67 protein-coding genes (1 of these 67 running past the window's edge) are annotated in these 55,462 nt (G+C 35.3%); 53 read left to right on the forward strand and 14 right to left on the reverse strand.

Features of this window, described 5'->3' with window-relative positions; genetic code table 11:
- Nucleotides 1-106: 106 nt before the first annotated feature.
- A complete protein-coding gene (locus AC4NPH_RS17380; RefSeq protein ID WP_013058350.1) occupies nt 107-982 on the reverse strand; it encodes a LysR family transcriptional regulator in 876 nt (291 codons plus the stop codon).
- A 106-nt stretch (nt 983-1,088) separates the two neighbouring features.
- Here AC4NPH_RS17380 and AC4NPH_RS17385 point away from each other — a divergent pair, with 106 nt between their 5' ends.
- The 4 genes from AC4NPH_RS17385 to AC4NPH_RS17400 all read left to right on the forward strand — a co-directional run bounded on the left by AC4NPH_RS17385 (nt 1,089) and on the right by AC4NPH_RS17400 (nt 3,623).
- Nucleotides 1,089-1,499, forward strand: coding sequence for a tautomerase family protein (locus AC4NPH_RS17385; RefSeq protein ID WP_098314733.1), 411 nt, complete (start codon nt 1,089-1,091; stop codon nt 1,497-1,499).
- 1 nt (nt 1,500) lies between these two features.
- Nucleotides 1,501-1,812, forward strand: coding sequence for a carboxymuconolactone decarboxylase family protein (locus AC4NPH_RS17390; protein ID WP_013058348.1), 312 nt, complete (start codon nt 1,501-1,503; stop codon nt 1,810-1,812).
- 1,189 nt (nt 1,813-3,001) lie between these two features.
- On the forward strand, nt 3,002-3,214 hold the full coding sequence (locus tag AC4NPH_RS17395) for a hypothetical protein (RefSeq protein WP_013058347.1): 213 nt from the start codon (nt 3,002-3,004) through the stop codon (nt 3,212-3,214).
- A 280-nt stretch (nt 3,215-3,494) separates the two neighbouring features.
- Nucleotides 3,495-3,623, forward strand: a complete 129-nt coding sequence (locus tag AC4NPH_RS17400; protein ID WP_255286348.1) for a hypothetical protein — start codon at nt 3,495-3,497, stop codon at nt 3,621-3,623.
- 55 nt (nt 3,624-3,678) lie between these two features.
- Here AC4NPH_RS17400 and AC4NPH_RS17405 read toward each other — a convergent pair whose 3' ends face one another.
- Complete coding sequence (locus tag AC4NPH_RS17405) at nt 3,679-4,314, reverse strand: class I SAM-dependent methyltransferase (RefSeq protein WP_098314732.1); 636 nt, start codon at nt 4,312-4,314, stop codon at nt 3,679-3,681.
- Nucleotides 4,315-4,422: 108 nt separating this feature from the next.
- Between AC4NPH_RS17405 and yeiL the strand changes: the two genes are divergently transcribed.
- Nucleotides 4,423-5,085: a transcriptional regulator YeiL gene (yeiL, locus tag AC4NPH_RS17410; RefSeq protein WP_029323452.1), complete on the forward strand. Its 663-nt coding sequence runs from the start codon at nt 4,423-4,425 to the stop codon at nt 5,083-5,085.
- 145 nt (nt 5,086-5,230) lie between these two features.
- Here yeiL and AC4NPH_RS17415 read toward each other — a convergent pair whose 3' ends face one another.
- A complete protein-coding gene (locus AC4NPH_RS17415; RefSeq protein WP_013058344.1) occupies nt 5,231-5,815 on the reverse strand; it encodes an NAD(P)H-dependent oxidoreductase in 585 nt (194 codons plus the stop codon).
- A 146-nt stretch (nt 5,816-5,961) separates the two neighbouring features.
- Here AC4NPH_RS17415 and AC4NPH_RS17420 point away from each other — a divergent pair, with 146 nt between their 5' ends.
- From AC4NPH_RS17420 to AC4NPH_RS17475, 12 genes are all read left to right on the forward strand, one after another.
- Entirely contained in the window at nt 5,962-6,306 is a 345-nt protein-coding gene (locus AC4NPH_RS17420; protein ID WP_335482700.1) for a winged helix-turn-helix transcriptional regulator, read from the forward strand.
- A gap of 207 nt (nt 6,307-6,513) precedes the next feature.
- Nucleotides 6,514-6,657, forward strand: coding sequence for a hypothetical protein (locus tag AC4NPH_RS17425; protein ID WP_155660623.1), 144 nt, complete (start codon nt 6,514-6,516; stop codon nt 6,655-6,657).
- Between the two features lie 204 nt (nt 6,658-6,861).
- The gene (locus tag AC4NPH_RS17430) at nt 6,862-7,437 is read left to right on the forward strand and encodes a TetR/AcrR family transcriptional regulator (RefSeq protein ID WP_013058342.1); all 576 of its coding nucleotides are present in this window, start codon (nt 6,862-6,864) and stop codon (nt 7,435-7,437) included.
- A 110-nt stretch (nt 7,438-7,547) separates the two neighbouring features.
- A complete protein-coding gene (locus AC4NPH_RS17435; protein WP_013058341.1) occupies nt 7,548-8,396 on the forward strand; it encodes an alpha/beta fold hydrolase in 849 nt (282 codons plus the stop codon).
- A 27-nt stretch (nt 8,397-8,423) separates the two neighbouring features.
- Entirely contained in the window at nt 8,424-8,762 is a 339-nt protein-coding gene (locus AC4NPH_RS17440) for a TetR family transcriptional regulator C-terminal domain-containing protein (protein WP_279823760.1), read from the forward strand.
- Nucleotides 8,763-8,830: 68 nt separating this feature from the next.
- Nucleotides 8,831-9,580: an SDR family NAD(P)-dependent oxidoreductase gene (locus tag AC4NPH_RS17445; protein ID WP_013058339.1), complete on the forward strand. Its 750-nt coding sequence runs from the start codon at nt 8,831-8,833 to the stop codon at nt 9,578-9,580.
- Between the two features lie 350 nt (nt 9,581-9,930).
- Complete coding sequence (locus AC4NPH_RS17450; RefSeq protein WP_013058338.1) at nt 9,931-10,944, forward strand: NADP-dependent oxidoreductase; 1,014 nt, start codon at nt 9,931-9,933, stop codon at nt 10,942-10,944.
- A 27-nt stretch (nt 10,945-10,971) separates the two neighbouring features.
- Nucleotides 10,972-11,760 (forward strand): SDR family oxidoreductase, encoded by a 789-nt coding sequence (locus AC4NPH_RS17455; RefSeq protein ID WP_013058337.1) that lies wholly within the window; start codon nt 10,972-10,974, stop codon nt 11,758-11,760.
- A 761-nt stretch (nt 11,761-12,521) separates the two neighbouring features.
- Entirely contained in the window at nt 12,522-12,842 is a 321-nt protein-coding gene (locus tag AC4NPH_RS17460; RefSeq protein ID WP_028414817.1) for a PadR family transcriptional regulator, read from the forward strand.
- Between the two features lie 70 nt (nt 12,843-12,912).
- On the forward strand, nt 12,913-13,266 hold the full coding sequence (locus AC4NPH_RS17465) for a DUF1048 domain-containing protein (RefSeq protein WP_098314729.1): 354 nt from the start codon (nt 12,913-12,915) through the stop codon (nt 13,264-13,266).
- Nucleotides 13,267-13,470: 204 nt separating this feature from the next.
- The gene (locus AC4NPH_RS17470; RefSeq protein ID WP_029323440.1) at nt 13,471-14,232 is read left to right on the forward strand and encodes an ABC transporter ATP-binding protein; all 762 of its coding nucleotides are present in this window, start codon (nt 13,471-13,473) and stop codon (nt 14,230-14,232) included.
- The gene (locus AC4NPH_RS17475; RefSeq protein ID WP_064471970.1) at nt 14,233-14,982 is read left to right on the forward strand and encodes an ABC transporter permease; all 750 of its coding nucleotides are present in this window, start codon (nt 14,233-14,235) and stop codon (nt 14,980-14,982) included.
- 222 nt (nt 14,983-15,204) lie between these two features.
- Here the strand turns inward: AC4NPH_RS17475 and AC4NPH_RS17480 are convergent, their stop codons facing one another.
- Together AC4NPH_RS17480 and AC4NPH_RS17485 are read right to left on the reverse strand one after the other, a co-directional pair.
- Nucleotides 15,205-15,564 carry a hypothetical protein gene (locus tag AC4NPH_RS17480; protein WP_335482465.1) on the reverse strand — a complete coding sequence of 120 codons (360 nt, stop codon included), beginning with the start codon at nt 15,562-15,564 and terminating at the stop codon, nt 15,205-15,207.
- Nucleotides 15,565-15,768, reverse strand: a complete 204-nt coding sequence (locus tag AC4NPH_RS17485) for a helix-turn-helix transcriptional regulator (RefSeq protein ID WP_216890807.1) — start codon at nt 15,766-15,768, stop codon at nt 15,565-15,567.
- 423 nt (nt 15,769-16,191) lie between these two features.
- On the opposite strand from AC4NPH_RS17485, the gene AC4NPH_RS17490 reads away from it, so the two are divergent.
- The 8 genes from AC4NPH_RS17490 to AC4NPH_RS17525 all read left to right on the forward strand — a co-directional run bounded on the left by AC4NPH_RS17490 (nt 16,192) and on the right by AC4NPH_RS17525 (nt 23,230).
- Nucleotides 16,192-16,950 (forward strand): IclR family transcriptional regulator, encoded by a 759-nt coding sequence (locus tag AC4NPH_RS17490; RefSeq protein ID WP_335482463.1) that lies wholly within the window; start codon nt 16,192-16,194, stop codon nt 16,948-16,950.
- Nucleotides 16,951-16,967: 17 nt separating this feature from the next.
- Nucleotides 16,968-17,921 (forward strand): sugar kinase, encoded by a 954-nt coding sequence (locus AC4NPH_RS17495; protein ID WP_098563323.1) that lies wholly within the window; start codon nt 16,968-16,970, stop codon nt 17,919-17,921.
- A gap of 17 nt (nt 17,922-17,938) precedes the next feature.
- Entirely contained in the window at nt 17,939-18,601 is a 663-nt protein-coding gene (locus AC4NPH_RS17500; RefSeq protein WP_098112491.1) for a bifunctional 4-hydroxy-2-oxoglutarate aldolase/2-dehydro-3-deoxy-phosphogluconate aldolase, read from the forward strand.
- Nucleotides 18,588-19,736, forward strand: coding sequence for a galactonate dehydratase (dgoD, locus tag AC4NPH_RS17505; protein ID WP_013058319.1), 1,149 nt, complete (start codon nt 18,588-18,590; stop codon nt 19,734-19,736). Before AC4NPH_RS17500 ends, dgoD begins: the two co-directional genes overlap by 14 nt.
- 93 nt (nt 19,737-19,829) lie before the next feature.
- Nucleotides 19,830-21,149: an MFS transporter gene (locus AC4NPH_RS17510; protein ID WP_013058318.1), complete on the forward strand. Its 1,320-nt coding sequence runs from the start codon at nt 19,830-19,832 to the stop codon at nt 21,147-21,149.
- A 561-nt stretch (nt 21,150-21,710) separates the two neighbouring features.
- Entirely contained in the window at nt 21,711-22,124 is a 414-nt protein-coding gene (locus AC4NPH_RS17515) for a DUF6892 domain-containing protein (protein ID WP_013058317.1), read from the forward strand.
- Nucleotides 22,125-22,449: 325 nt separating this feature from the next.
- Entirely contained in the window at nt 22,450-23,010 is a 561-nt protein-coding gene (locus tag AC4NPH_RS17520; protein WP_061859397.1) for a L,D-transpeptidase, read from the forward strand.
- A 37-nt stretch (nt 23,011-23,047) separates the two neighbouring features.
- The gene (locus AC4NPH_RS17525) at nt 23,048-23,230 is read left to right on the forward strand and encodes a hypothetical protein (RefSeq protein ID WP_055992726.1); all 183 of its coding nucleotides are present in this window, start codon (nt 23,048-23,050) and stop codon (nt 23,228-23,230) included.
- A 21-nt stretch (nt 23,231-23,251) separates the two neighbouring features.
- On the opposite strand, the gene AC4NPH_RS17530 is transcribed toward AC4NPH_RS17525, so the two are convergent.
- The 3 genes from AC4NPH_RS17530 to AC4NPH_RS17540 form a co-directional block, all read right to left on the reverse strand.
- Entirely contained in the window at nt 23,252-23,740 is a 489-nt protein-coding gene (locus AC4NPH_RS17530) for a CBO0543 family protein (protein ID WP_013058315.1), read from the reverse strand.
- 555 nt (nt 23,741-24,295) lie between these two features.
- A complete protein-coding gene (gene murI / locus AC4NPH_RS17535) occupies nt 24,296-25,096 on the reverse strand; it encodes a glutamate racemase (RefSeq protein ID WP_098314728.1) in 801 nt (266 codons plus the stop codon).
- Between the two features lie 131 nt (nt 25,097-25,227).
- Nucleotides 25,228-26,313 (reverse strand): NAD(P)H-dependent flavin oxidoreductase, encoded by a 1,086-nt coding sequence (locus AC4NPH_RS17540; protein ID WP_097812755.1) that lies wholly within the window; start codon nt 26,311-26,313, stop codon nt 25,228-25,230.
- Nucleotides 26,314-26,564: 251 nt separating this feature from the next.
- On the opposite strand from AC4NPH_RS17540, the gene AC4NPH_RS17545 reads away from it, so the two are divergent.
- The 8 genes from AC4NPH_RS17545 (at nt 26,565) to AC4NPH_RS17580 (ending at nt 34,344) form a co-directional block, all read left to right on the forward strand.
- Nucleotides 26,565-27,443: a LysR family transcriptional regulator gene (locus AC4NPH_RS17545; RefSeq protein ID WP_491938835.1), complete on the forward strand. Its 879-nt coding sequence runs from the start codon at nt 26,565-26,567 to the stop codon at nt 27,441-27,443.
- A 390-nt stretch (nt 27,444-27,833) separates the two neighbouring features.
- A complete protein-coding gene (locus tag AC4NPH_RS17550; RefSeq protein WP_013058311.1) occupies nt 27,834-29,027 on the forward strand; it encodes a YbfB/YjiJ family MFS transporter in 1,194 nt (397 codons plus the stop codon).
- A gap of 440 nt (nt 29,028-29,467) precedes the next feature.
- Complete coding sequence (locus AC4NPH_RS17555; protein WP_098196808.1) at nt 29,468-30,322, forward strand: alpha/beta fold hydrolase; 855 nt, start codon at nt 29,468-29,470, stop codon at nt 30,320-30,322.
- Between the two features lie 129 nt (nt 30,323-30,451).
- Nucleotides 30,452-30,829 carry a RidA family protein gene (locus AC4NPH_RS17560; RefSeq protein WP_063672364.1) on the forward strand — a complete coding sequence of 126 codons (378 nt, stop codon included), beginning with the start codon at nt 30,452-30,454 and terminating at the stop codon, nt 30,827-30,829.
- Between the two features lie 100 nt (nt 30,830-30,929).
- On the forward strand, nt 30,930-31,556 hold the full coding sequence (locus AC4NPH_RS17565) for an MOSC domain-containing protein (protein ID WP_053487591.1): 627 nt from the start codon (nt 30,930-30,932) through the stop codon (nt 31,554-31,556).
- 39 nt (nt 31,557-31,595) lie between these two features.
- Nucleotides 31,596-32,099 (forward strand): DinB family protein, encoded by a 504-nt coding sequence (locus AC4NPH_RS17570; protein ID WP_013058307.1) that lies wholly within the window; start codon nt 31,596-31,598, stop codon nt 32,097-32,099.
- A 1,004-nt stretch (nt 32,100-33,103) separates the two neighbouring features.
- Nucleotides 33,104-33,925 (forward strand): class I SAM-dependent methyltransferase, encoded by an 822-nt coding sequence (locus AC4NPH_RS17575; protein WP_057273724.1) that lies wholly within the window; start codon nt 33,104-33,106, stop codon nt 33,923-33,925.
- Entirely contained in the window at nt 33,925-34,344 is a 420-nt protein-coding gene (locus tag AC4NPH_RS17580) for an NUDIX hydrolase (RefSeq protein WP_098196807.1), read from the forward strand. The genes AC4NPH_RS17575 and AC4NPH_RS17580 overlap by 1 nt, the downstream gene beginning before the upstream one ends.
- A gap of 814 nt (nt 34,345-35,158) precedes the next feature.
- Here AC4NPH_RS17580 and AC4NPH_RS17585 read toward each other — a convergent pair.
- Complete coding sequence (locus AC4NPH_RS17585) at nt 35,159-35,992, reverse strand: helix-turn-helix transcriptional regulator (protein ID WP_098196806.1); 834 nt, start codon at nt 35,990-35,992, stop codon at nt 35,159-35,161.
- Between the two features lie 104 nt (nt 35,993-36,096).
- Here AC4NPH_RS17585 and AC4NPH_RS17590 point away from each other — a divergent pair, with 104 nt between their 5' ends.
- The 3 genes from AC4NPH_RS17590 to AC4NPH_RS17600 are packed head-to-tail and all read left to right on the forward strand — an operon-like array spanning nt 36,097 to nt 38,511.
- On the forward strand, nt 36,097-37,323 hold the full coding sequence (locus AC4NPH_RS17590; protein WP_335482374.1) for an MFS transporter: 1,227 nt from the start codon (nt 36,097-36,099) through the stop codon (nt 37,321-37,323).
- Complete coding sequence (locus AC4NPH_RS17595) at nt 37,323-37,730, forward strand: carboxymuconolactone decarboxylase family protein (protein WP_013058301.1); 408 nt, start codon at nt 37,323-37,325, stop codon at nt 37,728-37,730. The genes AC4NPH_RS17590 and AC4NPH_RS17595 overlap by 1 nt, the downstream gene beginning before the upstream one ends.
- Entirely contained in the window at nt 37,720-38,511 is a 792-nt protein-coding gene (locus tag AC4NPH_RS17600) for an amidohydrolase family protein (protein ID WP_335482377.1), read from the forward strand. The genes AC4NPH_RS17595 and AC4NPH_RS17600 overlap by 11 nt, the downstream gene beginning before the upstream one ends.
- Before the next feature lie 253 nt (nt 38,512-38,764).
- On the opposite strand, the gene AC4NPH_RS17605 is transcribed toward AC4NPH_RS17600, so the two are convergent.
- Nucleotides 38,765-39,673 carry a DMT family transporter gene (locus tag AC4NPH_RS17605; protein ID WP_013058299.1) on the reverse strand — a complete coding sequence of 303 codons (909 nt, stop codon included), beginning with the start codon at nt 39,671-39,673 and terminating at the stop codon, nt 38,765-38,767.
- Nucleotides 39,674-40,209: 536 nt separating this feature from the next.
- Between AC4NPH_RS17605 and AC4NPH_RS17610 the strand changes: the two genes are divergently transcribed.
- The 8 genes from AC4NPH_RS17610 (at nt 40,210) to AC4NPH_RS17645 (ending at nt 45,125) form a co-directional block, all read left to right on the forward strand.
- A complete protein-coding gene (locus AC4NPH_RS17610; protein ID WP_064471965.1) occupies nt 40,210-40,515 on the forward strand; it encodes a hypothetical protein in 306 nt (101 codons plus the stop codon).
- A 183-nt stretch (nt 40,516-40,698) separates the two neighbouring features.
- A complete protein-coding gene (locus AC4NPH_RS17615; protein ID WP_057273718.1) occupies nt 40,699-41,160 on the forward strand; it encodes a hypothetical protein in 462 nt (153 codons plus the stop codon).
- 199 nt (nt 41,161-41,359) lie between these two features.
- Nucleotides 41,360-41,854 (forward strand): MepB family protein, encoded by a 495-nt coding sequence (locus tag AC4NPH_RS17620; RefSeq protein WP_192100171.1) that lies wholly within the window; start codon nt 41,360-41,362, stop codon nt 41,852-41,854.
- Between the two features lie 351 nt (nt 41,855-42,205).
- Nucleotides 42,206-42,799: a YdeI/OmpD-associated family protein gene (locus tag AC4NPH_RS17625; RefSeq protein WP_335482504.1), complete on the forward strand. Its 594-nt coding sequence runs from the start codon at nt 42,206-42,208 to the stop codon at nt 42,797-42,799.
- A gap of 141 nt (nt 42,800-42,940) precedes the next feature.
- Nucleotides 42,941-43,312: an iron chaperone gene (locus tag AC4NPH_RS17630; RefSeq protein WP_029323400.1), complete on the forward strand. Its 372-nt coding sequence runs from the start codon at nt 42,941-42,943 to the stop codon at nt 43,310-43,312.
- Nucleotides 43,313-43,352: 40 nt separating this feature from the next.
- A complete protein-coding gene (locus AC4NPH_RS17635) occupies nt 43,353-44,060 on the forward strand; it encodes a DNA alkylation repair protein (RefSeq protein WP_491938836.1) in 708 nt (235 codons plus the stop codon).
- Between the two features lie 162 nt (nt 44,061-44,222).
- Nucleotides 44,223-44,516 (forward strand): RNA polymerase alpha subunit C-terminal domain-containing protein, encoded by a 294-nt coding sequence (locus AC4NPH_RS17640; protein WP_098314727.1) that lies wholly within the window; start codon nt 44,223-44,225, stop codon nt 44,514-44,516.
- Nucleotides 44,517-44,639: 123 nt separating this feature from the next.
- Nucleotides 44,640-45,125 (forward strand): tetratricopeptide repeat protein, encoded by a 486-nt coding sequence (locus AC4NPH_RS17645; RefSeq protein WP_098314726.1) that lies wholly within the window; start codon nt 44,640-44,642, stop codon nt 45,123-45,125.
- A 265-nt stretch (nt 45,126-45,390) separates the two neighbouring features.
- Here AC4NPH_RS17645 and AC4NPH_RS17650 read toward each other — a convergent pair whose 3' ends face one another.
- A complete protein-coding gene (locus tag AC4NPH_RS17650; protein ID WP_013058291.1) occupies nt 45,391-45,579 on the reverse strand; it encodes a hypothetical protein in 189 nt (62 codons plus the stop codon).
- 511 nt (nt 45,580-46,090) lie between these two features.
- On the opposite strand from AC4NPH_RS17650, the gene AC4NPH_RS17655 reads away from it, so the two are divergent.
- Both AC4NPH_RS17655 and AC4NPH_RS17660 read left to right on the forward strand, forming a co-directional pair.
- Nucleotides 46,091-46,318 (forward strand): hypothetical protein, encoded by a 228-nt coding sequence (locus AC4NPH_RS17655; RefSeq protein ID WP_013058290.1) that lies wholly within the window; start codon nt 46,091-46,093, stop codon nt 46,316-46,318.
- Nucleotides 46,319-46,556: 238 nt separating this feature from the next.
- Nucleotides 46,557-47,405, forward strand: coding sequence for a sialate O-acetylesterase (locus AC4NPH_RS17660; RefSeq protein WP_098196803.1), 849 nt, complete (start codon nt 46,557-46,559; stop codon nt 47,403-47,405).
- A gap of 369 nt (nt 47,406-47,774) precedes the next feature.
- On the opposite strand, the gene AC4NPH_RS17665 is transcribed toward AC4NPH_RS17660, so the two are convergent.
- A complete protein-coding gene (locus tag AC4NPH_RS17665) occupies nt 47,775-48,158 on the reverse strand; it encodes a MerR family transcriptional regulator (protein ID WP_098196802.1) in 384 nt (127 codons plus the stop codon).
- A gap of 108 nt (nt 48,159-48,266) precedes the next feature.
- On the opposite strand from AC4NPH_RS17665, the gene AC4NPH_RS17670 reads away from it, so the two are divergent.
- Entirely contained in the window at nt 48,267-48,656 is a 390-nt protein-coding gene (locus AC4NPH_RS17670) for a carboxymuconolactone decarboxylase family protein (RefSeq protein WP_063672336.1), read from the forward strand.
- A 265-nt stretch (nt 48,657-48,921) separates the two neighbouring features.
- Here AC4NPH_RS17670 and AC4NPH_RS17675 read toward each other — a convergent pair whose 3' ends face one another.
- Together AC4NPH_RS17675 and AC4NPH_RS17680 are read right to left on the reverse strand one after the other, a co-directional pair.
- The gene (locus AC4NPH_RS17675) at nt 48,922-49,581 is read right to left on the reverse strand and encodes a Crp/Fnr family transcriptional regulator (RefSeq protein ID WP_098196801.1); all 660 of its coding nucleotides are present in this window, start codon (nt 49,579-49,581) and stop codon (nt 48,922-48,924) included.
- 93 nt (nt 49,582-49,674) lie between these two features.
- Nucleotides 49,675-50,307 carry a Crp/Fnr family transcriptional regulator gene (locus AC4NPH_RS17680; protein ID WP_013058284.1) on the reverse strand — a complete coding sequence of 211 codons (633 nt, stop codon included), beginning with the start codon at nt 50,305-50,307 and terminating at the stop codon, nt 49,675-49,677.
- A 375-nt stretch (nt 50,308-50,682) separates the two neighbouring features.
- Here AC4NPH_RS17680 and AC4NPH_RS17685 point away from each other — a divergent pair, with 375 nt between their 5' ends.
- The 6 genes from AC4NPH_RS17685 to AC4NPH_RS17710 all read left to right on the forward strand — a co-directional run.
- Entirely contained in the window at nt 50,683-52,161 is a 1,479-nt protein-coding gene (locus AC4NPH_RS17685; protein WP_098196800.1) for a 4-hydroxyphenylacetate 3-hydroxylase family protein, read from the forward strand.
- An 87-nt stretch (nt 52,162-52,248) separates the two neighbouring features.
- Nucleotides 52,249-52,794 (forward strand): FAD synthetase family protein, encoded by a 546-nt coding sequence (locus tag AC4NPH_RS17690; protein ID WP_013058282.1) that lies wholly within the window; start codon nt 52,249-52,251, stop codon nt 52,792-52,794.
- A 55-nt stretch (nt 52,795-52,849) separates the two neighbouring features.
- Nucleotides 52,850-53,407 (forward strand): NADPH-dependent FMN reductase, encoded by a 558-nt coding sequence (locus tag AC4NPH_RS17695; RefSeq protein ID WP_029323383.1) that lies wholly within the window; start codon nt 52,850-52,852, stop codon nt 53,405-53,407.
- A gap of 89 nt (nt 53,408-53,496) precedes the next feature.
- Nucleotides 53,497-54,045: a 3-hydroxyanthranilate 3,4-dioxygenase gene (locus tag AC4NPH_RS17700; RefSeq protein ID WP_013058280.1), complete on the forward strand. Its 549-nt coding sequence runs from the start codon at nt 53,497-53,499 to the stop codon at nt 54,043-54,045.
- The gene (locus AC4NPH_RS17705; RefSeq protein WP_098196799.1) at nt 54,030-55,073 is read left to right on the forward strand and encodes an amidohydrolase family protein; all 1,044 of its coding nucleotides are present in this window, start codon (nt 54,030-54,032) and stop codon (nt 55,071-55,073) included. The genes AC4NPH_RS17700 and AC4NPH_RS17705 overlap by 16 nt, the downstream gene beginning before the upstream one ends.
- Nucleotides 55,045-55,462, forward strand: partial view of a RidA family protein gene (locus AC4NPH_RS17710; RefSeq protein WP_098196798.1) — the 5' portion only. It continues 56 nt past the right edge of the window; the window shows 418 of its 474 coding nt (coding positions 1-418); the start codon lies at nt 55,045-55,047; its stop codon lies off the right edge, out of view. The genes AC4NPH_RS17705 and AC4NPH_RS17710 overlap by 29 nt, the downstream gene beginning before the upstream one ends.

Genomic DNA, 55,462 nt, shown 5'->3' on the forward strand with positions numbered 1-55,462 from the left:
TAATCTGTAAAAGGGACAAAGATCTCTATAATTACAAAAAAATCCTTTGCCCTGAAAGCAAAGGATTTTTGTATAAATGAATTCATTACGTTAAATAAGTTTCCGTCTACGATAATGAAGATTTAATTACCTCTATAACATTCTTTTTTGTCTGGCTTAAATAAGTTCTTTTTTCAGTAGAAATTAATAAGCCTATAGGCATTTGAGGGTCAAAGCCCTTTACTTCAAACGAGATATTACTTGGTTTCACACTAGTTCCTCTAGGGATAATTCCTACTGCATGTCCAAACATCATTTCTGGAATGAGATGCAGGGCACTGCAGCTGTAAACGGTTTTAAAGGCTAAATCATTCTCTGCTAAAAAGTGGTTAACGGATTGATAGTAATAACAGCTATTTTCTCCAATTAAAATGGGATAGTGGATAATATCGGCTATTTCAACTGTTTCCTGTTGCAGTAGTGGATGGTTAGACGTATTAACAATAAATTGAATTTGTTCTTTACCAAGCGGAGTAAAAGTCACGCCCGAAAGGTTCGTATTCTGTCCGCAAACAGCAAAGTCCAGTTTATCTTGACGTAATAGTTCTGATAAAAGTGCCGTGTTTCCAATAGTAAAATCGCAGTGTATGTAAGGTTTTTCCTCATTTAAATAGCTTAATATAGCTGGCATCAACCTTTGAGCAATCGATTCTGATAACCCTATTTTGATGGTTCCTTTTTCCTCTTTGCTTATACGCTGCGCTTGAGATATGGAATACTCCCAGTGCTTCAACAAGCTATCTACTTCTTCTACAAATAACGTACCTTCCTTTGTTAAGGTTGCTTCCCAGCCTCGTTCAAATAAGAGAAATCCAAGATCTTTTTCTAACTTTTTTATATGAGTGGTGACGGTAGACTGGGCATAGTTTAGTTTTTTTGCTGCAAGTGAAAACGTTCCTTCTGCCACAATTGTTTTAAACGTCGTTAATTCTTTAATTTCCACTTTCTAACCTCATCTCTATCGGTTTTTTCGATAATTAGTAGACTTATTTTCAATTATACAAATGAAGAGTATGGAAGTACACTAAATATAGAAAGGAAGATGATCGATGCCATTTGTGAACGTGTATTACCCAGAACATCAGTTAAACCATAAGGAACTAAAAGAAGTAAGCAGTCATATTCATCAGTCTTTAATCCAACATTTTCACATCCCAAAAGACGATTATTTTCAACTGTTTTTACCGTATCCATCTCAGCATTTTTTCTATGATTCACAGTATCTCTTAGAAAGGGGAGAAAAAAGAACAGATAACATGATTTATGTCTCCATTACGTGCGGGCAAGGAAGAACGGTCGAGCAGAAAAAGAAGCTATACCAATCCATCGCAGAGGGACTTTCCACTCACTTGAATATTTCTACAAACAATATCTTTATTACATTAAACGAGACACCCCTTGAAAACTGGTCATTTGGGCAAGGAATCGCACAAATGATGAATCAAAAGGAGGAAAAATAGAATGAATAATCGCATTGAGTCTAAGCTGCTAGAAGAAATGAGAAATCTTGCTCCTGACTTTGTGAAATATGGAGAACATATCTTATTTGGGGAAGTGTGGAGAGATCCGACTTTAACACCAAAAGAAAGAAGTTTAAGTACACTTTCTGCTTTAATTAGTATTGGCAACACGGAACAAATGCCTTTTCATCTGCAGCTGGCAAAAAAGAATGGAGTGACTGAAAAAGAAATCATCGCATTAATAACTCATATGGCTTTTTACGTGGGATGGCCAAAAGCAGCTGCAGCACTGAATATTGTAGCGAAGCAATGACAAAAAAAGTGCAAGAATCATGTTTGAAAATAAGGTAGGGCGGTTAATTAGTGGCGGCACAGAAAGTGGAAAGACTACTTCCTATGATTCTTAGGTTTTTGTATTATTTAGGTTTTTATGTTAAGTTATGGACATCCTTCTGTTAGTTTAGAAAGGAGTGAATTCATACCTTAAAAATAGCAATCGCTTCAATCATTGCAGGTGTTTTATTTAGCTTTTGTGCAAAATTAGCAATGTATACAAGATGGTCAAAACGGCTTGCAAAGGCTAATGAAGATACTCATAGGCCCATTAACTTTGTTCTTCAGGGGGCTTTATTTACCATTATTATGTTCATCATGTTTTTAATTGTAAAACCTTTTACATAGGAATAATGCTATAGCTGGAGTGATCAATTATTAATCTTTCATATTTAGGAATAGGTTTTGTAGCTATTGTTCTATCTACATTTTTATAGTGAAAATAGATAAAATTTATTTTGTTTTTTAGCAATCTACAGTGGCTCGATTACAAAATGCAACCAAAGAGGGAATAGAATTATTTAATGAGAATTTGCTGAAACGATTGGATGAATAAGGAAGATAGGTGGATCAAGCACTTACTACTTACTTCTTCTAGAAAAATTCATAGAAGGCCATATCAACAAAAATGGTGGGGATTCTCAAAATAAGAACATAAAAAAAGCTATTTCAATCGTATTGGCATCGGAGTGAAATAGCTTTTTCTACTTTACATTCAAGAGTTTGTTAGTTCATATGAACATCCTTACATGTGAAGTATATCACAAACTATTTTTGTTGTGAAGATGAAAATTAAAATTTGTATGACAAATTTTATTGCGTTGAGAGATTTTGAATGGGTTATTTAGCTTGACCCTTACGCAGAGGCTATTTTAGAACAGCTGAGCATCTCAATAAAAATCAATGTTACCTCTTAATACCTCAGAGAAACCTGCTTCTTTCAAAGGAGCCTTTTCAATTTCTATAGATAAAAAAATATTTTATCAGGTATATTGTTAGGAGAAGTTTTAAGTGGTAAGTTTGTGTTCACTGTATTTGATATAATAAGCATTTTTGGATGGCTACTCATGTACAGGGCAGGAAATATAGATAACAGTAGCTCTGCCGATAAACAACCTTTTTAAAGAAAGACATCTTACCGATAAAAATTATAAAAAGGAGAGACGTAAATGAAATTTGATGTATCTGAATTAGTTGAAGCAAAACGTCAAATTGATTCAACTTTACACAAACTCAGACAGACAGTAAAAACGTTTGAAGCTAAAGAAAATGCTGATAGATATAAATCTCAAATTACCTTAGCTAAAAGAAGAATACAAGCATTCGAAATTTCGGTAGCTCTTATTGAAAGAGAAATAAAGGACTTTAATAACAAAAGCTAGGTATCAGCTTTTACAAAGTGCGTATTTGACGCTGCCATTTATTTTATGAATCACAAAACGTCGGAAAATGCTATATAGTAGTAAAAAACATGTTTTAATTCACCTTCAATATTCGCTCAGAGCGGGATACATATGAATGAACCTTATACAATAAGAAAAGAAACCTTGCCAATACTAAGGTTTCTTTTTAGTAAATATAAAATATGTTCTAGGAACTGTATGAACAAAGAATTTTCAGTGAATTACGATAAAATATGTAATGAGAAGGAGGCGATGAAGAATGGAACTAGCTTTTTCACTGACTAAGTTAGCTATGAGAGGACTGTTAAGTGTTATTTTTTACGTTCCAGAAGCTTTTTCTTTTGCAGCAAGAAAAATCTCGGGAAATTCAAAGAAGGTGCTATCTTAAACAATCGAAAAAAGCCATCTCTTTTATCACAAGAGATGGCTTTTTTTATCTATATTTATCTTATTTTACCTACATAAACTAAACTATTAGAACGATTGCCGTTCATAGTAACATATTCTACTTTTTTATATTCTACTTCTTCAAATTGATTCGTCCACTCTTTTATGCGCTTTTCACTATGATGACGCAAAATGGCTCCATCAGCTAATTCAAACACTCCATAGGTATGATATTTAGCCAAACCTTCTTCATAACGGTCTTTGTTTCTCTTATCATGATTGAGCAAAAAATCATTAATATATATGATGCCTCCTGGTTTCAGCACGCGTTTAATCTCGTTTAAAATAGCGTTCTGTTCCTCATCTTTATGCACACATGTTAAAACCGCAAAAAGTAAAACAGCATCTAAAGAATGATTAGGAAAAGGGAGCTTCCCACTTTGAATAACTTGAAAATCAATTTCCGAGTCGTTTGACTTAGCTCTCTTAATCATCTCTTCCGAAAAATCTACACCATGTAAATTTTTATAACCGTAACCTCTTAGTTCAGATAAGGTTCTTCCATAACCACAACCATAATCCAATATGACAGCATCACGGTCAACATGTGTGAGAAATAATTCAGGTTGAAAAGGCGTAGTAAATTCCTTTTTATTAGCTACTTCATTCCAATATTCGTCTTGTTTAATCATGTGTATGAGACAACTCCTTATTGATATATCAACTTTTATTGCATCATAGCATGTAAATGTATAAAATAATGTGAGATATCTCATATTTTTATAACAATAGGAGAAAAAATGAAATTTTTAAACGAGCCTATGCACAGTTACTATATCGAAAAGTATTCGATTCAATCACTTTTTTCCTTTCCGATTACTCCATTTATTCAAGTCTGCCAATTTGAACGTGGTGAGTTTATTTACAAGGAAGGTTCCTACCCTCAATATATTTATTATCTTGTTGAAGGTAAGGCAAAACTCTATGTTACACACGAAAATGGAAAAGTGTCTTTGATTAATTTTTTACAGGCTCCAACATTCATGGGGGAAGTAGAGCTATTAAATTCGCAACGATATTCTAAAGCTATCCAAACTGTCACAAAAACCATTTGTTTGGCTATTCCGATTAATGCCTGTAAAAATAAGCTCTTAACAGATGTTACATTTCTCAGGCATTTATGCAGTTTTTTAAGTGAGAAAGCAACTAGAACTTCAGCAAAGTATACCCAAAATCAGGCATATCCGCTTGAGAACCGCCTCGCTGCTTTTATAATGTTGTCGGCTGATGGTAACTTTTATAAAGAGAAACATACTGAAGTATGCGAGTACTTGGGCGTATCATATCGTCATCTGCTCCATGTACTAGCACAACTATGTAAAACAGATATTATTGAAAAGCAGTCACCAGGCTACATCATTCGAGACAGAGAACGTCTTGAAAAACTAGCGAAATTAAATTAAAGATACTCATAATAACCTTACATTTTTAGTTGCCATAATGGATGTTCTAGGAACCTAAAGAGCTAAATATTACAATTTTTAAAGCCCATTAAATAAAAGAGTGCCATCAAAAAATACTGCCTAATTAGGCAGTATTTTTATCTTTTTATGAGAAATGACGATTAAAGGTATCTTCAACTTTATTTAACATACCTTTATATCCTTCTTCATCAAGGTATCCAATACTTCCAAACAGTAAGTGTTCTACAGTCTCAATTCCAGTGAAATCAAATATTCCAATGTCAGATGTTATTTTCAGACCAGCTGTCATTCCAATCTCATCGTAAACTTCATTAGGAGTACCATGAGTATTAATGATCAAGCCTTTTTTACCTTTCAAAAGCTTAATGATTCCTTCTTCACCAGGAGCATAAGCAAACCCGTATGCAAATACTCGATCTACATATCCTTTAAGAATGGCTGGAAGACCTGTCCACCAAATAGGATAAATAAATGTTATAGCGTCTGCTTCAGAGATAAATTCTTGTTCTGTTTTAATATCATTAGGAGTTTGTCCTGCTTTCATAGCTTCAGTATCTTCTGGTTTCAATACAGGTTGAAAATCCAATGCATATAAATCACGTACAACAACTTCGTGACCGTTTTTCTTTAATGTATTAACTGTTGTATCCAAGATTGCATGGTTTAAGCTTTCTGGATTTGGATGTGCATAAACAATAAGGTGTTTCATTTCAAATAACCTCCAAGTATTTATTTACTTTCATTTGATTATTAGGGGTAATCTAATATTATAGTCTTAGACGTTTTTTTAAAAGTAGTCATTTTTTTATAACATAGTCACAAAAATAGAACCATAAAGAAGGAGAGGTATTGATTATGGCACGAAGTTGGTTCACCCAACCTCCAGAAGAGCATAAAGAAGTTTGTCCAGTTACACAAACTCAAGACATAATTGCAGGAAAATGGAAAATCATCATTTTATGGCATTTAAGCACAAAAACCAGGAGATTTAATGAACTTCAAAGGCTGCTACCTAATATTTCAAAAGGAATGCTAACACGTCAGCTAAGAGAATTAGAAGAAGACCAAATGGTACACAGAGAAGTATATAAAGAAGTTCCTCCAAAAGTAGAATACTCTTTAACACCCTTAGGTAAAAGTTCCCTTCCTATCCTGCATAGTATGGGTGAATGGAGCAAAAAATATTTAAAGAGTAAATAAAATAATAATTACTTTAAAACATTGTCATAGATTTAAATATTTTATCCGTAAAAGTATACTTTTACGGACGATGTATTTGATTCTGTTTCAAAACGTTAAAGGAATAAAGTCAAGGGTTTCCTTTTAATTCTTCTTGTCTTAATTTTTCTCTTCTTCTTTCAGGTTCTTATACAACTAAAGGGGCAGTTTGATTGAGTAAGGGATCAGATGTTTTTTCTACTTGCTATTTCTTGTTTATTTGGTATGAGTGCATCTGTAGAAGAGTTTGATCCATTAATTGAAACAGTGGGAGAAGACAATCCTGAAGAAACTAAACGAATAGAAGAAATGTTTGGCGGTACCCCTAAGTGAAAGTTAATGGATAATATTGTGATATGTAGCAGATTTTTTAGAAATTATTGGTTAGTTATAATTCTTTACTAATCGTTCTAAATAAGGTATTATTTAATCATGGTTTGAAATTCATATGTTTATTTTAGAACGTTCATTCTATAATAGATTGTGACGTTTGTATTTGTTAGTATCAATTCATGGATTCTTTTAAGGAGAAATAAAATGGCTAGAAGTAAAGAGTTTGATGAAAAAGCAGTATTAAGAAAAGCAATGGAGCTTTTCTGGGAACAGGGTTATGAAAAAACATCCATGCAAGACTTGGTGGATCATATGGGAATACACCGCAGAAGTATATACGACACATTTGGTGACAAACGTTCATTGTTTTTAGCTTCCCTTAATCTCTATGAAGAGCTCATCGTCAATGAGATGGAAAGCATAATTATGAACACTTCATCTATTAAACAGACGATACGTGAGGTTTTTATTTTCATACTTAATGCCATTGAACAATACCCAAAAGGTTGCCTATCAGTAAATGCAGCCGTTGAATTATCTTTGTTGGACAAAGAAGTTGGATGCATAGTTACAAAAATGTTTAACCGTACTGAAGATATGTTTAATAACCTTATAAAACAGGGCCAAACTAGTGGAGAGCTATCAAAAGAAATCGATTCCCATAATACATCTCGTTTCTTACACAACAATTTGGTAGGGATAAGAGTACTAATAAAAACTAATTACAATAAAAAAGAATTAGAAGGCATCATTAATCTAGCACTTTCAGTGCTGGACTAGCTTTCTTTTTTTACCTTTTTTAGAACGGTCATTCTAAAATTATTATGAAACAAACCATCATAATGCATACTGATAAAATTTCTTTTTAATTTCTAAGGAGGAACACAAAAATGACAAACTTTAAAATACCAACAGAATCAGAATTTATTGAAGCAGATGGAATTCGTTACGCATATAGAAAATTTGGTACACAAGATGGTATACCAGTAGTATTTCTTGTTCATTTTAGAGGAACGATGGAAAACTGGGATCCAAACATGCTTGAACCTATTGCAAATACACGCCCGGTAATCTTATTTGACAATAAAGGGGTTGGTGAGACCGATGGGCAAACACCTACTACGATAGCTGAAATGGCACAGGATGCAGGAACATTTATTAAAGCACTAGGATTAACTCAAGTCGATATTCTTGGTTTTTCAATTGGCGGAATGGTTGCACAAGAATTAGCGTTACAAGAAGGCAATTTGGTTAGACGAATCATCATGGCAGGTACTTCACCTGAATCTGGCATTAATCCAAATCCAGAGATTTTTGAAAGAATGAATCGTCACGGCGTCACAGAAGAAGATGGAATAAATGATTTTATGTTCTTTTTCTACGAGCAAACCGAAACAAGTAAATCTGCAGGAATGGCTTCACTACAAAGAATTTTTAATCAGAAAAAAGTAAACAGTTCAGAACAAGTAAAAGAGGCACAATTACAAGCCATTGCAAAATGGGCTAAACAAAAATCTAATCATGATTATGAATGGTTACAAAATATCAAACACCCTGTACTTGTTACTAATGGGGTTAATGATGTGATGGTTCCGACTAAAAACAGTTATATCTTAGCAGAGAAATTACCCAAAGCACAGCTGATTATATATCCTGATTCTGGTCACGGCCATCTATTCCAATTTCCAGAACTATTTGCAGAAAACGTAAATTCATTTCTTGATTCTAACTCTTACTAAAAAGGAGTATTCAGATGAGCAGATTATTTGAAAAATCGTATACGAAAATTAGTTGGAATGGTTATTTATCCAAATGAGAAACAGCCAAAAGGATGTTTAATAGTAAACAAAGCAGTTGAATTATCGTTACTCAATCAAGAAGTAGATGAAAAAGTTACGGAGACTTTTATAAAGACCGAAACCTTATTATTTGATCTACTGAAACGTGGTCAAGAACCAGGAGAAATTCCTAAACACTATGATATCAAAGAACTTTCTAAATTTATTCATAATTCCCTAGTCGGAATACGAGTATTAGCAAAAACAACAGATGATAAGAAAGAATTAGAAACCATTATTGATTTGACTTTGTCAATATTGGACTAAGACATACCTTGTTATTTAAATAAACCAATTAACACCAATTTGAATATATTTTTAAGGAGAGAATGAATATGAAGTACACAGTTATTACAGGAGCAAGCTCAGGTATAGGATATGAAACTGCCCTGGAATTTGCTGCTCGTGGCAAAAACTTAATTATTGTAGCTAGAAGATTAGATAAATTAGAAGGGCTTAAATCAGCCATTCAGAATATAAATCCTGATTTGGATGTTATTATTCGTACAAGTGATTTATCTGTCAGAGATCAGGTATATACACTGTACAACAGTTTAAAGGAGTATCAAATTGAGACGTGGATTAATAATGCTGGGATTGGTGAATCCTCTTCTGTAACAGACCAGAATTTAGATAAGGTAGAAACCATGTTACATCTTAATATAGAGTCATTGACAATCCTTTCTACACTATTTGCGCGAGACTATTATCATATAGAGGGAACTCAATTAATTAACGTATCTTCAGCACTCGGATATGCAATTTATGTTGGTAGTATTACTTATTCTGCATCTAAATATTTTGTTAGTGCATTCACAGAAGGGCTTGCAAAAGAACTCGAACAGAAGGGTGCGAAAATGAAGGTGAAGATTTTAGCACCAGCAATGACAGAAACAGAATTCGCGAAATCTGCAAGCGATATGAAAGAATTTGATTATGAAGCAAATGTCCCTATGTATCACACAGCTAAGCAAATGGCTGGTTTTATGATGGAACTTTATAACAACGATAAAGTCGTAGGTATCGTAGATGAAAGCTACAATTTCAATTTAAGAGATCAAATCTATCCAATACTAGGCGTTTAATGCATCAACAAAGTTTAGATCTATATATAACTAAAAAACGAAAATAACCCGTTAAGGTTATAAACAGTTTCTTTACAGTATCGATTCAAAAAATTTAACCATTTAAGAATGAACGTTCTAAAAAACACAGTGCCAAATGGATAAAAAAGATAATGTTGTAAGTATTTAAGGTTTAGGTGGTGGGTTGATCCTAAAATAAGGTTTCCTCCACCTAAACGATTGGAATAATATAAGATCTTTATAAAAAGAATTGTATTGAGGGCAAAAAAATGAAGTGGACAGTGAAAATAATAAAAATAAGGTAAAGAAACTTAATAAATGCAACTCAACGGAAGGGTGCTGATAAAAAGATGAAAACACTCATGAAAGCAGCTCAGATAACTAAGTACTCAAAAAATATCCATGCCCAAGTCAATGACATTCCAATCCCAGCAATCAATGACAATGAAGTCTTGGTAAAAGTCAAAGCTGCGGCGGTCAATCCGCTTGAAATGTTGATTATCACAGGTAGCGTAAAACTGATTCAGGATTATAAATTCCCATTAACGCTTGGTAATGAATTGACAGGAGTTATTGAAAAGGTTGGAAAAAACGTGACAGAATTTCAGGTAGGAGATGACATCTATACACGTCTCCCACTAGAAAAAATTGGTGCTTTTGCGGAATACGCCGCAATTGATGCTACCGCAATTGCACCAATGCCAAAAAACTTGTCCTATGTGGAAGCAGCAGCTGTACCATTGGCTGGACTCACAGCATATCAAGGTCTACATGAAGAACTTGAGGCACAGTTTGGTCAATCTGTTTTTATTCCAGGTGGATCGGGCAGCTTTGGTCAAATAGCTGTCCCAATAGCAAAGACAACGGGTCTAAATGTCATTGTTAGTGGAAACTCAGAAGCACGCAAACGCACGTTGGAAATGGGTGCAGACCAATATTTGGTTTATGCAACAGAAAACTATGTTGACTTGTTGTCGAATGTAGATTATGTAATTGATACACTGGGTCCTAAAGAATTTGACAATGAATTGAGTATCATCAAACCTGGCGGAAGATTGCTCTCTCTTCGTACAGGACCAAATAAACGTTTCGGAAAAGACAGAGATTTTCCATTTTGGAAACAAAAGCTGTTTTCCATTGCAGGCGCAAAGTATGACCACAAAGCCAAGAAACACGGCGTGGAATACCATTTTATCTTCGTTCGTTCTGACGGCGCACAACTCAAAGAGATTACCAAAATCATTGAAGAGAACAACATTGTTCCACCAATTCATCCAACACTATTTACCATAGACAATGTAAATGAAGCGCTAGAACTCGTCGCAAATGGACGGCCAAAAGGGAAAGTAATTATTAATTTTTAGGACTATACAGGAGGGGAAAACAACAATATGAAATTGGCAAATCGAACTATTTTAGTGACGGGCGGAACATCGGGTATAGGCTTGGCATTCGCGAAAAAGTTTCTTGAAATGGGGAACACGGTAATTGTCACTAGTCGATCCAAGCAAAACATTGACCAAGCAATCAAAGAAAACCCTAATTTAATCGGCATTGCTGCGGATGTCAGTCAAGTGAAGTCGGTTGACCAGTTGGTGCATCAAATCAAACAACAGTATTCAAAACTAGACGTTCTGTTTAACTCAGCTGGTATTATGCGCTACTATGATTTATTCGCTGAAGAAGTCACAGGGGGACAACTAACCGCAGAAATTGAGACGAACTTAAACGGCACAATCTATGTGACAAAAGCATTCCTTCCTCTTCTTGCTAAACAAGAAGAAGCCATGATTGTGAATGTCAGCTCCGTACTAGCAAATATTTCGGTTGCAAGTAGTCCAATTTATTCTGCAACAAAAGCTGGAATACACATGTACACAGATGCGCTACGTGAACAAATTCGAGCCAAAAATGAGAGGATTCATGTCATGGAACTCTGCCCCCCACTCATTTCTGAAACGAATTTAGAGGATAAAATGTCACATGACAAGTCAACCAAATTCATTGATTTGCCATTGGGCAGGCTTGTTGATGCTGGTATCAAAGGCATGGAAAAAAATAAAATTCGCTTGAATCCAGGTTTCAGTAAAATCATGCGTTTTATGAGCAAGATTGCACCAGATTTTGTGACTCATCAATGGGGCAAAACAATGATGAAAAGAATGAATAACGAGAATTAGTGTGGATAACAATTGCAAATAATACCGCTGTGTTTATTTTATCCTATATCTTCTTCAATAGTAGACAAATCGTAATATCATCTGTTGAGGTATTTAGAACATAAAGGTTTATGATATGTGAAACGAAATTAAAAATTATTATGCGCTATTTGTTATTATAGCCAACCTATACCCTTTTTTTATTGGACATTATACTGAACTTGTAAGACCAATTAAAAACGAGCTTTTAAATATCCTTATATTCCCCTCTTTTATTATTTGTTGCTCATCAATTTAATAAATGGTTTCAAAAGGAGTAGTCAATGTGAATTCTCCTCATAACTCAGTTTTAAAAAGATATTTAAAATTTATTTTCTATTTTAGTTTTGTGTTCTTCTTATACTTCTACTTCACATACAGTTTTCAACACTACCTGACTAAATATTTGTTTCTTAACTGTTTACTGACAGGGATCTCTTTTTTAATTCGAAATTCAAGGGGTTATACGGAAAAACTGTAAAAGCATCTATAAAGGAAAAAACTTATTAAAAGGACTTATGGATTCTTTTAATAAGTTTTTTTGGGTCTTAGTATTATCCCTGAATATATCTATACATTTGAAAATATTTTAAAAAATAGTTGAAATGCCCGGTACTAAGTATTACAATCTACATATACTAAGTATTACTTAATAGCTTAATTTTTAAAAGTATTAAGTAAAAATTGGCTTGGTACTAAGTAATACAGAATATAAGTCAAACGATATAGAGGAGGTTCTGAAGATCGAAAATTTAACTGAAATGCTGAAAGGTTCGCTAGAAGGCTGTGTGTTAGAAATTATCAGCCGCCATGAAACCTATGGCTATGAAATTACACGCCGTCTGAACGAGCTTGGATTTATCGAGGTCGTGGAAGGAACGGTCTACACTATTCTCGTAAGATTAGAAAAGAAAAAACTTGTGAATATAGAAAAAAAACCATCAGATATGGGCCCACCCCGCAAATTTTATTCGCTTAATGAGGCGGGCTACAAGGAGCTTGAGCTGTTTTGGAAGAGGTGGGATTTTGTATCATCAAAAATCAACGTCTTGAAGTCAAACTAGCTTCATAAGATAGACCGTCGGATAGTTTTAAAGCATCTTATGAAGTTTTATAAAAAGGAGGAAAAATGACATGCTGGAAATATTCAAAAAAATGATTGGTGATAAAAAAGAGTATAAAATGATGATGGCACGGGTTGAAGCCTTGCCAGAGGACTATCAGTTTGTATTTAAAAAAATTCAAAACTACATGTGGAATTTCTCATCGGGCAACGGAATGGATATGCTACACATGCAGTATGAATTAATTGATTTATTCGAAGCAGGTGCTGCAGAAGGTAGACAGGTGCTCGAAATTACTGGAGACGATGTGGCTTCCTTTGCTGACGAATTAGTGGCAAGTGCTAAAACTTATATGGTTAAGTATCGTGAAGATTTGAATCAGAGTATTAAGGAACGATTAGGAAAAAATAAATTTAATCAATAACATCGACTGAATAGCTAGTTGCAAGTATAGATTGTTGCTTTTGCTATTCAGTCATTTTTTAAACTTAGTACTAAGTAATACAGAATATAAGTCAGACTGAATAGTGAGGTATTAAAAATTTAGCTCTACGAGACGCTCAGCTTAGCTAAATCATGACAGTTCTAGCAAGCCAGCTTGTGGAGCTTTTAAAAGGAGGAAAAACGTATGAGAAATACAGTGATTTTTGTAAAAGAGTTAAAAAAGGCCTTTAAAGACAAAGAAGTATTAAAAGGGGTGAACGTTGAGGTGCAGCGCGGTGAAATTTTTGCACTGCTGGGCTCAAATGGAGCAGGGAAGACGACGACAGTTAACATTCTTTCAACACTGATGAAGGCTGATAGCGGCGAAGTAAGTATTTGCGGATTTGACGTCCAACGTCAACCGGCTGATGTCCGCCAGAACATCAGCCTAACGGGGCAGTTCGCAGCTTTAGACGGCATGCTCACTGGGAAGGAAAACCTGATAATGATCGCCAAATTGCGAGGGGTATCTAATCCTAATGAAGTAGCTGACAATCTCCTTGCAAGATTCAGCTTGACCGATGCAGCCAATCGCCGGGCGGATCAATATTCCGGTGGAATGAAGCGCCGTCTTGATATAGCTATGAGTCTGATTGGCGCCCCAGCCGTTATTTTTCTCGACGAACCGACGACCGGACTTGATCCGGAAGCCCGGATTGAAGTCTGGAACACCGTCAAAGAGCTTGCTGGCGGTGGTACGACCATCTTGCTCACGACTCAGTATCTGGAGGAAGCTGAACAACTGGCAGATCGGATAGCCATCCTACATGGCGGAAAAATCATCAAAACCGGTACCCTTACCGAACTTAAAGAGATGTTCCCCCCAGCAAAAGTGGAATATATTGAAAAACAGCCAACATTGGAGGAAATCTTCCTCGCGATCATCGGCAAAAAGGAGGAAATGTAAATGAAAAACAAAACAGGTGTATTACTAGGACGTTTGATGCGCACTATTATGCGCAGCCCGGATACAATTATTACGGTGGCGATTACGCCGATTATGATGATGCTACTGTTTGTCTACGTATTTGGGGGTGCCATAAATACAGGAACAGCCAACTACGTCAATTATTTATTACCAGGAATCTTGCTGATGGCTATCGCATCCGGCGTCGCTTACACTTCCGTGCGGCTATTTAATGATGTAAAAAGTGGACTGATGGCCCGTTTTATTACTATGCCTATTAAACGGTCTTCGGTATTATGGGCTCACGTGTTGACATCTTTTGTTTCCAATGCGCTTACTGTCGTAATAGTTATCCTCATCGCGCTCTTGATGGGTTTTCGCTCCAGCGCTGATATCCTAGATTGGTTCGCGGTAGCCGGGATACTCGGGCTGTTTACGCTAGCCCTGACATGGTTGGCCATTATTCCAGGACTGACAGCGAAATCTATGGAAGGAGCCACAGGCTACTCGTACCCACTAATCTTCCTACCTTTTATTAGTTCCGCCTTTGTTCCCACTGAAACGATGCCTAAAGCTGTTCGTGCATTCGCTGAAAACCAGCCCGTGACTTCAATCGTGAATACAATTCGTGCACTCTTGTATGAAGGATCAGTTGGCAACGATATCTGGAGTGCCCTTGCCTGGTGCCTAGGTATCATGGTCATCGCTTACTTTTTCGCTAGTAAAGAATTCAAACGCAAATTAGGGTGAATTTTATAAACTGAGCAAGCTATCCAAGGTATATGGAATCATCGAAATTTTAATGTAAAGTATTGATAGCATAAAACAGGGGTTACTTCTAGTTATCGTAATGTGAATTATCGGTAGAAATAAAGAAGACCTTGAACAAGGTCTTCTTTTACTCATCATCTTCCCATTCATTTTGTTGTTTTTTTCTTAACCGGTACACATAGTTCATGGGTATAAGGCCACCTACAAAATAATGCCTCCAAATAATACTCCATCACTCCAATTAAATCCTGAAGTCACAGATGTTAAATAGGCAGTAATTGAACCGATTACTAACAGGACGAATAAACTCAGCAAAAAAGATCGAAAAGGTCTTTTTATTTCTTTTTCGTGTTCTACGCTAATACTTAGAGGTAAATAGCTGTATACAACGCTAGATAGAATGAACACAACCCATAATGGATTTGTCTTCATCTTTTCTAATCCACCTTCTAAGAAATCATGACCAAGAATAAGTAAAACTCCAAGTGTTTGAACTATATATGTAATTTTAACATGCTGCAAATTTAAAAAGGTAAGCCTTTCATTAACTATCTTTTTCATTCAAAATAACTCCTTATCTATCCAAAATAATTCGTCCAATGTTTCTTCAACGACATAGCAAATTTGCAAGCAAAGCTTTAACGACGGGTTATATTGTCCTTTTTCTATGAGGCTAACAGTCTGTCTTGTAATACCAACCTTATCTGCAAGTTGCTGCTGAGTTAAATTCATTTTTACACGGGCCACTTTGACATTATTTTTTATAAATAATCCTCCATAGTTAAAATGAAACATATATATTCCTTTATGTAAAATATATATTGCATTATTCCTTGTTTATAAAGATTCGATTTCAAAGAGACCTTACACGTTTGTCAAAGAACAGTAAACATATTATTGTCGAGGGCACAGGGCATCTTCTTCATGTTGATCCATTCCAGGTCATAATTAATATTATTAAAGCTGCTTTGGAAGAAGTGAAAAAATAAGTTGGGTTAATATAATACCTGTTCCAGCAATTAAAACGGCCTTTAGATTAATAAATCTAATTTTTCAGTTTCTGTCATAAGTATTTTTGTTTGATTTGAAAAAATATTTTGAATTAATGATCGGTCTATGATAATATTTAAATCAGTAAATCATATATAAAATTTAAAATCACATATGTGATTTAGAGAGGGTTTCTTTATGTCAGTAAAATCAGCAGAACGTGTATTAAGGGTATTTGAATTGATTGCTCAACATCCCGAGGGATTAACAGTAAAAGAGGTTAGTGACTTACTTTCGCTTCCGCAAAGCAGTACGTTTAATCTTGTGGGAACACTTCACAATGAAGGGTATTTGAATCAGGACTCATTAAAGAGGTATAAGCTAGGGCCAAAGCTAATTCAAATTGGAACAGCGGCTATGGAATCATTGGATATTTCTTCTGAGGGAAAACCGTATTTAAAGAAACTGATGGAGGATGTTCAGGAAACTGTGTTTATGGCCTTGCTGTCAGATGGAGAGTTGGTCTATGTTGTTAAGATTGATAATAATCGCTCTATTAGAACAACAGCTCAGCCTGGTAACCGAAAGCCGCTTTATTGTACAGGATTAGGAAAAACCTTTTTAGCTTTTCTTTCTAAAGATCAGCGAGAGCAGCTGCTTGAACATACGGAGCTGCTGCCTATTACGGATTATACAATTATAGATAAAAAAGTTCTTAATGATAATCTAGACTCTTTTATTCAAATGGGCTATGCAATTGATGATGAAGAAAATGAGGAAGGCTTATTTTGCCTTGCTGCACCTGTATTTGGAGCGAAGGGAAGCATTCAAGCTGCTATTAGTGTAGCTGGTCCTAAGGAAAGAATGCTGAAGCATAAGGAGTTTATTGTAGAAAGGCTGCTTCAAACAGCAACTAACATATCTTTTATTGCTGGATATGAAGAGGCGAAGAGATAAATGAAAAGAGGGGTAAAATGGATGTGATAAGCATGGGGGAAACAATGATTCTGTTTACCCCACACTCGAATGGAAAGATGCGATATGCTAAAGATTTTTCTTCGAAAATTGCTGGGGCAGAAAGCAATACGTTAATTGCCCTGTCAAAACTCGGTTATCAAACGGGATGGGTTAGCCGATTAGGAAAAGATGAGTTAGGAGAGCGAATTCTTTCAAGTATTAAAGGAGAAGGAATAGATGTAAGACATGTGATATTTGATGATAATGCTCCTACAGGTCTTTTTTTAAAGCAAAAGACAAATGAAATGAACAGTAAAGTCTTTTATTACAGACAAGGTTCAGCAGCAAGCTTTATGAATCCGCATGATATGAATGAAGAGTATATCTCTTCTGCCAAATACTTATACGTGACAGGAATAACACCTGCGCTGAGCGACTCCTGCCACGAAGCTGTTTTTCAAGCGATAAAAGCTGCTAAAAAAAATGGTGTAAAAATAGTGTTTGATCCAAATTTACGCAAGACACTTTGGGATGAAGAAACTGCGCGTCAAACACTCATTAAAATGGCTACATATGCAGATATTATTTTACCAGGAGTGAATGAAGGTAAGTTTTTATTTGAGAAGGATAACCCTGAAGACATTGCATCAGCGTTTCATCAACTAGGTGCAGAGCTAGTCGTTATTAAGCTGGGTGAGGAAGGAGCGTATTACTCAACTAAAAATGAATCCGCTTACGTAGAAGGCTTTAAAGTTGCTAGAGTGATAGATCCAGTAGGAGCTGGTGATGGGTTCGCTGCTGGGATACTATCAGGATTAATAGATAAATCTTCTTTAAAAGAAACGGTTAAAAGAGGGTGTGCTATAGGAGCTATGGTTGTAACCGTAGAGGGTGATATTGAAGGCTTGCCTGATAAGAAAGAGCTTTACGAATTTATGAATGCGATTACAAGAGAAGACGTTATACGATAAAAGAAAGGGGCTTACCCATGACGGATAGTTTATCACATTTATTAGAGCATAAAATCGTTGCGATTATTAGAGGAGCTAAACCTCAGGACGTAGTGAAAATTGCCTCTGCACTTAATGACGGCGGTGTAAAAAATATAGAGATTACTCTCAATTCGCCGGACGCACTTTCAGCCATTAAAGAGGTTTCTACAGAGCTCGGTGATCAAGTGTTAGTAGGAGCAGGTACAGTGCTTGATCCTGAAACAGCACGTTCAGCTATTTTAGCAGGAGCAAAGTTTATCCTTTCTCCAACGGTTAATATTGAAACTATTAAACTAACGAAAAGATACGGTGCGGTGAGTATTCCAGGTGCTTTTTCACCTACTGAAATTTTAACGGCATATGAAAATGGCGGAGATATTATAAAAGTATTTCCTGCTAGGCTGGGGGCTAGCTATATTAAAGATATTCGAGGGCCGCTTCCCCATATTCCGCTTCTACCAACAGGAGGAGTGAGCTTAGATAATATTCAAGAATTTGAAGAAGCAGGTGCTGTAGGGTTTGGTATTGGAAGTTCTTTAGTAGATACAAAACGTGAAATTACCCATGCATATCTGCAGGAGCTAACACAAAAGGCTAAAGCATACGTAGCCGCAGTGAATCGTATAACGAAAGGGGAAAAAGTACATGAAAATTACTAATTATGAATTGTTTCAAGTGCCGCCACGCTGGTTATTTTTAAAGATAGAAACAGACGAAGGAATTGTTGGATGGGGAGAACCTGTTATTGAAGGAAGAGCCTCTACCGTTAAAGCTGCAGTAGACGAGCTGATGGAGTATCTTATTGGCAAAGACCCATTAAATATTGAAGATCATTGGAACGTTATGTACCGAGGCGGTTTCTACCGAGGCGGACCTATTTTAATGAGTGCCATCTCAGGGATTGACCAAGCTCTGTGGGACATAAAAGGAAAATATTACGATGCTCCTGTACATCAACTATTAGGCGGAAAAGCAAGAGAATCTATTAAAGTGTATTCGTGGATCGGAGGAGACCGGCCTTCAGATGTAGGCGAAGCAGCAAGAGAAGTTGTCTCAAAAGGATTTACAGCAGTAAAAATGAATGGAACAGAAGAGCTTCAGTATGTGGATTCGTATGAAAAAATTGATCAAGTAGTAGAACGCATTGCTGCTGTCAGAGAAGCAGTGGGGCCTTATGTAGGAATAGGTATTGATTTTCACGGACGAGTACATAAGCCAATGGCAAAAATTTTAGCTAAAGAATTAGAGGTCTATCGTCCAATGTTTATCGAGGAGCCGGTTTTGCCGGAAAACAATGAGGCATTAAGAGAAATCGCCAATCACGTATCCATTCCTATTGCGACAGGGGAAAGAATGTTTTCAAAATGGGAGTTTAAAAAGCTCTTAACGGACGGATACGTGGATATCATTCAGCCGGATTTATCACATGCAGGGGGAATTACAGAATGTAAGAAAATTATTTCAATGGCTGAAGCCTTTGATGTAGCAGCTGCGCCTCATTGCCCGTTAGGACCAATCGCATTAGCCGCTTGTCTTCAAGTAGATGCAACGTGTCACAATGCATTTATTCAAGAGCAAAGCTTAGGCATTCACTATAACCAAGGCAGTGATTTGCTAGATTATATTGTTGATAACCACGTATTTAAATATGAAGAAGGCTTTGTGAAAATTCCTGATGGACCTGGTTTAGGTATTGAGATTAATGAAGACCATGTTAGAAAAATGGCTGATATCGGTCATAATTGGCGTAATCCAGTATGGCGTCATAAAGATGGTTCTGTAGCGGAATGGTAAAGGGGAAACCATTTTAGTACAAAAGATCTGATTGACAAATGACCGTCAGTCAGATCTTCTTTTCAAATTAGTCATATACAGGGGGATAAGGGAATGAAGGGGTATAGCGAAAAGCCGACTCGTGTTAGATTTCGTGTTTTAGCATTTATTTTCATAAGCGTTGTCATTAACTATATGGATCGAAGTAATATTTCTGTAGCTGCCACAGCCATGTCCAAAGATTTAAAGCTATCATCAGTAGAACTGGGTCTCATATTTTCAGCCTTTGGATGGGCTTATGCCGCTTTACAAATACCAGGAGGGGTAATGGCTGACCGTTTTGGTGCTCGTGCTACGTATGCCTTTAGCTTAATTACCTGGTCTATTGTTACGCTTTTACAAGGGTTTACTAAGGGATTTGTGAGTCTATTTGGTCTGCGTTTAGCGACAGGAGCATTTGAAGCACCGGCTTTTCCTACTAACAATAAAGTAGTCACTAGCTGGTTTCCAAATCAGGAAAGAGCATCAGCTATTGCTTTTTATACTTCAGGACAGTTTGCAGGGCTAGCATTTTTAACACCTACATTGGTGACCATTCAGCACTTTTTAGGGTGGAGAGGTCTGTTTATTACTACAGGGATTATTGGTATAGCATGGGGCATTATGTGGTACATTTTTTATCGTGATCCTTCCCAGCATAACAAAGTAAATAAAGCAGAGTTACAGCATATCGAAGAAGGTGGAGGCTTAGTTAAAGCTGCGGATAAGAAAGGAGAAAGAGCCAAATTCGAATGGGGAAATCTTAAAGAAGCTTTTTCTCACCGAAAGCTATGGGGCATCTACTTAGGCCAGTTTGCCGTAAACTCTACTTTATGGTTCTTTCTTACCTGGTTTCCAACGTACCTTGTGGAATATAGAGGGTTAGATTTCTTAAAATCAGGATTCCTAGCATCAGCTCCGTTTTTAGCAGCGTTTGTAGGGGTATTACTATCTGGATTTGTATCTGACGCCTTAGTGAAAAAAGGAGTATCTTTAGGTATTGCAAGAAAAACACCTATTATCGTAGGTCTGCTTTTATCAACTTCAATCATCGGAGCCAATTATGTAAATAGCACATCTCTCATTATCATGTTTATGGCTATTGCGTTCTTTGGAAATGGCCTAGCTTCTATTACGTGGGTCTTTGTCTCAACGCTAGCGCCTAAACACTTAGTCGGTTTAACAGGCGGAGTCTTTAACTTTATCGGAGGTCTAGCTTCTATCATCGTTCCAATTGTTATTGGTTTCTTAGCAAAAGGAGGAAACTTTGCTCCAGCGCTAGTATTCATAGCGGCATTGGCTCTTTTAGGAGCACTTTCTTATATCTTCCTTGTAGGAAAAGTGGAAAGAATTAAAGTGGTTAAAGATGAAGAATTGAATCGAGATATTGTGTAAGGTTGTTTATAGTTTTATAGGAATCATACATCTAAATTTATTTGTAGCGGGATTAAAAGAGAATTTGTAAAAATCCCATTAAAGAAAGAGCATAAATTTTGTTGGAGACCAACAGGTTTATGCTTTTTTGTTACCTATAAAGAAGAACTTCAGTCCGTACAAGAATAAGATCATTAGATTAGGTAGTAGTGATATTCATGAATACAAAAAACATGATAAAATATACAAAGTTTCTACCTTTTATTAACAATAGTCAAAGAATAATAAGTAGAAAAGAATTAGTAGAGAGTTGAAGGTGCATGTATGAAAAAGGTTTTAACAACTTCTACTGTATTATTGCTAGCATTGTCAGCTGGCAGTAGTAATCAAAACAAGTAAATAAGAGCAGACCCTTCATTATAGTAAAGTCTGTTTTTTCTTTCTCTAAAAAGGGCCAGTGTTGTTTCTCAGCACGTTAAAGTCGATGATATAAGCAGCCTTTATTCATAGATGATTGTTACAATACTAACAGTGCAGATTCGATTAAAAGCCTAAGAAAGAAATAAAATTGGAGGTAGTAAAATGGGGAAGAGTGAAATGTTTGAGGATTTTAATTTTAAATTAGTGGTAATTGAAGCTGTATTAGATAAAGAGCCATTATTTCTAAAAGAATTAACCGATTTAAAAGATAAGTATACGAACAATTTCGAGTGGTATTCTGGAGCTGGACCAATTGTTGAAATCAAGGATTATTTAGAAGAGTTAACGTTGGAAATGAGTGATTTAGAAAAGATTGAATCCCTTTGCTTTGATGGGGGTAATGAAATTTATCATATCCTAAAGCCAGATTGGGATGGCGAAGACAGTTTATTTGACGTACTATCTGTTGAAGGATTTCAGAACTTAAAAAATTTAAAAACAGTGGACTATATTTCAATGTGCGATCCACAAGTGTTAGAACCATTTAAACAAGCTGGAATTAAGATTGAGGATTAATGACAAGGAAGTTATTGTACTAACAGAAGCGATTCATCTTTATGAAGGATAGATTTTCTTCATTGTTCCCATCGAGGAGAAATCAATCAGCAATGAAAAGACCTCTCTTATATGAGTGGTCTTTTTTATGTGTATTTTAAAACGCTGAAATTTGCAAGTTATACGCAAAATAAAAGTTAATTTCGTCAGGGAGCGTTTCTCTGCATGTTAAAATCGTCGATTTATTAGGTTTTTATTTATAAATGATTTTGACAAAAATGCATCTTTCTAATTGGGAGGTGCTTTTTTCGTTCCCTATAAAAATATAAAAAAGAGGAGAGTTTTTATGAAGAACATTTTTATGAAATTAATGACCGTTCTTACATTATTAATGGTCGCATTATGTGGAGTAAATCAGGGGAAAACAGAAGCAGCAAGTAAACCAGCAAATCAAGATTTAATCATCATTAACAAGTACTATAACAAGCTTGCGTATTTTCATAATGGTTATATTGAAATCGTTGATCCAGTAGCAACGGGGAAAACATGGGTCAAAACACCTGTTGGCTTTTTTAAAGTGGTGAACAAGATTAAAAACCGCCCTTACTATACAGGGCATATTCCTGCGGGCAATCCTCGCAATCCATTAGGAAAACGTTGGTTAGGGATAAATGCAAACGGTACTTATGGTGATACGTATGGCATTCACGGCAATAACAATGAAAGCAGCATTGGAAAATACGTGAGTCAAGGTTGCGTGAGAATGCATAATGCAGACATCGAAAAGCTTTATGATAAAGTTCAAGTTGGAACACCGGTTGCGATTACGTATTCCTATAAGAGCTTCGTTGATCTTACAAGCGTATATGGATATAAATTCAAAGGCTACAAGATGAAAAACAATTAATATCTGAGCAGCATTCCCAAGTTCTTCTCATGCTCATGTGAGTGAAGTATCTATTTGGGGTAACTTAACAGGATGGGAAAATGAAGGTCTGTTCGGTGCATTAACTGGTTGGGAAACATCCGGTAATCCATTCGAGACTGAACAATTAGATTTGTTCATCTTTGAAGAAGCAGAACCAGTTGAGTTTCCACCTATAAAACAAGAGGGAGACACAAGATGATTTTTTTAGTAGGAGCATAGGTTAACCCTCTTGTTTCTTTTGTATAATGTTAATAATTGCAATTACTAAACGACTAAATAAAGCTCTTACATTAAGGCTAATAAGGCTGTAATACCATTTCCAGCCTTTTTGCCACTTAATTAGTTTCGTATATTTTTCTGCCCATAACTCAACTAAAAATAGTGAACTGATGGTAAGTACAATTTTATATACAATTTTAAAAGGATTATCATTTTTTGTTAAATGATAAAGCCATAAAGAAACAGTTGGTAAACATAAGAAATCAAATAAAACATTCGATTTAAACTCTTTAGGTATAAAGCGTATAGGGTATTGAAGTATTCGACGGTTAACTAGAAACCTGTCAACGATAGCATTTGTATATCCATTCATAAACAAGACCAACAGTGAGTCTTTGACAGGGGTTTTCTTTAAAACGAAGGGTAAGCTACCTAAAAATATGACGGTTATACACTTTAGAAATCGTCTTTCTAATTTTTTACTTTTCATATAGTTTCATCTCCTTTCTTAGTCGTAAAATTAGTATTAGCTGTTCTATGATTTACGATGCAACAGTTTTTCCTTTGTCATGCAAATGTAACAAAATAAACCATGACAATTTTTATCAAATGGTTACATTCGTTCGGTATCAAAAAACTGAATAGGAGTGTTGTCCATTGAAGAAAAAGCTAGTACCTATCATAATGGCTTTGGGAGTTTTTATCCCGAATCAGGCATTTGCTGCAACGGGAGATAGCATTATTAAGACAGGCTAATTCCTTCCTTTATGTATTTATTGTTTCATACCTTATCTTTTCGTAAATATTTAGAATATGCAATAACATTTATACTAACTTAAAAATTCTTTAATTCATTTAAGTAAATGGTTAATTATTTTTGTTATAGATACTTTAGTATTTATATCTGTTGTCGAAAAAGTTCATATTTTTCTACAAAACATATAAATGATAAAATGAAATTTAGAGTTAGTTTATTATGTTATCGATATGTTGAAAAGTGAAACTAAACGCAATACCCATTACAGGAACGCAAAAGAAAGCACCTTTACTTAAGGTGCTTTCTTTTTGGTTTATTTAATGCATTTTGCAGTATATTTAATGCATTTTCCATCTTTATCATATAGTTCTTATCGTTACTAGAACATTGAAACGAAATATCATTAGTTCCATTGGTACTTAGTAAACTTTTTTCTTCTAGGAGACTAGACAGTCTTTCTACAGTACCTTTACTGCCATCAATAAGTTGAATATGAGAGGGAAGCAAATCTTTTAATACAGGCTTGTAATAAGGGAAATGAGTGCAACCTAGTACAACCGTACCATATTGATTTAAATCAAATCCTTCTAGCTTTGTTCTAAAATACGTACTTAATTTGTCCCAATTAAAGTTTAGATCTTCACAGAATTCAACTAATTCTGGAAGAGGTAATGGGTCAACGATTGAATCCTTATCAATTCTAGTAATTAACTTTTTATATTTCAATTCTTTTAATGTTAAGTCTGTAGCAAAAACAAGCACTCTTTTATCCATTGAACTACTTAATTCAATAGCAGGCTTTGCAGCAGGCTCCATTCCGATTATTGGGATATCGTACGTAGACCTTAATTCGTTAATAGAGATGCTAGTAGCTGTATTACAAGCGATAACAAGTGCTTTAACCTCTTGTTTAAGAATATCTTCCACTGCAGTTTGGACATGTTTATTTACTTCTTCTTTTGCCTTGGTTCCATACGGAACATTGCGTGTATCAGCATAATATAAAAAATCTTCTTTTGAAAAATGTTTTATTGCTTCATTTAATACGGATATTCCTCCAATGCCAGAGTCAAAAAAACCAATTCTCATGTTTTTCACCTTACAATTCAAATATTTTTTCACATCATTTATTATACCTTTAGAGTAAATGATTAAATAGGAAAAGCCCAATTCTATAGATTCAAACGATAATTACTATAGAAAGAGGCTCATTTATTAATTTAACTATAGTTGAGTGTTTTTAGAATATTTTCTGCTTGTTGCATAGTAGCTTTCACTAGATCAGCTGCTGTTCTATCTCTTTCTAATAGCCTCGTACTTTGGCCACACCATAAAGACATATACTCTTTATCACCTAGCTTAGCTGCAGCTTTTCGAATATCTCCCGTAATGGTATTTTGTGTAGGAAAACATAACGGTTGAATCTTAGAAGTTTCGAACTCCTTAATAAAAGTATTGGCTATTCCTCGTGCGGGACGACCAGAAAAATGTCTAGTGAGAACCGTGCTTTCTTCATTACTTTCGTGAAGAGCCTCTTTATAACAAGGATGTGCTCCAGATTCTTGTGTCGCTAAAAAAGCAGTTCCCATTTGTACACCACTCGCGCCCAAAGCTAAAGCTGCGATTAATCCTCTTCCATCCATAATTCCACCGGTGGCAATGACGGGAACATCCACTTGATCCACTATTTGAGGTACAAGTGAGAACAGCCCAATATTAGCTCCGTAAGGATGCTCATTTACATCAAATGTTCCTCGATGACCACCTGCTTCACTTCCTTGAGCTATAATCACATCCGTCCCCTGTTCTTGTGCAGTTAGGGCTTCTTTGACTGTTGTAACCATTGTCATAACTTTTATGTCATTTTCTTTTGCTATTTTCATCGCATAAGGTGGAAGAACACCAAAAGCTGTGCTTACGATAGGTACTTGTTCTTCTACCAATACTTTAAACTGCTCTTTAAATAAATTTTTAGTTTTGACTTCTTGTTCAACACGCTTAATAGATAAAACGCCTCGCATCGTATCTAATAATTGCTGAACCTCTTCTAACCCACCCGTATTATCTGCCATTTCAGTAGCAAAAAGATTAACAGCAAAGGGCCTTTTAGTATATTTTCGAATCTCTCTCACAGCTTGTCGGATATCCTCTGGATGCATATAAGCAGCACCTAATGTTCCAAGCCCACCTGCCTCACATACGTTTACAATGAGATCTACTGTTGTAATTTTATCTCCCGCCATACCAGCCTGTATAATGGGTACCTTAATATCTAACATTTCACAAACACGATTATCTAAATTCATTTTTCTCCCCCAGGTTATGAAGTAGACTACACGAGTTGTATTAAGAATTAAATAAATGATGTGGTCTGGTAGTTAATTCATTTTTATTAAGAGCACATGTGAGACTCATAAAAATATAATTGCACTTTATAATCCTCATAAAAGATGCTCCATATTTATCATATATGTTTTTATCTATATGGTATAATTCAAAAAAAGGATATTTGTCATCTCTTTAACAGATGGCAAAGAGAAATTAGGTGTGAAGAAACATGGATATTCAATCTTTGTGTATTTTTAAGGCAGTTGCCGAGTATGGGAGTATCTCAAAAGCTGCAAAAGAGCTAAATTATGCACAGTCTAATATTACGACTCGGATGCAACAGTTAGAAAACAGCCTGCAAACGGTCTTATTTTATCGACATAACAAAGGGGTTACACTAACAGCAAAAGGAGAAGTATTAATAACTTATGCTGATAAAATTTTTCGTCTTTTAGATGAAACAAAAGAAGTAATGAGGGACCAAGAAGAGCCTCAAGGTCCCTTAGGTATCGGCTCAATGGAGACAACGGCTGCCGTTCATTTGCCTAGGTTTCTCTCTAGGTATCACTCTGCCTATCCTCAAGTAGATTTAAACTTAAAAACGGGGCCTACAAGTCAGCATATTGAAGCAGTGTTAAATTATAAATTAGACGGTGCATTTGTCTCTGGACCTCTATCTCATCCTGACCTTATTACAAAGAAAGTTTTCAGTGAAGAATTAGTATTGGTAGGAAATTCGTTACTTTCTCAATCTTTAAAATCTCATAAAGTTGATGATTTGACACTGTTAGTTTTACACAAAGGTTGTTTTTATCGTGAGAAGTTAAAGCATTGGTTACATGAAGAAGGAGTGATACCTTCTAAAGTTATGGAGTTTGGTTCCTTGGATGCGCTTATGGGATGTATAGCAGCTGGCCTGGGAGTTACTTTACTACCTCTGTCTATTGTACAAAGATACAGCTATCTAGAAGAGGTTACTCATTATTCTATTCCAGAAAAATTTTCGCTAGTCGACACGCTTTTTATTTATCGTACTGATGTCACTTTCTCTACGCCTCTTATTAAATTTGCAGAAATGTTTCAAGAGGAGAGGATTAGTCCTCTATAATATCCTAGAGGAGGAGAAGGGACTTTCATCCTCGTTATATGGATAAAGGTTTCCACACAACTATAGCGTGGATTCATAATTAGAAAATGTGTACGTATATGGAATAAACCCCGCCATAGTAATTGAATTTATCACATTTTATTTAATAAAAAGCCCTTTGCTTAATAAGAGCAAAGGGCTTTTACACATGTGTAAATATAGTAGTGCAGAGAGCTCTATAGACTTAAAAAATTATGAACGTGCTAGCAGACTCATTGAGAAGCCAGAGATACAAACTTCGATGGATTTTGATATCTGTTTTAAAGATACCTGTTATCTATTTTATGTATTTTATTATATATCAAAATAGAGATATGCTGAAGTAGTAACATTTTTTAAGGAGATGAGATCTTGATTAAAATTTTAGTTGGTGGAATATTATCGTTAGTTATTGCAATGGGAATTGCAAGGTTTTCCTATACGCCTATTCTACCTCTTATGCAAAGTGACATGTCATTTTCAAATAAAGTTGCCGGGTATCTTGCTACAAGCAACTATGCAGGATATCTAATTGGAGCTGTTTTAGTAGGAATCCTACCTTTAAAAAAACGTAGAAAAGCAGTCTTAAGATTAAGTCTAATTTTCAGTGTAATTACGACTGCAGGCATGGGATTATTTCAAATGTATTCAGCATGGTATACTTGTCGTTTTATATCCGGCTTTTCTAGTGCATTTGTACTTGTTTTATCTTCAAGTATTGTATTAGACAAACTTGCTGAAAAGGAAAAAACAAATTGGTCTGGGCTTTTCTATGGAGGAGTTGGAGTAGGGATTTTTCTTACTGGAATCACTATCCCTATTTTAAATCATTATTTTAAATGGGAAGGAGCATGGATTGGGCTCTCTATTCTAAGTATTATACTAACTTTCCTAGTATGGATTTGGTTGAAAGATGAGACCTCTAGTTCTACTCAGAATAAGAAGAAGGAGATACTTGTTCATGGCCCTCCAACGAAATGGATTCCTTGGTTGATTATAGCCTATGGCCTAGAGGGTCTAGGGTATATTGTAACTGGTACCTTTATTATATCTATTGCAGGACAAATACCAAATTTTAATGGCGATGCAACCTTTATATGGATGATTGTCGGTTTAGCTGCGATTCCATCTTGTATTATCTGGTCTTCACTTGCCAAAAAAATGGGGTTTGTGAAATGCTTAGTTGTTACCATGCTATTACAAGCCTTTGGCATTGTAGTTCCGGTATTATTAATGACTAAAATAGGTTTAATTGTAAGTGCACTATTGTTTGGAGCAACATTTATGGGAATTACAACACTTGCTACAACATTAGCAAGCCGAATTACTCCAAAGAATAGTAGCCGTATCATCGGTTACCTTACAGCTATTTATGCTGCTGGTCAAATGATAGGGCCCTTGCTTGCTGGCCACTTTGCATCTGCTAGTCATAATTACAACTCTGCTTTAATTGGGGCTGCAATTGTTGTATTAATTGGTGCTCTCTTTTTATTATCCGGGATTCGATTTGATAATAAGCCTGTTAAGATTGTAATTACAGAAAATATACAGAATGAAGAAATTTAACTTTTATGTGTCTAATAAGTATTGAAAGCATATAGTTGAGAAGGAAGTAGTAGAAAGAGAAAGAACAATATAAAACATTACTTTATTCATATATCTTTGTTTGCGTCATTTTGATAACTAAAGGTTTGATAAATAAAAGCTATCGTATCATTTTTTAAGGAAAAACTTGATATGATAGCTTCTTCAACCAAAAGACGTGAAGCAATTGAATATTCATATTGCCTCCTAACTTAAGTGGATATCTCTTTTAGAGATACCCCATATCTCAGTATTGAATTATACATGTAAGCAAATCTATTATAAAGTATAGGTATTGATTAAGAAATATTTGGAGAAAACAGTCGATAACTTTAGCTGAAAATAAAGTCTTTATTGATGATAGTTGTTTAGAAGAGGGTTTAGTCACTTTAACGTTTGGTAATTAGGAGAGGAGAGTTTGTATGGTAACATATCATACTTTAGAAGTGAAAGGTCTGAATATATTTTATAGGAAGGCAGGGAATCCAGATAAACCAACCATCTTATTGCTACATGGATTTCCATCTGCAAGCCACATGTTCCGAGATCTTATTCCGGTTCTAGAAAAAGATTATTATGTAATTGCCCCTGATTATCCTGGCTTTGGAAATACAACTTCGCCTGATCGAAAAGAATTCGACTATACATTTGATCATATTACTGAGGTAATTGAAGCTTTCGTTAATAAATTAGAACTTGATAAGTATGCTCTATACGTTTTTGATTATGGTGCTCCTATTGGTTTTCGTTTAGCTATGCATAACCCAGAGCGTGTAACAGCAATTATTAGCCAAAACGGAAACATTTATCGAGAAGGTTTGGGATCAAAATGGGCGACCAGAGAAGAATACTGGGAAAATCCCACGCCGGAAAAAAGACAAAGTTATCGAACGGCTTTTGCATCAGAAACCATTAAGCATCAGTATATCGATGGGACGCGGGAAAATACAGTTTCCCTAGATGGTTATACGCTTGACATTACCTATATGAAACGACCAGGAAATGATGAAAAACAGTTAGATTTAATATTTGATTATCAAACCAATGTAAAGATGTATCCTGAATTTCAACAATATCTCCGTAAGTATCAGCCGCCCTTATTAGCAGTATGGGGTAAAAATGATGTTTCCTTTATTCCAGAAGGGGCTAAAGCTTTCAAAAAAGATTTACCTGATGCAGAGGTCCACTTAGTAGACAGTGGCCACTTTGCTCTAGAAACACACGCAAATGAAATTGGAGAATTAATGTTAGATTTTTTAAAACGTAATCATATTTAAATAGAAAAAAACGATGAATCTCTCTAAACGCTACATCGTAATTTATAAAAATACGGAACATAGAGGTTTATAATTTATTTATAAATCCCTATATTACAATAAGGTAAATATCTAAAGGAGGTATTATATATGACAAGAAAATGTATTAATGCTGATGGCGCTGTTGCTGTTGGGCCGTACTCTCATGCAGTTGAAGCAGGGGAGTTCCTATTTTTATCCGGGCAAACTCCTATCGATCCACAGACTCAAAAGCTCTCGGAGGGTAATATTGTAGAACAAACAAAACAATGTTTTGAAAATCTTTTTAAAGTATTGGAAGCATCAGGTCTAACCCCTGAAAATGTGGAAAAGGTAAATGTTTTTTTAACCAATATGAATGATTTTGCAGCAATGAACGAAGTTTATGCAACGCAGTTTTCTGCTCCTTATCCTGCTCGTACAACTATAGGTGTAGCCTCTCTCCCTCTAGGCGCACAAATTGAAATAGAAATGATAGCTAGAAGGTAATACCTAACGGTGAATATTATGTAACTAAATATCTCTCATCAACAGATAAGCTACAGGCTAGTGTACAAGTAAACACTGAAGGTGAGGTCATTACAAATTGATGCCTAGAATTATTAATTTAGCTATTGGAACGCCAAAGGAATATAACTGGAACCACGAAGCTAAGCTATCTGGAATAGGAAAGACTTCTACCAAGGTTGCTGAGTTAAAAAAGGTAGGGTTCGTGGGAGACGACGTTGGAAATAAAGAAAAGCATGGAGGCGTTGATAGGGCGGTATGTTTATATCCATTTGAACACTATTCTTATTGGGAAAAAATCTTACGAAAGAAAATGGTTTTACCAGCCTTTGGAGAAAATATTACAGCAATGGGCATGACTGAAAAACAAGTTTGTATAGGCGATGTATATCAAATGGGAGATGCAATTGTGCAAGTGACGCAAGGAAGGGTACCTTGTGATACAATATCGAAATATAATGAGGAAAAACACCTTTTAAAGAAAGTCGTTGAAACCTCTCTAACAGGTTACTTTTTTCGAGTATTGGAAGAAGGAGCTATTAAAAACAATTCAGAAATAAACGTTATTGATAGGCATCCTAGAAGAATATCAGTGGCTTTTGCTACAAAAATTCTTTTTCATCAACACCAAGATAAAGAATCAATCGAAAAGATACTGAGAGTTGATGATTTATCAGAGGAATGGAGAAATAGATTTTTAAAACTCTAATGATGTTTTTTTATTATATATCTAAGAGGTGTGATTGTTATGGAAAAGTTAGAGTATGAATGGGTAAAACAAACAAGACAGATTTTACTAGATCAGTGTAAAGAATTAAATGAAGATGACTTTACGAAAGAGTTTGAATTTGGGTTTCAAAGTATTAGAGACTCTTTAGTTCATGTGGCAGGTTGCTATCATGCTTGGCTAGGTTCTTTTGTTCTTTCAGAAACTTCATCACCACTACTTACAAAAGAAGTCCTTAACACTATGCAGGTAGACGATATTAAACGTTATTTTGAACAAGCTGATAGATACGTAGAAAAAGTATTCGAGCAATTCACAGATAAATTTGATGAATCTATCGAAAAAGAGCTTGCTTGGAGAGCAAACAGTGGTCTTATAAGAAAAACACCACGTCAATTGCTTGTCCATTCAATTACTCACGAATCACATCATAAAGGACAAATTGTAGCTATGTTACGTCTACTTGGGCATACGCCTAAAAATACGGACATATTAGGGCTATCTGCAAAAGAACTTACCAAATAATAAATTAAAAAATCTTGCCTAAAAGAGCACATTTTTATAACAATATATGTGCTCTTTGTTATGTATATCATATGCATCGCTAGTTTACATAAAGTCTCTTTCTGGTAGACATCACAAAAAATAACCCTTGCGGCAGTAGGGTTCAGCTAAGGATTCTCTTTCTGGAGTAGGCAGCTTTTTATACCATCCTCCATATAATAACGATTTGTCTTGAGGGGATTAGGGGACAAGTGCATAAAAAGAGGACCTTTTATACAATTGCTAAATGGTTCAAGTATTTGAATAATATTTTATGTTAACTACGAATGTACATCATATACAGCTTAAAATCAGAAAAAAACTACCCAATCATCAGAGACCCGTAGCTTGTCTGTCTTGCGTACCATTATTTTTAGGGCGATGCTTTTTTGAAAACATTGTTAACAGTTTGCCCTTGCTAATTTATACATTGTTTATTTATCTACGAAATGTAAAATCAGCGAAAATAAATAAGCGTTTATCCTTAGATTAAAACAGCAGGTGACGATATCAGTACAGCTAACACTAATTATTTTAACATTGGCCTTAAGTGTGGGATGTGTCTTGTTTGTAATGAACATATTTAAAGTCGGAGTTGTAGAAGTAACGAGTTCAAGTAATACTTTATCGAAAGTGTCGATTTCTCTGATGGGGGCTTATCTACTGATGCTTTTTACAGCATTCTTTTGTATGATTAACAACCTTTAAAAATAGGAGAAATAAAAAGACAGCTATTTAATTTAAATAGTGGCTGTCTTTTTTGTATATACGAACTGAATAGATACCAGGGTAAGGTCATTCATTTAAGTAATATTTTGTAACTTTCCCTCTCAAAGGAGGTTCGTTTTTTTATTAAAGGTAACTACCGACAAGTTACATAATGTTAATTAACTTTGTATATCTTATCCATCAATGGTTTACAAATTCTATAAAATAAATAATACTTATATTGGAAGTTTCATAAGACATAGAAGGGGAATTTGTTTATGAACAAAGTTATGGATTATTACTCAGCATTTGATGAATGGGGACGCCTAGATAGGGAACCCTTAGAGTTTCAAATAAACTGGCATTATATCCAAAAGTATCTACCGGAAAACGGCAGTATATTAGATAATGGGGCTGGTCCTGGTAAATATGCAATGAAACTAGCTGAGAAAGGATTTCAGGTAACGCTAACTGATCTCACTCCTAAATTAGTAAAGGTAGCTGAAAATAAAGCAAAAGAACTTGAGCTTTTTAATCAATTTAATGGATTTCATATTATGGATGCAAAAGATTTAAATTTATTAGAAGACAAAGAATTCGATGCTTCCTTGATGATGGGGCCAATGTATCATCTACAGAATGAACAAGATCGTGACGCTGCTGTTAAAGAACTGTACCGCGTGACAAAAGATGAGGGAGTTGTATTTGTTGCCTTTATGTCCCGAATTAGGCACACTATCTCTTCACTGTTAAATCCAGAGGCGTGGAAACCCAATGATACAATGGACAATATCGAAGAGTTTATTGCTACTGGCAGCTTTAATCATGAGGATAAAGGAAGGTTTACAGGAGCTTATTACTTTGATCTACAAGAAATTAATCCCTTTATGGAATCTAATGGATTTGAAACCTTAAGTCTAATTGGATCATCTAGTATTGGTTCTCTTTTATCTAAAGAACAATGGGATTTTTGGACAAATAGAGGACAATCCGAAGTTGATCGATTAATAGAATTATTAAAGAAAACAGCAACCGATCCTTATACTTTAGGTGTTTCATCACATTTACTTTATATTGGTAGAAAAAAGGATGTGGTCTAATGACTAAGTGGAGAGGCGCTGCTGCAATCTGTATAAACGATAAAAACGAACTATTAATGGTAGCCCAGGAGAAACCAAATGAGCCAGAACTATGGTCAGTACCTTCAGGTGGCATAGAAGGCTCTGAGACATATGAAGAATGCTGTATAAGAGAAGTGTGGGAAGAAACAGGATACAAGATTTCGGTCATTGATAAAATATGTGAACGTGATACAGTAACATATGATGTAAATGTCCATATTAAGTATTTCGAAGTAAAGTTGTTAGGTGGAAAAAGGAAAATTCAAGATCCTGATGAGTTAATATTAGATATTTGCTGGAAGCCTTTATCGGAGATTAGTAACTTAAAAATGTTATTTGAGGACGAACGTCAAATACTGATAGATTACATACAGGAAAGAAAAGGGCAACAGATATAACTATTTAAATATATACAATGAAAAGAACTTAAACTTTAAGATCTTTTCCTGACACCGATAAAATCAGTTACATTAAGTAAATAATAAAGTATCTCGTTAAAATTTTTGGTTTTATTATTTACTCTTACATGTGTGGTTGATCATAGCTGATTTTAATAGTTGATAAAAGTGAAATATATACATGTGCATATATAAAATATAGTATTAAGTTATAATTTGTCCAGTCAAAAGGTAAGCAAAATAAAAGGCAACCACATTTTTGTCATAGGAGTGAGTTTGCTCTTAGCAGAGCCCGTACGTAATCGATGTATGAGATAAGCTATTTTCACCATGTTTTTCGCATAATAGTGATTTTTTATGGGGGATATGATATGAATAAAAGGTGCACTTTTTATTCATTTATTTTGCGAATGCCCTTGCAAAGAACGTTTATACATCAAGGATGTATAAAAAGCTACATAAAGCAGAAATCGTAGCCTGACTAGAATCCTTGCCTACCAAGGGTTCTTTTTTGTGATGTATACCGGAAAGAGTGTTTATGTAAACTAGCAATGTATATGGTATACAGTCCGAAAACAGAAAAAACTCCCCCAGAGCGTTAAGGGAGTTTTCCTGCTACATTTATTTATCCAAAGGGTTGAAACCTTATCAGTTTCTTGAGTAGTTTGCTCAAGACGAAAGCATAGTATGTATTTTTTATTATAAAGATTCCTAGAATTTATCTTATGTCAACTCAAAAATAAAAAGCCTATGTACTCATCAGCAGTACGTAGGCTTCTAGTAATTAACACTATGAATATATACAGTAATACTATTACCTCAGTAACTGTTCCATCTTTTCTTCTGTTTCGTTTTCCTGGCGAGGCTGATAAATGGTTACTTTTAATTCAGGTGCATCATACAATTGGAGCGTAATATGGTCCATAATCATTTTTCCTGCCACAGGGTGAATAATGGTCTTTTTTCCACACGGCGTACCTAAAACTTCATGATTAGACCACCACTCATAAAACTGAGGGCTTTTCTCACTAAGTTCACTAATCATAGTTTTAAACCACTCATCTCCAACGAAGCGCGTATAAGCTAGGCGGAATTGGGCAATTAGTCGTTGAGCATGATCTTCCCAATTTTGAAAAAGGTTTTGATATTCTTTGGAAGTGAAGCAGCGCCACACTGCATTGCGATTTCGCTCGTCCATCTCGTTAAAGTCCCCAAATACCATCACAGCAGCTTTATTCCAGTCTACGATATTAAGTTTTTCGTCTGTTACATAGGCAGGGCAATGACCTAATTGGCTTAATAGATTTTTTACAACGCGATCTATATTTTCTCTTTCATTCTGCATGGTTGCAGATGGAAGCGGCTGATTGCCTAATAAAAATAAATGCTCCATTTCCTCTTTGTTTAATTTGAAAATACGGGATATGGCTTCTAATACTTCAGAAGATACTTGTATATCTCGTCCTTGTTCCAGCCACGTATACCAAGTTATTCCGACTCCTGCTAGTTGAGACACTTCTTCTCTGCGTAATCCTTTAGCTCTTCTCCTCGGTCCAATAGGCAAATTAAAATCTTTTGGAGACAATCGTTCTCGTCTTATCTTTAGAAAATCCCCTAGTTCTTTTCTTCTTTCTTTATCGCTTACCATGATTTTACTCCTTTTTGTAGGTAGTACTTTTACTACTAGTATAACTAGACTCCTATTACCATTATAATCCTTATTTTATGATCTAGGTAAGGGAGGTGAAACAGATGATAGTAAAAGATAGCGAAAAGACGTCTGATATATCAAAAGGATTAGTTCTTTTAATGGCTACGGTTTGCGGGTTTACAGTGGCTAACGTCTACTTGAACCAAACTCTTTTAGTAAGCATGTCCGCTACTTTTCACATTTCTGCAGCCAGCATAGGCATTATAGCTACCTTAGCTCAAATTGGATATGCACTAGGAAATCTCCTTTTAGTACCGTTAGGAGACATCTTCGAACGAAAAAAATTGATTTTGTTTTTATTATTCGCTATATGTATCGTTCTCGCTTTAAACGCTTTATCTATTAACAAAACGTGGATGATGGTTACAAGCTTAGCATTAGGAATCGTAACGGTTGTTCCTCAAATTATTGTTCCATTGGCTGCGAATATCGCTTCAGATCATAATAGAGGAAAAGTTTTAGGAAATGTCGCCATTGGATTAGTTTGTGGTATTTTAGGCGCTCGGCTTGTTAGTGGTTTTATTGATGTTCATTTTGGATGGCGAATGGTGTATTGGACGTCTGCTGTGGCTACACTTTTTATGATTTTTTTAGTTTACGTCTATTTTCCAAGAAGTAAAGGAGGAAATGCGACCAGTTATAAACACTTGCTCATGTCGTTAGGTCCGCTGTTTATAAAAGAAAGAGCCCTGCAAAAAGCATGTGTAAGTCAGGGGATGATGTTTGCTTCTTTTAGCGCATTTTGGACCACGCTTGTCTTTTTATTACATACACATCCCTATTCGTATGGAAGTGACATGGTGGGGGTAATAGGGTTAGTCGGAATAGCGGGAGCGTTTGCTACGCCGATTATCGGACGTTTAATTGATACAAAAGGGGAAAAGTTTGCAAGTCTTTTGTGTATGTCCATATCTTTACTTGCTTTTATAGGTCTTATACGGGGAGGGTACTGGTTACCTGGATTAATTTTAGGAGCTCTCCTTATAACGGTAGGGACTCAAGCGAATCAAGTTGCCTGTCAGTTTACTATTTTTCAATTAGGAGAAGAAAAGAGAAGTCGATTAAATGGGTTATATATGGTTTCCACATTTTTAGGAGGGTCCCTAGGATCTTATGTGGGTTTACTTGCATGGACTAAATGGCAGTGGAATGGGGTGTGTGCAATAGCCATACTGATGATAGCCATTAGTTGTTGTTCTTTAATTCCAATGAACATTCTTAGAAAAATGATAGGAAATTTAATGAATAAGAAAGGAAGTAATATGTAATGGGAACACATACAGATAACTTTCATCGAGGATTAGATATATTAGCTAAGATTGATCCAGAGAATTACGAGGATATAATGGTGGGCTTTGAACAGTCAGCCCTCCCTGATTTAGGAACGTTAGCTGTAGAGTTTAATTACGGACAAATTTTCTCGAGACCAGGCTTAGACTTAAAGTCACGCCTTCTTGCTGCAGTGGCTGGCCTAACTGCATTAGGTAATACGGAACAGCTGAGATTTTATATAAACGGGGCTTTGAATATTGGGTGGACACAGGAAGAAATTTTAGAGGCAATGTTACAAATGGTCATTTATGCTGGATTTCCTGTAGCTTTAAATACAATTTTGACAGTTGCTAATGAAGTCTTTTACGAAAGAAATGAAAAGGAGAAACAAAATGATTATTGATAGTCATGCACATGTGGTTTTACCAATAGAGAAACATATTAAAATGATGGATGAAAGTGGAATAGATAAAACCGTATTGTTTTCTACTCTTGTTCATCCAGAAAAAAGCAGCAACGTTAAAGAATTTACAACCGAAATGAACAAATTAAATCAAATTCTAAATAATGAGGTGAAGCCCGTACAAGCACGCTTAAATGCGCTAGAAGAAGTAAGCGGTGCGATTAAGCAATATCCAAATAGGTTTGTTGGATTTGGTTCGATTCCGCTTTCTTTTTCTTCTGGTGATGTTGCTCTAAACGACTGGATAGAGAAGCTTGTCAAAGAGCAAAAGATGAAAGGTCTTGGAGAATTTACTCTTGGTACAGGTCAAATTCCATTGTTAGAACCTATATTTAAAGCAGCAAGTGACTATACGTCTTTGCCTATCTGGGTACATACTTTTCATCCTTTGAACTTAAAGGATATTCAGGAGTTATTTCTTCTCACTCAAAAATATGAAAATGTGCCGGTTATATACGGGCATATGGGCGGAATTCATTGGCTACAAACGATAGAAATGATAAAAGACACTAAAAATGCTTACTTAGATATATCTGCATTTTATACAACATACGCCTTGTCTTTGGCTATAAAAGAAATACCTGAAAGAACGTTATTTAGTTCAGATTTTCCATATGGAGATCCATATTTAAATTTACAGGCTGTTAAGCGTCATACATCTAGTCAAGAAGTTGCAGACAGAGTGTTAGGTGGGAATATCTCGAATCTGCTTCATATATAAATTCAGCGTTTTTGTTTGATGTTGTGTTGTATGGGATAACTAGCAGTGAATTTTAAAATTATTTTCTGCCTTGAAATAAAAAAGGCAGCCAAATAGAGGGCTGCCTTTTAAACAAAATTGAACAACTAGAATTACGTTTTATTGTTACATATGATGAATTTCATTTGAAATATATCATATTTTGTAGTCCTTCAGTTTCTTAATTCCTCTCTCGTAGATAACTTTAAAGACTCACATTATAAAATCTACTTACTTAATTTTGTTTATTGCTAACAAGAGTGACATGCGGAGTTTTACCTTTTGATTTCCTAGATGAAAGATAAACGCCAGTAAAGATAATAAGTAGTCCAATGACTACGTTTGGAGTAATTGTCTCTCCCAGTAGTAAATAACCCCATACCATGGCCGAGGCAGGGATCAGGTAAGTAACCGTTGCCGCTAATTCAGGGCCACCATTTTTATTGATATAAAAGTAGATTAACTGACCCAATCCTGAGCCAAAACAGCCGAGACCCACAATTGCAAGAATCGGAAGTGGATGAATCAACAAATCTAATTTGAATGGTTCGGTAATCAGCATCCCAATTAAACCAATGATAGCACCTGTTAGTAAGGTGAAAGTTGTTATAGTTAGTACGCTCACCTCAGACAGAAACCGTTTTGTTAACTGCCCAGCAAGCCCATAGCAGATACAAGCAACAAGCATTGTTCCAATCCCAACAAACCCTTTCCCGAAAATCTGACCAAATTGAAAATTCATAAGGACGAGTATCCCGAAAAAACCGATAAGAATACCGATCCACTGACGTCCGGTAAGTCGATAAGAAAAAAGAATAAATCCGATAAGACCTGTCCAGATCGGAGTGGTCGCATTCAGAATAGAGGCAGTTGTACTGTTTATCTCAGTTTCGCTTAAGGAAATTAATCCCCACGCCAAACCACAGTTAAATATACCAACAACAATCAATGCCTTCCAGGGGAGTTTTTCTTTAACTTTTCTACGCTTCCACCATAGAAACGGGAGCAAGATGATAGCACCTGCTAGACAACGAAAAAATACAATTCCCCATATTCCAGCTGAGGGAAGCAGCCACTTCATAAATACAAAAGATAAACCCCAAATTAAACTAAGCCCAATTAAGGCTCCATACAATCGAAACATAATACACCTCCTTACTTCACTTATTATGGCAAATTTTGTTGATTATTTCATTCCGAAATTTTGCTTTGTAGAACATTTTCTCATAATTTTTATTATCTCAATATCTTTCTTTAGGTATACAAAGTATTTCTTTTTTAATAATAAATTCGACGTTACTCATAGGAATAATTCGGAAAACTTTAGAGTTTTTATTGAAAATGGAACATTTGTTCTTGTATAATATAGAGAACGAATGTTCTTTTTTGGTGGTTTCTTTAGATCGATTAAGAGCTGCTGTCAAACAGAGTCATTAGATGTATCGACATGAAGGTATTCCGTGCTTTATTTTTTTCTATTAAACGCAAACGTTGAAGAAGAGGAGAAAATGAGCTTGTTGGAGGATATTGTAATCAGCGTAAAAGAAGCCTATGCGCTTGCCAAAACGATTGATTAAATTTGGCTTTCTCTTTAGAAGCCCCAACTATACTATCATCTTAAAGGGAAAAGATAACCAATATATAAATTATATAAAATTAGTTTTCTAAGGAGAAACAACATTGAACTCTACACTCAATAATTCAGAAGATATAAAAAGGGAAGAAGGACAAAAGCAGCTGCTTGAAAAAAGTCTTCAAGCTCATAGAAATAAAAAATGGATAATCAACTTTACTTGTACTATATCTTTTCTTTTAGCAGTATTATGTTTTTGCTTTCAAGTGCCAGACGCTATAATTATTGCTATTATCTTACTGTTCATATGTGTAACTTTCCAAACCGCACATAAAATGTTAGATAGAAAAATAGAGCTGCGCTTGAAACGTATAAAGCAGGATCATAGAAAGATCATATTCAAGATAAAATAAATCTTAACTTCCTGCCTACAATTTTCTAAAGTTTAGACAATCTTGCCGCGAACCAATAACGCGTCATCTTTTTGCTTGTTAGTTTAAAGTTAGGGATTTTTGAATAGATGTAATCCAAGAATGAATGCTTTTTTACTTGTTATTGAACTCACTCGATGCTTTAGTTTAAAAAAGGAGGGCTTTATGAATTACTCTAAACTGCTTCAATATCAAGGCTGTATTTATTTAAACTCTATATTTGAACCTGAGGATAACGCGTTAATAGTGGATATTGAACGTTGCAAAATTAGTGGAAATGTAGCTGAAGAGATAACAGGAGAAAGCACTTCTTCCTCGTATGCCTCTATTGATGTGGATTACGCACTTCCTATAATTCGACTTACATTTGATTGGTACATTGCATACTCTGTTAGAAACGAAAGTTTTACTGTAATAGATGAGTATGAAATGTATACAGGAAGCGCTTTTGCAGTTTATTCAAAGTCCAGATATCTAGATTTTATTGAAGTTGGTACCATAGCTGACGATATACATCCTGGCCCGTTTAAACACTATGGAATACATGCTTTAAATCATATAATTGATGTGGTTTCAACTGAACCTCCAAGTATTTCAGTAATACAAAGAGATCAAGAACAAGAGTAAAAAAATGTAGTTAATATGTAGCATATTCACTACATTAAGAGGGTAGCAACGCTTGAGGGATCAAGAGGTGTTATAAGGTGAGGATAGCTTTGCTATACCATTTTGGAATATTTAAGATATTTAGACACGCTTTAGAGGAAAGAAATACAAATTACTTATTATTAATTGAAGAGGGCTATAAACATAAGAGGTAAAAACAATGGAATTTTATGAGGCGTTAACCTATGTAAATGAGAACTTTTATAAACCCAATCAATTCGTTATAAAAGCTATTCGAGAAGAAGCTCAGAATTCAGATTATGGCGCTGGTATCTTTCAGTTAAATTCAAAATCTATAAGATTTAGGGTGGCGAAAACTACACCTAATAAGGTAGGGCAGTTTGTATCCTTTTGGGAAAAAGATGCGGCTCATAAAAACCAAGCCTTTTCGTATGGAAAAGCTACCGATCTATTAGTTATTAATACCTTCACTAGTACAAATAGATTTGGACAATTCATTTTTCCAAAAGAAGTTCTTTTAAAACAAAAAATCCTTAAAACGGCTACCACAAAAGGTAAAATGGCAATTAGAGTGTATCCGATATGGGATAAACCAACTAGCAAACAAGCTATGGAAACACAAAAATGGCAATTAGAATATTTTATTGAACCGAATTATTTGTCCTACCAAAAATTCTTAAAACTGTACTCCTAGAGTGGTATCGATTGAAGCCTTACATACAAGTATACCTTACCTATGATAAGAGAGGCCAATACATAACAGAGACAGGATTTATTCAGTTTGTTGATGCTCTTAGTAATTTATTTATCTTCATGGATCACATATTTAAATTAAAGAATAAAATGCGGTTAAGTGAACTAATCGATGTTCGCTTTGTATAGTGAGCAAACATACTTGAAATGTTTATAATTTTAATAACTATCACGTCAATTGAAGAAGGGCATTTCCTACATTTGAAGAATAGTAACACCATTAAATGAATTGAAGGTTGACTGTATCATTGCTAGAGCGACAGATTAAAAAATTGAATAGGAGTGTTCCTTGATGACAAATAGTAAAATGAATCCTAAGATTGATGAATTTTTAACTAAAGCTAAAAAGTGGAAAGAAGAATATGAGACGTTGAGAAAGATTGTTCTTGACTGTGAGTTGACCGAAGATTTTAAATGGATGAACCCTTGTTACACGTTTGAGAAAAAAAACGTTGTTTTAATGCATGGATTTAAAGAATATTGTGCACTGCTGTTTCCTAAAGGTTCTCTGTTACAAGATTCTCATGGTATTCTAATCCAACAAACGGAGAATGTACAAGGGGCGCGACAAATTCGGTTTACCAATGTGCAAGAAATAGTTGAAAAGGAAGCCATCTTAAAAGCTTATATTTATGAGGCCATTGAGGTGGAAAAAGCCGGATTGAAAGTCAAAGCTAAAAAGCCTGAAGAACTCATTATTCCTGAAGAGCTACAACACAAATTTGATGAAATACCTGCTTTAAAAACGGCTTTTACTACATTGACTCCAGGACGGCAAAGAGCATATATTCTTTATTTTTCTGGGGCCAAACAATCTAAGACTCGGGAATCAAGGATTGAAAAATGCATTCCGAACATTCTTACTGGAAAAGGATTAAATGATTAGTACATTTTATTTAAAACATGGCTAAGATAAATTGTTAATGTATTTGAGTTAAAAATGAAGTAGAGCTAAGTGAACTGACTGATATTCCATTTGTATAAAAGTAGAGTAGATTAAAAAAATTTTATTTGAGGAGAAGATTCTATGGAAGTTTTTGCAGAATATTTAGCGCGTATAGATAGCCCTGACCACCGTGACCGAACAGAGGAGGTTTTGGCTTGGATTGCTAATACTTTCCCAAATTTGGAACCACAAATTAAATGGAATACGCCAATGTTTACCGATCATGGAACATTCATCGTCGGCTTTGCCTCAGCGAAACATCATTTGAGCGTTTCACCTGAAGAAACAGGCATTGCGCACTTTAATCATGACATTGCTCAGGCTGGATACAGCGCTACCAAAGGCCTGTTTCGAATTTTATGGACTGAGCCAGTAAACTATGAATTACTTAAAAACATAATCGAGTTTAATATTTTAGATAAGAAAGACTGTGCAACTTTTTGGCGAAAATAAAAAGCAGATTATGAACGGAGAAGAAGGAGGATACAGAACGGTGGACTTTGAAAAGGTTATGAAAGAACTTGAAGCGCTTGGTACGGAACGAATTAAAAAGACTTACATAAACAATGGTGCACGCGATCCGCTTTTTGGAGTGGCAACAGGAAAAAGGAAGCCGATTGCAAAGAAAATCAAGAAAAATCAGGCTTTGGCTGAGCAGCTTTACGCTTCTGGCAATTACGATGCTATGTATTTTGCTGGTATCATTGCAGACCCAACAGAGATGACTGCGGAGGATTTTGAGCGTTGGATCGATAAAGCGTATTTTTACATGCTATCCGATTATGTAGTTTCAGTAACTTTGTCAGAAACCGATTTAGCGCAAGTTGTTGCTGATAGATGGGTGGCAAGCGATGAAGAACTTAAAATGTCGGCAGGTTGGAGTTGTTACTGCTGGCTTTTGGGTAATCGTCCTGACGATGAATTTAGCACAAGCAAGATTGCAGATATGCTTAATCAAGTGGAAAACACGATTCACGATTCTCCAGATCGAACGAAATCGGCTATGAATAATTTTATCTATACAGTCGGTATTTCATATTTGCCACTTCATGAGAAGGCGCTTGAAACTGCAAAGGCAGTAGGTCCAGTCGAAGTTAAGAAGGATAAGAAAAAAAGTAGTATTCTTCTTGCCTCCGAAAACATTCAAAAGGATATAGATAGAGGACGGCTTGGTTTCAAACGCAAACATGTGAGGTGTTAGCATAATTTGTAATGGAACTACACTATCTGAAACGAGACTAACAAGCATTTAATAATAATTAGTTTACTATACGTAGGATGTTTTGTTCCTTCATAAACCATCCGTTGAAGAAGTGGCAGGGGATAAAAGCTAAAAAAATCTTGGGAAAAGGAGAGATTAAAGATGAACATCCAAAAGGAAAATCTAAGAATCTGTCATAAAGGACACAAATATTATAAAAGCAGTAACTGTCCGACCTGCCCAACCTGTGAGCAAGAAAGCAAACCTGACAATGGATTTCTCTCCATGCTATCAGCACCAGCAAGACGAGCATTAGAAAACAACGGGATAACTTCTTTGCAGCAGTTATCAAAATTTAGTGAAAAAGAGATATTACAATTTCACGGTATGGGGCCGGCTTCTTTACCTAAACTTAGAACAGCTTTGCAGGCCAATGGGTTAGCCTTTAAAAATTAAACATTAAGGATAGTTAAAGCAAGAATTAGATCTGGATAAAGTGTACGAATACGCTGAATTTCCGGATATGGAAGGATGTTAAGAGATAAATAGTGGGAAAAAGAAGGATTGGAGATTTAAGTAATGAATAACAAACTAGATAAAGCGTTAGCGTTACGAAAGAATGGAAATCACAAAGAATCTAACGAATTGCTAAGTGAATTAGTTAAGGAATTTCCAGACGATGCTTTATATAACTATCAATGTGCTTGGAGCTTTGACATATTAGGAGAAGAAGAAAAGGCGGTGCCCTTTTACGAAAATGCCATAAAGATAGGATTACCTTCTAAGGATATGGAAGGTGCAGTATTGGGATTGGGCAGCACATATAGAGCCTTGGGGGAATATGAAAAGTCAAAAGAGACATTTTTGAAAGGCATGGAATTATTCCCAGATAATCATGTAATTAAAGTGTTTTATTCCATGACCTTATACAATTTAAAAGAACATAGTCAAGCGATGCAACTGTTACTGAAGTGCTTAATAAATACGACAAATGACAATGAAATACTAAGTTATAAAAGAGCCTTAAATTTCTATTCAGATAAACTGGATCAGACTTGGAAGTAGCTTATAAAATTCACTGAATATAAGTTCTTTTCCTGAAACGAGGAGAGGACTTTTTTTGTAACAATACTGGCAGGCTTCCTGCGATAAAATGACTTTTTAAAATTATAGATTGTGAAGAAATACATTTAAACTATAGGGGGCGTTTGTTGAATAAGAGAGTCCTTACATATTATATATGTCTAATATGTAAGGAGCCCTATAAGAATTACATTTGAAATAGGAGATCTTTGCTTTGGATCTTGTGCTTCTTTCTTTGTTGAAGCACTTATGTTTGAACCACTCTCTCCTTATTAAACTCTTGTTCAATTAGCTTATCCATTAGAAAATGATAAAAAACGTGATAATTCGTTTTAGTTAGTTTGTCCAGTTCCTGGTGAGTGATGATATTATGTTGGATTAGTAAACCTATAGCAGCTGATATACAATTTACTTTTAAATCTTCTTCCCCTAACATATAAATCACCTTCCCTTATTTACTAAGTAACCCATTCTATATAATAGGCATACTTAAGACACGGACTTATATAAGCTCTTTTCTCAAATTATTGCTCTCGTGCTTATAGAAAATGATAATAAAATGTTCTCAACGCTTTTTGATGCATACTGTTATCTTTATATACTTCGCTTTCTTTTCCTGCAAAAAAACAAAATGATTTAAATTTTCCCTTATTTTGGAATGTTGCATTTGTTTTTAACAGTTAGAGAAGCTTTTGAGCGCTCAGTATGTATCTGAATGTCAACATCAAGAGCTTATGAACGCCATCCAAGGAAAGTGAATAATGGAATTTATTTTAATTAGTTTCTATTATTTAGCTTATGTAAATGCGAAATAAATGTGATTTTCCTGTAAGTGAAAAAGGAAATTTCAACTATATCATAAACTTCCCTGTAGGTAATTATTAAATTATATAGGGAAATTTACATCTCAATAAAATACTGTTATTACAAGTTAGTGAGGTAGAAGTATGAAAGAAACCAATAGTAAGAATTTAAAATCTGAAATTATAAAAAAGCACGAGATATTATTTGCAAAGAGATTGGAACTTGAGAGTGAAGCAAGCCGTTTGATGTTAGAAATTAATTTATTAGACGCACGGAATACTCTTGATAAAGTAAGTCAGCTAAACCAAAAGATAGATGATATAACCTCTGAAATGGATTATTTGAAACAAGCCCTTGAAGCCATCAATTAAGCTATATATCAAAGTGTAACTAATTCTATATAAGTATAACCACGAGCAAATTAGAAAAAAGTGATCCACATGGAAGAGAAAGAACAGTAAGAAATAAATCTTACTAAAGTGTATGAATACGCTGAATCTCCAGATAAAATCTTATCAAGACCTAAATCATAAAAAAGCTAATTAAATTATATTGATAAACCTACTTAGTCTAATTAGACTATTGTAAACAAAGAAAGAAGGCGTTTCTATGAAATCTGTATTGTTAATTGGACAATCAAATATGGCAGGCAGAGGATTTATTGAGGATGTACCGCCGATTTATAATGAGCATATAAATATGTTGAGAAACGGTAGATGGCAAACGATGGCAGAACCACTTAATTTCGATCGTCACATATCTGGCGTTGGGCCAGCAGCCTCTTTTGCCCAAGCTTGGACAGAGGATCATCGGGGCGAGTCCATTGGGGTCATACCATGTGCCGAAGGAGGAAGCTCAATTGATGAGTGGACAATTGACGGACTATTAACAAGACACGCGATTTCTGAAGCAAAATTCGCAATGGAAACAAGTGAGTTAGTGGGAATTCTGTGGCATCAAGGAGAAAGCGACAGTTACGGAGAACGTTATAAGACGTATGAAGATAAATTGCTTTCATTATTTAAACATTTGAGAGAAGAATTGAATGCACCAGATATCCCGATTATTATCGGTGAGTTGGGACATTACCTTGGAGATGTGGGATTTGGAAAAAGCGCTGTAGAATATAAACAAATAAACCAGATATTATCTAAAGTTGCCCATACTGAAAAAAATTGTTATTTTGTAACATCAAAAGGCTTAACAGCAAATCCAGATGGCATTCATATTGATGCCGTCTCCCAAAGAAAGTTTGGATTAAGATATTATGAGGCTTTTTCAAAACAAAAGCATGTTTTAGATGTTTTATACGTTGAGCATGAATGGATTGAAAAGGAAGCAAAGCGTGAACTAACTAAAAATGAACGTATATTTGTTGAAAGTATGAAGTTTGCCTTGGGACAATTAAGTTTTGAGGAGTTTTCTATTAATATCTCTACTATTAATGAAAGTAAGTAAAGCAGAATTAATCCCATTTTATGAGGAGAGATCAATTGATTCCACTTTTAATCTTAGGTTTGTTAAAAGAAAAACCCGGTTCATATGGATATGAACTTTTGGCAATTATGAATGAGTGGAGTTAGTATAGATTTGTTAATTATTAAAACTAAAAAAAAGGAGAATCCTTTAAACAGGAATTCCAAAAAGCCGGTATTCAAGACACGCAAATTTTTCAAATGCAACTAGTCAAGAAGTTGCAGACAGAGTGTTAGGTGGGAATATTTCAAATCTGCTACATATATAAATTCAGCGTTTTTTGTTTAATGTTATATTAGGTGCTATAAGAAAGACCTTGAAAGGTGTGTTTCAAGGTCTTTTTTATAGTTATTAAGATTGTTGGTTTTCCACTGTCTCTAATTTTTTATAGTGCGCAATCTTTTCTTCAATTTTATGCGAATTTAATTCTAGTTCCTCTATCTTGCCTAAGACATCTTTATAATGTTCCTCTAACAGTTCCTTTCTTGCCGTAATAGTAGACTCTCCTTTCTGTCGCAAATCAGAAAACTGCTTCATTTTAAGCATAGGCATTCCTGTAACACGTAAACGAATTAAAAACTGAATCCAAGCTAGATCAAAATCTGTATATTGCCGATATCCGGTTTGGGCTCTTTGCACATTTTTTATTAATCCAATTTTTTCGTAATAACGCAAAGTATGTGTAGAAAGACCGGTCATACTTGCTATTTGTTGAATACTGAATAAATTTTCCATATTAATTATTATAACATGAGAAATAAAATGCTTGCTTTAGAGCGCGCTCTAAAGCGTAATATCTAACTTGTAAATAAAATAACTCAGTTGTAAGGAGAGATTCAGTTGATGAATGAACGTTACGAAAATGGTTGGAAAGCGTTAATGGAGGTAGATGGAGAGGGTGGAAAACGAGTAATTGAATCATTAAAAGACATTGCTCCTGACATTGGGAAATATGTCATTGAATTTGCCTTTGGAGATATTTATACAAGAGAAGGACTTAACCTACAGCAAAAACAACTGGTTACGATAAGCTCACTCACGACACAAGGAGGGTGTGAACCACAATTAAATGTTCATATTAATGCTGCGCTTAATGTAGGCCTCACACCGCATGAAATAGTAGAAGCCATTACTCACTGTATTCCATACACTGGCTTTCCTAGAGTGTTAAATGCTATTTTTATTGCTAAACAAGTTTTTACAGAAAGAGAATTAACCGTAACTTTGAAATAAAGGTATATGTATATATGGCAAGGCGATTTTAATTGAACTTTTAAACAGAGGTACGTCTTGATTAGGATAAACCACAATAAATCGTAGTAGTACTCCGAAAAACACGATTTGTGATATAAGGTTAACCTTAGAATAAATAGACTCCTTTTTTAGTGAAAGAAGCTACCTAAAGGTAACTTCTTTTTTATTAAATTATATTTTCACATTCCCTGTATTTTCCTCCATACCTTCTATGTGCGAAGCAGCATCACAAGTGTATTTATAATCACATTAATGGCAGCATTAGCATATCTAAATCTCCTATATTTTTGCTGTTTTGATCTCTTATTTCTTTAAGTTTATTGATGTTTTTAATATAAATATTTTGATTAGACAGCTCAATCCATTTTTCTTTACTCCATTTTTGAATAATTTTATTCACGGTAATGCGGGAAGTCCCAACGTAGCGGGCAAAGGATGTTTGATTAAAGGGAAATTCCTCATTTTCTTTTACGAGCTTTAATAAATAATGAGCCATCTGTTGTTCAACGGGGAGATTAAGAAACGTAATAATTTCTGCTAGCAGTCTAAACTTATAGAGAAGAGAATTTGTAAAGAGAATGACTGCTTTCGGTTCCTCCTCGTATATTTTTAACATTGCTTCATTAGTAAAATAATATAAAACGGATGGAGCTGTGGTTACGGCAGTTGTTAAATAAGGCTCTTTATTAATACCGTTTTCCCCTAATAACATGCCTTCAGGTACATAGTTAACCGTACGTTCTGCTCCTTTCTCAGTTAAGAGAGTAATCTTTACACTGCCTTTATCTAAATAATAAAATCCTTTACCAACTTCTCCTTGATAATAGATCGTGGTGTTTTCTTCTAATTTTATCATCTGTCCATACTTTAAAAAGGGACGCCATATGTATCGAAGGTTTACCATTCAATCACCTTTCTATAAAAGTGTATTTTAAACGTATAGAAACATTTCATACATGAAGCATTATTCTTTACTTTAATAACGTGACCAAAGCGTTTATGAATGAAAGAGATAATTTTTTAACAGATCCGGGTTCTTAATTAAAAATCTTTTATTTTTACTATCTATTAGTTTTTTTTCTTTCCATTTTTTTAACGTTTTATAAACCGTAATCCTTGTTAAACCGGTACACGTTGCTAAGTCCTTTTGTGTTAAAGGAATTTCATAGTTTTTAAAGTCATGATAGATGTTTAAGAGCACAGCGGCGATTTGCTGTTCGGTAGTTAATGTATGTAAATTAATTTGTTCAGCTAGGATATGCATTTTTTGAATAATACTCTTTGTAATAAGGTTTAGTATGGGCGGGTGGAGAGTTATAAGTGTTTTGAAATCGTCATAACTAAAATAATATAGTACGGAATCTTTTACTGTAGTAGCAGTAGTAAAATGAGCTTGTTGGTCCATTGCTTGAACTCCCAATAATTGACCTGGCAATACAATGTTTAACACGCGTTCTTTCCCTAATGGGGTAGAGGTATGGACTTTAATTAATCCACTGTCCAAGTAATAAAATCCTTCTCCTATGTCTCCTTGTTCATATACCACATTTTTTTGTTTCATATATTGCCTTTTTCCGTACATTAAGTAGTTTTTGAAATTATTTTCGTGATTGAAGAGAATAGCCATCATACTCACTCCTTAACCAAAATATAAGATACGCCTAAAAAATTGAAAAGACAATTGTAAGATCAAGTAACACACTATAGGGTAGGGCATTTTATTTACTTTGCTATAAAAACAAAAATAAGTAAGCGCTTACAACAATGTGCGCTTTATTTCTTCTCTTTTTTAATAAGCCAATATTTTTATAAAAACGTTACGCTTTCTACAATATCTTAAAGCGAAAAATGCGTAAATGCAATAATATAAATTTCTTATTTGAGCTACTCCGTCTATTCCAAAAATAAAAAACTCCAAAAAAATGTTAACGAGACTACACCCCTGAAAAAAATCAAATACTATAATTCAATTAATTACTATTAAACCTTAAGGGGATGAACAAATATGGGGATTCGTACAGGTGCTCAATATATTGATGCATTAAAATCACGCCAGCCAGAAATTTGGTTAGGGGGCAGAAAAATTACAAATGTATTTGAAGAAAAGGTGTTTCAACAGCCTATTTTAGAAATTGCGAAGTTGTACGATATGCAGCATGACCCGGCTTACCAAGAGAAAATCACTCATATTTGCGAAGAAACAGGAGAGAGAATATCAAATGCCTTCTTAATTCCTAAAAGTTACGAAGATTTAGTAGCTCGCCGAGAAGTGTTTGAAGCATTTGCAAAAGCTACCTTTGGACTGATGGGAAGAACACCGGATTTCTTAAATGTTGTAGTCACTTCTTTATTTCATAATGCTAGTTTTCTAGATTATTACAATGAACAGTGGGGCAAAAATATAAGAGATTATTACCGTTATATTCGTGATAATGACTTATTTTTAACTCATGCTATTATCAACCCGCAGAACGACCGAAGCAAAGCCTCACATGAACAACAAGATCTCTTCACTCATTTAGGTGCTGTAAAAGAAACACCAGATGGACTTGTTGTAAAAGGAGCTAAAATGCTAGCTACACTTTCACCTATTACCGATGAAGTTATTGTTTATTCGTTCCCAGGATTTAAACCTGGAGATGAACGTTATGCACTTGCTTTTGCGCTGCCAATCGATACACCGGGACTTCGAATTCTTTGCCGGGAAGCTATGCAAGACGGAACAAGATCAGTGTTTGATCATCCACTAGCCTCTCGATTTGAAGAGATGGATGCGGTATTGATTTTTAATGATGTGCTGATTCCTTGGAACCGAGTGTTTTTATATAACAATATTGAAGCTGCAAATCTTCTTTATCCTAAAACAGGAATCGCCCAGCAACCGGCACATCAATCTGGCGTAAGAGGATTAATCAAACTCCAATTTGCAACGGAAGTAGCTTGTAAAGTAGCGGATGCAATCGGTGTAGACGGATATCTAAACGTTCAAGAGAGCTTAGGGGAATTGGTACAGTCAGTTGAATCTATTAGAGCTTTGCTTCGGACATCAGAGTATGAGTATACGATTAATGAAAAAGGAGAAGCTCTTCCAAATGAAACGGCTTTAGAAACAATTCGTGGATTGCTTCCTAAAATGTACCCTCGTGCTATTGAAGTTATGCAAACAATTGGTGCAGGCGGTTTGCTTATGTCTCCTACAGGAGCGGATTTTGAAAATCTTGAATTAAGAGAGGATTTAGACCGTTATTATGGAGGCCGAGAAGGAGTACCTGCTGTAGACCGTGTTCAATTATTTAAATTAGCGTGGGATCTATGTGGAGAAGCATTTGGCCAAAGGTTACTACAATACGAGCGATACTATACCGGAGATCCAATCCGTAAAAGAGCTATTTTCTACAATAGTTATAAGCGCAGCCATTCATTTGCCATGGTAGATGCTGCATTAAATACAGAAGCTAAAAAGAAAGAAGTAACAAATAGCTGATACCCATAATCCTTTTATCTAAAAATGAAATTTGTTAATAGATACAGAGCCTAGGTTGATTACGTTCTTAATAAGGGAGGTGTAAAGATGCAAAGGTATGAGGACGGAATACTAACTTTACCAGCATCAGTAATAGCTATAGGTGCATTTGATGGCGTGCATCAAGGACATCAAGCAGTAATTAAGCGAGCTGTAAATCGAAGCAAAGCGTTAAAGGTACCTAGCGTTGTTTATACATTTGATCCTCCTCCTCGCTTTCATTTTCAAAGTGATCAAGTGTTAACGCCTATTGACCAAAAGGTACATCTGATAGCTGAGTTAGGAGTAGACTACGCAGTTATTATCCATTTTGATGAGTTATACGCTAAGCGCCCATCAATTGATTTTATCAGCAACTTAAAAAAGCTTAATCCATCGGAGATCATAGTAGGCAACGATTTTCGTTTCGGCCGAAATAGAGAAGGAGATATCAAGCTGCTGGCAAAGCACTTCCTAGTAGATATCATCCCGCCTGTCTGTTGTTCAGAAGGAACAAGAATCTCTTCTACTAGAATTCGTCAGTTACTCCAGCAAGGTGCAATTGACCAATCAAATGATTTATTAGGCTGGTCTTTACAAAAGGAATATGTATAAAAAAATGAGTGTTTGAAGATAAGTATGAGACTTCTTTAGAAGGAGGAAAGTGAAAATGAAATTACTAGGCATATCAGGCACGATTATAGGTTCTAAAACAGGTGCTGTTGTTCAACAAGTGCTTGAAGAAGCTAAATTGCAGCATCCAGACATCGAAATTGAATTTTTAGATTTACGAGATTACACTATCCAATTTTGTGATGGCCGCGATCCCTCTGCTTATTCAGAAGATACTAAAAAAGTCATTGAAATTATTTCTAGCGCTGATTTTTATATAATTGGTTCACCTATCTTCCAAGGGTCAATCACCGGTGCTCTTAAGAATGTATTTGATTTAATACATCCCCAGGTTTTTCGAAATAAAGTAATGGGGTTCATCGCCACAGGCGGGACTTATCAGCATTATCTAGTCATTGAAAATCAGTTAAAGCCTATTGCGGGTTACTTTCGTGCTTTTGTGGCACCGAGTTATGTATACGCTCATACGACTCACTTTAATCAAAAGAATGAAGTAGCCGATCCGGAGGTGTTAGGTCGCATTAAGAATTTAGCAAATGAAGTCGTCTACATGCAGAAAAAACTAAAAGTAAGCGAGCTGGAAATCCTTAATTAATCACATTTTAAGATTTTAATATTTTCAAGTGTAATCAAAATAACTTTTATTTTTTGAAAATTAAAATTTATTAAAAGGAGATTATCTCAATGACAAATACTATTCAATCATCTAAACCATTAAATCTTTGGAAGTTTATCGAAGAGCATAAAGACCAGTTAAAACCACCTGTAAACAATAAAGTGGTATGGAAAGACTCAGAATTGATGTTTATGGTTTTGGGAGGACCCAATAAACGCCGTGACTTCCACGTAGATCCTTCCGAAGAGATTTTTTATCAATTAAAAGGTGATTGCTATGTTGAAATCATTAATGAAGAAGGCAAGCGTGAAGTTGTAACGGTGAAAGAAGGAGAAGTGTATTTACTTCCTCCAAACGTTCCGCATTCTCCACATCGTGTAGCAGACACAATCGGTATCGTTATCGAGCGAAACAGAAGTGAAGGGGAGTTAGAAGACTTTGTATGGTTCTGTGATGAATGTGATGCGGAGATGCATCGTGTGAAAGTTCAGCTAACCAATATTGAAGTTCAAGTAAAAGAAGCCATTCAAGAGTTCAACAGCAGCTTAGAATTACGCACATGTAAAAAGTGTAATCATGTCATGGCACCGGAAGCGAGTGAATGGAAATGCGAATAGATTTTCATACACATATCATTCCGGAAAGTTTCCCTGACTTTGCTCAAAAATATGGCGGTGAGCGCTGGCCTGTGCTAGAACGCACATGCACATGCGGCGCATCAATTATGGTTGGAGGGAAAAATTTCAGAGACGTAACGGACCAAGTATGGAGCCCTGAAAAACGTATAGCTGACATGGATAAAGAAGGAGTAGATATTCAAGTGTTATCTCCTATCCCTGTTACGTTCTCTTATTGGGCTCAGCCCGAACATGCATTAGAAATGGCTAAAATCCAAAATGATTTTATTGCAGAAACAGTTGCTAAATACCCTGACCGCTTTGTTGGGTTAGGAACGGTTCCTATGCAAGACGGACCTACGGCTGTTAAAGAAATGGAACGGTGCATGAATGAATTAAAACTGCATGGAATTGAAATTGGGACAAACGTCAATGGTCAAAATTTAGACCATCCGTCTTTCATTGAGTTTTTTCAAATGGCTGAAAGGTGGGAAGTGCCCATTTTCATTCACCCGTGGGAAACGTTAGGCCGTGATCGAATGCCAAACCATAACTTTATGTATACGGTAGGAATGCCAAGTGAAACAGCACTAGCGGCTGCAACTCTTCTATGGAGCGGCATTATGGAGAAATTTCCTACATTAAAAGTCTGTTTTGCACATGGAGGAGGATCTTTCCCTTATATTCTTCCTAGATTAGATAAAGGGTGGGAAGTATGGCCGCACCTCAGGTTGACAACACATCCTCCTAGTTACTATGCAAAGCAATTTTATTTTGATTCGTTAAACTACGATCCACTGAACATAAAGTACATGATTGAACGTTTTGGACATGAAAAAATCTTTATGGGATCGGATTATCCATTTTTACTGCGTGAAGTTGTTCCCGGAAAAGTTCTGGATGAAACGCTGGATATAACGGAACAACAAAGGTTAGATATGCTAGGTGGAAATGCCGCGAAGTTTCTAAACATTGGGCAAGAAAAAAGGAGTGACATTTATGCCAACAGTACAAACACCAGAGGATAGATTACAAGAACTTGGCTTAACGCTGTCAAAGGTTCGTCCTTCAGTAGGAAACTACGTCAGCTGTGTACGAACAGGTAATTTATTGTTTACTGCTGGCCAAGGTGTAGATCAATATCACGGCAAGTTAGGCAAGGATTTAACAATTGAAGAGGGATATAAGGCCGCTCAGCAATCAATGCTGAATGTATTGAGTGCGGTAAGTTATGAGTTAGACGGGTTAAGCAAAGTGAAGCGTGTCGTTAAAATTCTTGGTTTTGTAAATAGTACAGAGGACTTTACAGACCAGCCTAAAGTAATGGATGGCGCTTCAGACTTACTCGTAAAAGTATTTGGGGATAAAGGGAAACACGGCCGTTCAGCTGTAGGGATGGCCCAGCTCCCCAATAACA

Source organism: Priestia sp. MDV22-iso46, from assembly GCF_058629175.1.

Excerpts from the sequence above, each read along its gene's own strand:
- AC4NPH_RS17385 (WP_098314733.1), top strand. The coding sequence starts at position 1,089 with ATGCCATTTGTGAACGTGTATTACCCAGAACATCAGTTAAACCATAAG.
- AC4NPH_RS17390 (WP_013058348.1), top strand. The coding sequence starts at position 1,501 with ATGAATAATCGCATTGAGTCTAAGCTGCTAGAAGAAATGAGAAATCTT.
- AC4NPH_RS17395 (WP_013058347.1), top strand. The coding sequence starts at position 3,002 with ATGAAATTTGATGTATCTGAATTAGTTGAAGCAAAACGTCAAATTGAT.
- AC4NPH_RS17400 (WP_255286348.1), top strand. The coding sequence starts at position 3,495 with ATGGAACTAGCTTTTTCACTGACTAAGTTAGCTATGAGAGGACTGTTA.
- AC4NPH_RS17405 (WP_098314732.1), bottom strand. The coding sequence starts at position 4,314 with ATGATTAAACAAGACGAATATTGGAATGAAGTAGCTAATAAAAAGGAA.
- yeiL (WP_029323452.1), top strand. The coding sequence starts at position 4,423 with ATGAAATTTTTAAACGAGCCTATGCACAGTTACTATATCGAAAAGTAT.
- AC4NPH_RS17415 (WP_013058344.1), bottom strand. The coding sequence starts at position 5,815 with ATGAAACACCTTATTGTTTATGCACATCCAAATCCAGAAAGCTTAAAC.
- AC4NPH_RS17420 (WP_335482700.1), top strand. The coding sequence starts at position 5,962 with ATGGCACGAAGTTGGTTCACCCAACCTCCAGAAGAGCATAAAGAAGTT.
- AC4NPH_RS17425 (WP_155660623.1), top strand. The coding sequence starts at position 6,514 with ATGTTTTTTCTACTTGCTATTTCTTGTTTATTTGGTATGAGTGCATCT.
- AC4NPH_RS17430 (WP_013058342.1), top strand. The coding sequence starts at position 6,862 with ATGGCTAGAAGTAAAGAGTTTGATGAAAAAGCAGTATTAAGAAAAGCA.
- AC4NPH_RS17435 (WP_013058341.1), top strand. The coding sequence starts at position 7,548 with ATGACAAACTTTAAAATACCAACAGAATCAGAATTTATTGAAGCAGAT.
- AC4NPH_RS17445 (WP_013058339.1), top strand. The coding sequence starts at position 8,831 with ATGAAGTACACAGTTATTACAGGAGCAAGCTCAGGTATAGGATATGAA.
- AC4NPH_RS17450 (WP_013058338.1), top strand. The coding sequence starts at position 9,931 with ATGAAAACACTCATGAAAGCAGCTCAGATAACTAAGTACTCAAAAAAT.
- AC4NPH_RS17455 (WP_013058337.1), top strand. The coding sequence starts at position 10,972 with ATGAAATTGGCAAATCGAACTATTTTAGTGACGGGCGGAACATCGGGT.
- AC4NPH_RS17465 (WP_098314729.1), top strand. The coding sequence starts at position 12,913 with ATGCTGGAAATATTCAAAAAAATGATTGGTGATAAAAAAGAGTATAAA.
- AC4NPH_RS17470 (WP_029323440.1), top strand. The coding sequence starts at position 13,471 with ATGAGAAATACAGTGATTTTTGTAAAAGAGTTAAAAAAGGCCTTTAAA.
- AC4NPH_RS17475 (WP_064471970.1), top strand. The coding sequence starts at position 14,233 with ATGAAAAACAAAACAGGTGTATTACTAGGACGTTTGATGCGCACTATT.
- AC4NPH_RS17480 (WP_335482465.1), bottom strand. The coding sequence starts at position 15,564 with ATGAAAAAGATAGTTAATGAAAGGCTTACCTTTTTAAATTTGCAGCAT.
- AC4NPH_RS17490 (WP_335482463.1), top strand. The coding sequence starts at position 16,192 with ATGTCAGTAAAATCAGCAGAACGTGTATTAAGGGTATTTGAATTGATT.
- AC4NPH_RS17495 (WP_098563323.1), top strand. The coding sequence starts at position 16,968 with ATGGATGTGATAAGCATGGGGGAAACAATGATTCTGTTTACCCCACAC.
- AC4NPH_RS17500 (WP_098112491.1), top strand. The coding sequence starts at position 17,939 with ATGACGGATAGTTTATCACATTTATTAGAGCATAAAATCGTTGCGATT.
- dgoD (WP_013058319.1), top strand. The coding sequence starts at position 18,588 with ATGAAAATTACTAATTATGAATTGTTTCAAGTGCCGCCACGCTGGTTA.
- AC4NPH_RS17510 (WP_013058318.1), top strand. The coding sequence starts at position 19,830 with ATGAAGGGGTATAGCGAAAAGCCGACTCGTGTTAGATTTCGTGTTTTA.
- AC4NPH_RS17515 (WP_013058317.1), top strand. The coding sequence starts at position 21,711 with ATGGGGAAGAGTGAAATGTTTGAGGATTTTAATTTTAAATTAGTGGTA.
- AC4NPH_RS17520 (WP_061859397.1), top strand. The coding sequence starts at position 22,450 with ATGAAGAACATTTTTATGAAATTAATGACCGTTCTTACATTATTAATG.
- AC4NPH_RS17530 (WP_013058315.1), bottom strand. The coding sequence starts at position 23,740 with ATGAAAAGTAAAAAATTAGAAAGACGATTTCTAAAGTGTATAACCGTC.
- murI (WP_098314728.1), bottom strand. The coding sequence starts at position 25,096 with ATGAGAATTGGTTTTTTTGACTCTGGCATTGGAGGAATATCCGTATTA.
- AC4NPH_RS17540 (WP_097812755.1), bottom strand. The coding sequence starts at position 26,313 with ATGAATTTAGATAATCGTGTTTGTGAAATGTTAGATATTAAGGTACCC.
- AC4NPH_RS17545 (WP_491938835.1), top strand. The coding sequence starts at position 26,565 with ATGGATATTCAATCTTTGTGTATTTTTAAGGCAGTTGCCGAGTATGGG.
- AC4NPH_RS17555 (WP_098196808.1), top strand. The coding sequence starts at position 29,468 with ATGGTAACATATCATACTTTAGAAGTGAAAGGTCTGAATATATTTTAT.
- AC4NPH_RS17560 (WP_063672364.1), top strand. The coding sequence starts at position 30,452 with ATGACAAGAAAATGTATTAATGCTGATGGCGCTGTTGCTGTTGGGCCG.
- AC4NPH_RS17565 (WP_053487591.1), top strand. The coding sequence starts at position 30,930 with ATGCCTAGAATTATTAATTTAGCTATTGGAACGCCAAAGGAATATAAC.
- AC4NPH_RS17570 (WP_013058307.1), top strand. The coding sequence starts at position 31,596 with ATGGAAAAGTTAGAGTATGAATGGGTAAAACAAACAAGACAGATTTTA.
- AC4NPH_RS17575 (WP_057273724.1), top strand. The coding sequence starts at position 33,104 with ATGAACAAAGTTATGGATTATTACTCAGCATTTGATGAATGGGGACGC.
- AC4NPH_RS17580 (WP_098196807.1), top strand. The coding sequence starts at position 33,925 with ATGACTAAGTGGAGAGGCGCTGCTGCAATCTGTATAAACGATAAAAAC.
- AC4NPH_RS17585 (WP_098196806.1), bottom strand. The coding sequence starts at position 35,992 with ATGGTAAGCGATAAAGAAAGAAGAAAAGAACTAGGGGATTTTCTAAAG.
- AC4NPH_RS17590 (WP_335482374.1), top strand. The coding sequence starts at position 36,097 with ATGATAGTAAAAGATAGCGAAAAGACGTCTGATATATCAAAAGGATTA.
- AC4NPH_RS17595 (WP_013058301.1), top strand. The coding sequence starts at position 37,323 with ATGGGAACACATACAGATAACTTTCATCGAGGATTAGATATATTAGCT.
- AC4NPH_RS17600 (WP_335482377.1), top strand. The coding sequence starts at position 37,720 with ATGATTATTGATAGTCATGCACATGTGGTTTTACCAATAGAGAAACAT.
- AC4NPH_RS17605 (WP_013058299.1), bottom strand. The coding sequence starts at position 39,673 with ATGTTTCGATTGTATGGAGCCTTAATTGGGCTTAGTTTAATTTGGGGT.
- AC4NPH_RS17615 (WP_057273718.1), top strand. The coding sequence starts at position 40,699 with ATGAATTACTCTAAACTGCTTCAATATCAAGGCTGTATTTATTTAAAC.
- AC4NPH_RS17620 (WP_192100171.1), top strand. The coding sequence starts at position 41,360 with ATGGAATTTTATGAGGCGTTAACCTATGTAAATGAGAACTTTTATAAA.
- AC4NPH_RS17625 (WP_335482504.1), top strand. The coding sequence starts at position 42,206 with ATGACAAATAGTAAAATGAATCCTAAGATTGATGAATTTTTAACTAAA.
- AC4NPH_RS17630 (WP_029323400.1), top strand. The coding sequence starts at position 42,941 with ATGGAAGTTTTTGCAGAATATTTAGCGCGTATAGATAGCCCTGACCAC.
- AC4NPH_RS17640 (WP_098314727.1), top strand. The coding sequence starts at position 44,223 with ATGAACATCCAAAAGGAAAATCTAAGAATCTGTCATAAAGGACACAAA.
- AC4NPH_RS17645 (WP_098314726.1), top strand. The coding sequence starts at position 44,640 with ATGAATAACAAACTAGATAAAGCGTTAGCGTTACGAAAGAATGGAAAT.
- AC4NPH_RS17650 (WP_013058291.1), bottom strand. The coding sequence starts at position 45,579 with ATGTTAGGGGAAGAAGATTTAAAAGTAAATTGTATATCAGCTGCTATA.
- AC4NPH_RS17655 (WP_013058290.1), top strand. The coding sequence starts at position 46,091 with ATGAAAGAAACCAATAGTAAGAATTTAAAATCTGAAATTATAAAAAAG.
- AC4NPH_RS17660 (WP_098196803.1), top strand. The coding sequence starts at position 46,557 with ATGAAATCTGTATTGTTAATTGGACAATCAAATATGGCAGGCAGAGGA.
- AC4NPH_RS17665 (WP_098196802.1), bottom strand. The coding sequence starts at position 48,158 with ATGGAAAATTTATTCAGTATTCAACAAATAGCAAGTATGACCGGTCTT.
- AC4NPH_RS17670 (WP_063672336.1), top strand. The coding sequence starts at position 48,267 with ATGAATGAACGTTACGAAAATGGTTGGAAAGCGTTAATGGAGGTAGAT.
- AC4NPH_RS17675 (WP_098196801.1), bottom strand. The coding sequence starts at position 49,581 with ATGGTAAACCTTCGATACATATGGCGTCCCTTTTTAAAGTATGGACAG.
- AC4NPH_RS17680 (WP_013058284.1), bottom strand. The coding sequence starts at position 50,307 with ATGATGGCTATTCTCTTCAATCACGAAAATAATTTCAAAAACTACTTA.
- AC4NPH_RS17685 (WP_098196800.1), top strand. The coding sequence starts at position 50,683 with ATGGGGATTCGTACAGGTGCTCAATATATTGATGCATTAAAATCACGC.
- AC4NPH_RS17690 (WP_013058282.1), top strand. The coding sequence starts at position 52,249 with ATGCAAAGGTATGAGGACGGAATACTAACTTTACCAGCATCAGTAATA.
- AC4NPH_RS17695 (WP_029323383.1), top strand. The coding sequence starts at position 52,850 with ATGAAATTACTAGGCATATCAGGCACGATTATAGGTTCTAAAACAGGT.
- AC4NPH_RS17700 (WP_013058280.1), top strand. The coding sequence starts at position 53,497 with ATGACAAATACTATTCAATCATCTAAACCATTAAATCTTTGGAAGTTT.
- AC4NPH_RS17705 (WP_098196799.1), top strand. The coding sequence starts at position 54,030 with ATGGAAATGCGAATAGATTTTCATACACATATCATTCCGGAAAGTTTC.